The sequence below is a fragment of the Halosimplex salinum genome (assembly GCF_003730195.1).
GTDB classification, from domain to species: Archaea; Halobacteriota; Halobacteria; order Halobacteriales; family Haloarculaceae; genus Halosimplex; species Halosimplex salinum.
Genome location: NZ_QWGG01000002.1, coordinates 1 through 56,416, shown reverse-complemented (window position 1 = coordinate 56,416; position 56,416 = coordinate 1). Strand labels below are relative to the sequence as shown.

Here is a 56,416-nt window from a genome sequence, read left to right as displayed (position 1 = left end):
CGAGTATCGACGCGGTCTCGGTCCAGGATTCCGAGGCCTCGAAGACGGTGACCCGGGCGACCCAGGCCGCGAGGAGGAGAGCGAGCAAGGCGAGATACGACCGGCGGAGCCGGTGGGTGAGCGCCTCCCGCATGGAGAGCCCGAACGTCGGGTCACGCAGGTCGTCGCCGAGGCGGGTCTGCCAGTCGGCTTCGTCCGCCTCCGACGACGGCGAGTACATCTCGGCGTAGAGGTCCGTCTGGAGTATCCTGACGCGATTTCGCCAGACGTCGTACTCGCGGTACCGCGTGGCCTCCATGACGAGGAACGCCGAGACGCCGAACACCCCGATCAGGATCACGTAGTGGGGGTTGTCCGCGCTCGAGAACGCCCACGTCAGGATGGCTCCGACGACCACGACCGCCCAGTTGGTCGTCTGGTCCAGCCGTCCCCGCCAGGACGCCGTTCGCTCGACCTCGCCGCGGTAGAAGTTGCCGGTCAGACTGGCGAACGCTTCGTCCGTGTCGATCGAATACCGGTCGGTCTCCGTCTCGTCCACCGACCCGTCGGAGTTCTCGTCGGCCATCGATGCCCCGTCGTTGGACCGCCACTCGCAAAGCTAGCCGGTCCTTACCGGGGTTCCGGCGACGTACGGTCGGGCGATCAGATCCGCCCGGGCGGACGTGCACCCTTCGAAACACGTCAGCATATCCGACCGACACAACGGTTTTCAATTCGTCGGCGGTACGACGACGTATGGACCCCCGTCTCGTGGGTGGGATCGCAGCGACCGTCGCGATACTCACGCTCCCGGTCGGCCTCCTCGCCGGCCTGTTCGTGAGCTTCGAGGTCGCCGCCGTCGTGTTCATCGTCGGGTGGTTCCTCCTCACGCCGCTGATCCCCATCGTCGGCAACGAGATCTGGCCGGCGCTCCGCGAGCGTTCCCAGAGGGGCGAAGCCGCCGACGAGTCCGACGCCGCGGCGGACCCGCTCGCGGAGCTGAAGGCCCGCTACGCCCGCGGCGAGATCGACGACGCGGAGTTCGAGCGCCGCGTCGAGCGACTGGTCGAACTCGAGGACGTGACGGTCGGCGACGCGGAGCGGGCCGAGCGGGAGCTATCGGTCGAGCGGGAGTGACTACTCGCCCGCCTCCGACGGCGCGAACAGGTTCTCGTGGCGCTCCGCGAGATTCGCGTAGTCGCCGGAGTGGAACGCCTCGAAGACGGCGTCCGGGTCGATGGTGGTCTGGTCGAGCGGGGTGACGGAGGCGGGCATCCCGCGGACGAACGACTCGGCGGGGACCTCGTAGCCCGGTGGGACCACGGTCCCCATCGCGACGATGCTCCCGGAGCCGATGGTCGCGTCGCTGACGGTGGAGTTGAAGCCGACGAGCGCACCGTCCTCGACGGCGGCGTCGTTGAGGACCGCGCCGTGGCCGACCATCACCTTCTCGCCGATCTCCGAGGCGTGGACGGTGGCGTTGTCGCCGACGGCCGACTGGCGGCCGACGCGAACCGGGGCGACGTCGCCGCGGAGGACCACCCCCGGCCAGACGCTCGCGTTCGCCTCGACGGTCACGTCCCCCACGACCGTCGCCTCGCGGCTGACGTGGGCGTCTCCGTGTACCTCCGGCTCCACCCCTTCGAACGCGTACTCGCGACTGTCCATACCGTGTGTGACGTGTTCACAACCCTAAACTCTTGACCCCTCTGCCGCCGCTGCTCGCAGCGCGGACACCGCTCGCATCGAGGTCGTTCGCTTCGCTCGCGGGTCCTCCGTCCCCGCTCGCATCGAGGTCGTTCGCTTCGCTCACGACCCCGCTCACGACCTCGAACTCAGTCGAACTTCTCGAGCAGTTCCACGTAGAACCCGTCGCGCTCGTCGGCGAGTTTCTCGACGATGAGTTCCGGGGTCGAGCGCGCGAGCACGTCTTTGACGGGCGAACGGTCGACTTTCAGTTCGCCGTCGACGAGCCCCTCGGCCTCGATGCCGTCGACCGCGAGATCCGTGCGAGCCGACTCCTGAATCTCGCGGGCGAGATGGGTGACGAAGATGGCGGTCGCCTCGCGCTCGTCGAACGCCTCGAGGATGCCGGCCATGATCTTCGCGCTGGCGCCGGGTTCGGTGATGCTCTCCAGTTCGTCGACGAGGACGAGCACGCGCCCGCCGTCTCCCCTCCGGATCTCGTCGACGAGCGACCCGAACTCCCGGAGAGTGGACTCGAAGGCGCCCGCGTCGAGCGTCCCCTGCGTCTTGGCGTGGTAGTGCAACTCCTCGACGTGCTCGACGCGAGCGTGCTCGGCGGGGACGGGCAGCCCCATGTGCGCGAGCGTGACCGTCAGCGCCACGAGGTCGAGGACGGAGGTCTTCCCGCCGCTGTTGACGCCGGTGAGGAGGGCGACGCCCTCGACGCCGTAGTCGACGGGGTCGACCGCGTCGAAGGGCACGTCGAGGAGGGGCGAGCGGCCGCCCTCGATAGCGACGCCCCGCCCGCCGATCTCGGGCATTGTGCAGTCGTACTCGCGGGCGAAGCGGGCGATCGCGAGTTCGACGTCGAGTTCGAGCGCCGCCTCGGCGAGGCGTTCGGCGTCCTCGCGAGCGTCGGCCAGTTCCGTCGCGACCTCCCGTTTGAGTCGCGTCGCCCGCCGATCGCGGGCGGTCGTGAGCGACTCGCGGAGGCGGGAGACGACGTCCTCGTCGCGCGCGACGGGGAAGGTGGGCTGGTCGGGGAACGCGCGGCGGGCGGTGTCCTCGTAGTCGTCGAGTCCCAGAGCGTCGACGAGGTGGTCGCGGGCGTCGGCGACGGCCGCCGAGTACTCGTCGGCGAGTTCGCGCTGGAGCAGGGAGTCGACGCCGGCGCCCTGCTCGACCAGCGAGAGCAGGTCGGCGCCCTCGATGGTCACGTCGCGCTCCTCGATAGCCTGCCGGAGGCGGTCGTTGGCGACGCTCTCGGCGGTCGAGACGGCCGCGTCGAGGTCGTCGACGGCGTTCTGGAGGCGCTGGAGTTCCTCGTCGTCGGCGACGTCGCCCTGGTCGTCGATACGGGCGAGGGCGGCCTCGAACGTGTCCAGGTCGCGGGGCGGGTCGAGGTCGGCGACGCGGTGGACCTCGACGGCCGCCCGGAGTCGGTTGCGGTTGTGCGCGAAGAAGGAGAGGGTGCGCTCGGGCACCACGGTCGCGGGGTCCTCGAGGGCGTCGGGTTCGACGCGCACGTCGCCCTCGACCTCGACGCCGGTGAAGGCGTCGTCGAGCGCGACGACCGTCGCGTAGCCCCGCGCGAGGTCGGCGAGGCCGCGGGCGTCGTCGACGATCTCGACGCTGACCTCGGGGAGCGCTTCCTGGGCCCGAGCGTACGTCTCCGCGTCGGTCGTGGCGAGACAGCGGTCGCGGACGCGGACGTCGGGCGGGGCGTCGAGCGGTTCGACGCCGGCGAGCGCGCCGCGGATCTCGTCGTCCGGTTCGCGCTCGACCGCGCGGGCGGCGAACTCACGGGCCTCGTCGACGCGCGACCGAGAGGGGCTCGGGTAGAACGTCTCGAGGCGGCGCTTGGCGTAGCGGGTGACGGCGTGGTCGGCGACCAGGTCGAGGGCGTCCCGGTAGATCTCCTGTGCCCGCGACGTGGCGGCGAACCCGCCGGGGTCGCCGTGTTGCTGGCGGATGGCCGCGCGGGCGATGCGGGCGGCGCGGCCGTCGCTGATGCCGGGCGCCCGCGACAGGGTGGCCACGTCCCCCTCGTTGAGCGCGCGCTCCGGGTCGTCGAGTGCGGACAGCGCCTCGGCCGTCTTCTCGCCGACTCCGGGGATCGTCTCGATGTCCATCTACCGGTGTCATTCGCACCGGTGGGGAAAAATCCCGCGCCTGTTCCGACCGCGGTGATACGGGGCCCACGAGCCGGCGACGGGACCCGAACCCGTTCGGCGCGTGCGAGCGGTCGAACAACGGGCTTTTGCCGACTCGCGCCGAATCGCCGGCGATGAGCACTTCGGTCGCCGACAAACTCGACGCCGCGCGCGCCGACCTGGCCGACCGGGACGGCGTCCTCGTCGCCTTCTCCGGCGGTGTGGACTCCAGCGCCGTCGCCGCTATCGCCCACGACGCGCTGGGCGACGACGCCGTCGCCTGCACGGCCAAGAGCGAGACCCTGCCCGCCGCGGAACTCGACGACGCCCGCCGCGTCGCCGACGAGATCGGCATCCGCCACGAGATCGCCGAGTTCTCCGAACTCGACAGCCAGGCGTTCGTCGAGAACGGCGACGACCGCTGTTATCACTGCCGCACGATGCGTCTGGGCGCCATGTTCGACCGCGCGAAGGAACTCGGCATCGACGTGGTCTGCGACGGCACCAACGCCTCCGACCCCGGCGAGGGCCACCGCCCCGGCCTCCGCGCCGTCGAGGAACTCGACGCCTACTCTCCCCTCCTCGAACACGGCATCGTCAAATCTGAAGTCCGCGAGATCGCCGACGGGTACGGCCTCTCTGTCGCGGACAAGCCCTCGATGGCCTGCCTCTCCTCGCGCATCCCGACCGGACTCGAAGTGACGGAAGAACGCCTCTCCCGCATCGAGAAGGCCGAAGTCGTCCTGCGGACGTGGGGCTTCCAGCAGTTCCGCGTCCGCGACCACGACGGCATCGCCCGGATCGAGGTCGGCGCGGACGAACTCGAAGCCGCGCTCGACCCCGACTTCGTGTCCGCCGCCCAGCAGCACATCGGCGACCTGGGCTTCGACCACGTGACCCTCGACCTGGAGGGGTATCGGACCGGGAGCGTCAGCCCCGAGAGCGAAGAACCGGACGGCGAGTCCGCCGACGGCAGCGACGACGGCCCCCTCGTCGAGGACGTGTTCGCCACCGACTACCCCTCCGCAGACGAGATCTGAGCCGCCCGCTTTTCGAGGATCACAGACGCCGCTCGCTCTCCCGAGTGTTCACTCCTCTAGTCGTGTGTATCGGAGCACGAGTCGCCCGTTCTCGTCCGTCTCGGCGTCGATAGCGAACTCGTCGCCGACCTCGATACCGTGGTCGCGAGCGATTCCTGCCGGGATCGAGATGTCCTTCGTCGACGTTCCCTCTCGTCCTCGCACACCGACCGTCTTCTTCGGCATTAAACCTTCTTCCTAATTATCTTGGGAAAACCTCTTTGGTCCACCGCTCGTCCATGTACATATTCAGTCAGATTTATGAGCAGTGCCGGAGACCTGCACACGACGACCAGAGCCCGGAGCGCAAGATACCGTGACAGCGAAGGACAGCGACACACCGTCGACGGAGTCAGACGAATCGTACTCGCGCCGGATCCAGTCGGACGAATCCCACAGTATCGGTATCGTCCGAACGGTTAGCGCGCTGAAGAACACCCCCGCCCTCGAACTCGAACCGCTCTCGGAGTCGCTCGACCCCGGGGCACTGGACCGGCTCCTGCGGCAGAACGACGGGGTGTCCGTCGAGTTCGAGTACGAAGGCCTGCGCGTCGCCGTGGACGGTCGAACGGTCACCGTTCGAGAGACCACGGAGCCCTGACGCCGCGTCCGCTCTCACGCGTCGGAAGCCGGACACCGAACCGCCCGACCGACTCACGAGCCGCAGAGTGCCGTCCAGACCCGTCTCGCCGGTGATCGGCCGCTCTCGAGAGCCGGTGGCGGGACCCTTACAGCTCGACGGCGGTCGCCTCCGAGTGCTCAGCGATCTCCTCGGCGGTCAGCTCACGCCCCGCCTCCTGCGACAGGTAGATACCCTCCATGATCCGCATCGAGTTCAGCGCCAGCTCGCCGGTCGGGATCGGGTCCGCGGCCGTCCCGTCCAGCGTGTCGATCCAGTGGCCGAACTGGCCGCCGGTGTCGGCCGGCTCGTACCCGTCGCCGGCGATGAGCCCCTGCCGCCGTTCGTACTCGTCGAGGTCGAGCGACACCGTGGCCTCGTAGTCGCCGGTCGTCGTGTAGAACTCGAAGGGGTCAAGCTGGAGCCCGCCCTGCGAGCCCGCGACCACGCTCGGCCGGTCGGGGAGGAACATGTGCCAGGCGGCGCGCAACTCGAGGACGGAGCCGTCGGCGAGATGGGCCATGCCCGTTCCCGCGTCCTCCACGTCGTGGCCCGACTCCGCCAGGCGCTCCGTGTACGTCTCGCGGTTCTCGCCGACCAACTCCTCGGCGTAGGCGTCCGCCGTCTTCTCGAACGTCGCGCCGCTCACGCGCTCGACGGGCGCGTTGCCGAGGAGATACAGCAACTGGCCCAGCACGTAGGTGCCGATGTCGATGACGGGGCCCCCGCCCGCCGAGTCCTTCGACACGAAACCGGGGGTGCCGTAGCCGTCGATGTAGGGGCGACCGCGGCGCCGCGAGAAGACGCCGCGTGCGTAGTAGGTGTCGCCCAGATCCCCGTTCTCGGCGAGTCGGCGCGCCGCGCGCGTCTCCTCGGTGAACAGTTCGTAGTTCTGGACGCCGATCTCGACGCCCGCCTCGTCGGCGGCGTCGGCCATCGCCTTCGCGTCCGTGTAGGTGGCGGCCATCGGCTTCTCGGTGAAGACGTGCGCGCCGGCGTCGGCGGCGGCCTCGGCGACCGGTCGGTGGAGGTTGTTGTGGACGCAGATGCTCACCGCGTCGACGGCGGCGTCGTCGAGCATGTCGCGGAAGTCACCGTACACCGCGGCGTCGTGGTCGTCGGCGAGTTCGGTCGCCGCCGCCTCGTCGATGTCGGCGACGGCGGCCACGTCCGCGCCGTCGACCTCGCTGTACGCCTCGGCGTGGGCCTGACCGCGATTGCCCGCGCCGACGACTCCGATACGGACTGTCATGAGACGGCTTCACGCGCCCCGGAAAAGAGCGCTCGCTTCCCGGAGAGGCTCCCCGACTTCCGGCGAGCGGCGGCGTCACTCCGACACGACGACCACGACGCGCGCATCGTCGCTCGTCTCGGGGCAGGTCGCCGCGCGCTCCACGGGGACGGTGCCGTTCGTCGACTCGCTCGTGTCGGGCGAGACCAGGACGGTCATCTCGGTCCCGAACTCGCTGTTCCCGCCGACACTGGCCGGGAAGTACGATCCGTTCGTCCCGTAGAGGACCGGCGAACTCGCCCGGGCCGTCCCGTTGTAGACGCAGGCCCGGGCCGACGGGAAGGCGAGTTGCTCGCGGAAGACGAAGGTGTTCCGTGCGGTCGCGGTGCCGACGACGACCGATTCGACCATCTCGGAGTCGCCGGGCACTTGCGCCGTCTCGTGCAGGTCGGTCTCGTAGGTGACCGGATCGGTCCGCAGGTCGGCTGCGACCAGCGCGCCGCCGACGAGCGCGACGACGACGAGGACGACCGCCACCTCCCGGGGTCTGAGCTTGAACTGGCGTTCGACGACGAGATACACCGCGCCGAACACCGCGCCCAGCGTGACGAGCACGGCGACGACGACGCCGACGTACCCGACGCGGTGTGTCGACAGCGCGTAGCCGGCGAAGCCGACGAACATCGCGGCGAACAGGTAGGTGAGCCCCTGCTGGTACCGGAGCGTCGCCGCAGCGGTCAGCGCCAGCAGGGCCAGCAGCCCGATCACCGCCGACTGGACGGTCACGGACAGGTCCGGCGCCACGGTCCGCGCGAACCACGCCAGCCCGGCCAGCGCCGCGACCCCGAGCAGTGCCGCCACCACCGTCCGCGCGTCGATACGGTCAGCCATCTACCCACCTCCGGCCCCGAAACTCGGCCACGCGGGAGTGCACGCCCCCGTGTTCATGTCAGCGGCACAAAATACCTGCGCATCGGGCCACTGGCTGCCGCAGGTCCGACGACACCGCTCTCAGTCCACGAGCGGGAGCGACTCGCCGGCCTCGGCGCTCCGCCGCGCGGTCTCGACGATGCGATGGGCCTCCCGACAGAACGCCGGGTCGCTCGGGCCTTCGGGATCCGCCCCGGTCTCCAGTCGGTCGACGAGGTACCACACCAGGTTCTCGTAGCGGTCGGGCAGGTCGTCCGGTTCGACGGCGTACCCGTCGGGACGGTCCGCCGTCGTCACGCGGATCGCGGCGTCGCGCTCGCGCGTGCTGATCGCTCCCTCCGTGCCGACCACGTCGTATCCCGTCGCGGGTTGGCCCTCGTGTTCCCACGGGTTCGTCAGGAGCCGCCACGTCGTCTGGAGCGTCGAGAGCCCGTCCTCGTACCGACAGACCGTCGAGCTCTGGGTGTCGACGGCCGCACCCTCGGGCACGTACCGCTCGGCGGTCACTCGATGGGGGAGTTCGCCGTCGCGGAACCACGTCGAGAACGTCGCCCCGTAGCCCAGGTAGTCGAGCATCGACCCGCCGTCCTCGGCGTCGTAGAACCAGCTTCCGTCGGGCGGTGCGCCGGCGTTCCCGCCGTAGTACTGGACCTCGGTGACCTCGCCGACGACCCCCTCGGACACCAGTCGCTCGACGGTGTGCATCACCGGGTCCCACGTCGCGGGCCAGTTGATCACGAACAGTTCGTCGGTGACGGCGTCCAGCATCCGGTCGCAGTCCGCGAGCGTGTGGGCCATCGGTTTCTCGATAGCGAGCGCCGCCACGTCGTGGCCGACCACGCGCTCGACGAACGCGGCGTGCTCCGAGTTGCGCGGACAGCCCACCACGACGTCCGGTTCCGTGGTGTTCAGACAGCGGTCGAGGTCCGAGAACACCGCCTCGTCGGGGAGATTCAGGTCCGCGACGGCCCGCTCCAGCGACCCCGTGGAGGTCTCGGGGCGCTCGTCGCAGACGCCGACGAGTTCGGCGTCGGGGTGGTCCCGGACCCACCCGAGGTTCGTATTCATGTGCATCTGGTCGAAGTTCGCGCCGACGAACCGCCAGGTCATACCCGTGTGTCTCCCCCGTCGGTCAAGGTACTTGGGGCGGACGTGTCAGAAGGGGCTGGCACCGCGCTCCCGGGCCACCGCGTAGCCGACGACAGCGACCGTCCAGAGCAGGACGCCGGCCATCAGGAGGTCGAACGGGACCTCGTACCCGAGATTCCAGGCGAGAATGAACCCCTGGACCGCCGCCAACAGCCCCGCCGTCGCGACTTTCACCACGTCGATGACGCGCGGGTCCTTCGGCGGGTCGAAGCGCGCGGCCGCGTCGACGAACAGCAGCGTCACGACCATGAGCGCCGGCATGCTGCCGACCGCGGCCCACCGCGGAACGAAGTTGTCCGGCGTCCCCGACGCCGAGAAGTGGATCGCCATCTCCGCCGGGAGTCGCCCCCAGAGCGCGACCCCGGCAAGCAGCGTCGCGGCGATTATTCCGTACGAAAGCCAGTCCAGACGGGTGGACGGGAGGGCCATAGCTGGCGTTCTCGGGGCCGGATTAAAAAAGTCGGACGCTCCTTCCGTTCGGCGCGAGAGCGATCAGTCGCCGGCCGCGCTCTGTCCGCCGTCACCGGTACTGCTCCCCGACAGCGGCGTCCGCTCCACGACCGTCCCGTCGTACGTCGGGTACTGCTCGACGATCTCGCCCTCGGCGAGGTCGCCCTCCTCGACCATCTCTTCGAGGAGCCACCACGCCACCTCGACGTGGTTGGACTTCGCGGTGTAGTACTCCTCGGGGACGCCCAGCGCGTCGAGGCGTTCCGGCTCGGCACGGGTCTTCCCGTAGACGAGCGTGCCGTCGTCGGTGATCTCGTCGAACGGGCGGCGCAGGCTGCGGGCCATCCGCTTGAGGCGCCGGCGGTGCTGGGCGGCGTCCTTGAAGACGCTCGTACAGAAGTACACCTTCTCGTGGTCGCCCATCTCGTCGAGGATCTCCTCGCGCGGACTGTCGACGGCGCTCATGTGCTCGTCGCGGAGTTCGAAGCCCTCCTCCTGCATCCGGCGGTAGTTCCCGTCGGACATCTCGAACTCGTTGATGTTACAGAACTCCGCCGCGCCCTCGTCGAGGAACTCGATGAACTCCTGTTCCGGGCGGATGCCCGGGATCTCGAAGGACGGCGTCAGTCCCTCCTCGCGAGCGATGTAGAGGATGTCCTCCCATTCCGTCCCGTGGAGGTCCCCCCACTGCTCGTAGGGCGGATGGAACCGGATCTCGTCGAGGCCGGCCTCCGAGAGGCGGCGCATATTCTCGCGGCCGCCCGTGATGCCGGTGTACAGGTGCGTGTGGAAGTCCTCGCCGTACTCGTCTTTCAGGAGCGAGAGGTAGCGCGTGGTGCGGCCCATCGCCTCCTGGGGTTCGCCGCCGGTGATCGAGGCGCCCAGCGCGTCCATGCGCTCGGCCTCCTCGAGCACGTCGGAGTCGGACTCGACGGGGCGCTCGTTGGCGTACACCTGCTCGACGTTCTTGCGGTTCTCGCCGAGGGGGCAGTAGAAACAGTCGCGCTGGTCGCAGTAGCCGTAGACGAACAGCACCAGCTTGCCGCCTTTGGCGCACTGTTCACAGCCCTCGGATATCATTACACCCTCCTACCCCGTCGAGCGGGAAAAGTCGTGCGCTCCCGCGTCGCGGGTGTCAGCGGGTCACATCCGAACCTGTCGGTAGGGGGGAACTCCGACCGCGAGAGCGAATCTATTAGGGGGTTCACCCGTTCGACTCGGCCAGTGAATCGGCGCACGGAGCGGGGACGCTGGCACGGGGGCGACCCGTGACTGACTCGACTCGCCGCGAGCGCCTGCTGTGGACGGTCGCCATCTTCGCGTTCGTGACGACCGACGCCGTGGGGTTCCAGCTCAGGGGCGCCCTGCTCCCCAGCATCGAGGAGAGCTTCGCGGTGTCGCAGGCGCTGCTGGGGCTGGTCGCCACCGCGGGAACGCTGGGATTCGTCGTCTCGGTGTTCGTCGTCGGCATGGTCGCGGGCCGCATCGACATCCACGGGGCCCTGCTGGCGAGCGCCGGCGTCGTCGCCGTCGCTGCCTTCCTCACCGGGCTCGCGCCGGCCTTCCTCGTCTTCCTCGCCGCGCTGTTCGTCCGCGGGGTCGCCACCGGCCCCTTCCGCGCGCTCGACCGGGCAGTGCTGGGCCACCTCTACCCCGAGGGGCGGGCGCGGATCTTCAACCGCTACGCGCTGGTGTGGGCGGCCGGCGCGGCCGCTGGGCCGATCGTCGTCACCTTCGCGCTCACCGCCGGGGACTGGCGCTACGCCTACGCCGTCGTCGGCGTCGGCTTCCTCGTGTCGGCGGCCCTGCTCGTCCGCCTCGACCTCCCCGATTCCGTCCGCTCCGAGCGGGAACTCACGCTCGACGAACTGAAGGCGGTCGTTCGCAAGCCCGCCGTGGCGGGGATGACGGGCGTTCTCGTGCTCAACGGTGGCATCGAGGGGACGCTGTTCACGTGGCTCCCCTACTTCGCCGCTCGACAGCTCCCCGCGACGGCGGCGAATCTCGTCCTCTCGACGTTCCTCGCAGCGTACGTCCCGGGTCGGCTGGCGTACAGCTACCTCGCCGACCGCACCGGTCGGACGCTCGACCTGGTGCTCGTGACGGCGACGCTCGCGCTGCCGGTCCTGCTCGCGACGATTTTCCTCGCGACCGGCCGCTGGCTGTTCGTCGCCGTCTTCGCGCTCGGCCTCGTCGTCTCCGCCACGTTCCCGACGCTGTCGGCGTTCGGCATGAACGCCGCCTCCGAGTTCAGCGGCCCCGTCAACGCTATCTCGACCGCCGCCGGCTACGTCGGCATCGCGCTCGCTCCCCCGCTGGTCGGCGCCCTCGCCGAGCGCGTCGGCCTGACGCTCGCGCTGGGCGTCCTCCCGCTCCTGCTCGTCGGGATGCTGGTGGTCGGCGGGGTGACTCGCGCGTACCAGACGCGACGCGGCGCGCCGACCTGACCTGTCTCTCGGTCCGGCGAGCCTCAAACCACCGTTTGATCGTTCATCACAGCCTTTTGAACTGTCGCCGAACGACGAGGTATGCCGACAGACAGAACCAGACGGTGGCTGTTGCGGGCGACCGCCGCCTCGACCGCGACCCTCCTTGCGGGTTGTCGCGCCGACGAGGACGGGACGGAACCGGGAACGGATCCATCGGAACCGGGGGCGAGCGTCGGGACGCCGCCGACGGGGACGCCCTGTCCCGACACGCCGACGACGGCGCCCGAAACGGCGCCGCCGGTCGACACCGACCGGGAGCGCATCGACGACTGGCAGTACGAACCGACGCCGACACCGACCCACGGCAGGGGCGGCGGGGGCGGCGGGACGGCCACGCCGATGGCGACCGCCACGCCCGTCGCAGAGAGCGTCGGCCTCGCCGCAGGGGGCGCGAAGGACGTCGGGGCCTTCCGGCGCAACGTCGAGGAGGGGTACCTCCCGCTCCCCGAGAGCCTGAGCTACGAGGGACTGTTCTACGACTACTACTTCGAGACGGGCGATCCGGGCCCGCTCTGCGGGGCGACGTTCGGCCCGGCCTACTCGCCCGCGGTGACCGCCGACCCCCTCTCCGGTGAGACCGAACGGTACCTCACTGTCGGGCTGAACTCAGGGCTCGCCGCCGACGAGTTCGAGCGCAAGCGCCTCAACCTCGTGGTCGTCGTCGACGTCTCCGGGTCGATGTCCGAGGAGTTCGACGAGTACTACTACGACCGGTACGGGAACGAGCAGACGCCAGAGGGGGACACTGACCGGCAGAAGATCGAGGTGGCCCGCGAGGCGCTCGTGGCACTGACCGAGCAACTGCGACCGGGCGACCGCCTCGGGGTCGTCCTCTACAACGACGAGTCGACGGTCGCGAAGCCGCTCAGGCCGGTCGAGGCGACGGACATGGACGCCATCCGCGCCCACATCCGCGAGGACGTCGAGGCCGGCGGCGGCACGCGGCTCTCGGCGGGCGTGGCCGACGCGACCGACCTGCTCCGCGAGTACGACGACGCCGACCGCGCCGTCTACGAGAACCGCATGATCGTGCTGACCGACGCGATGCCGAACCTCGGCGAGACCGACGAGGGCGACCTGCGCGGGCGTCTCGCGGACAGCGCCGCGAGGCAGCGCTACGCGACGTTCGTCGGTGTCGGCGTCGACTTCAACACGGAACTCGTCGACGCCATCACGTCCATCCGGGGCGCCAACTACTACAGCGTCCACTCCGCCGAGGAGTTCACCGACCGCCTCGGCGAGGAGTTCCAGTACATGGTCACGCCGCTGGTGTTCGACCTCGAACTGAGCCTCGACGCCGCCGGCTACGATATCCGCCGAGTGTACGGGACCAGCGCCGCCGAGGAAGCCACCGGGCAGATCATGCAGGTCAACACGCTGTTCGCGTCGCCGAGCGAGGGCGGGCGGTCCCGCGGCGGGGTCGTCCTCGTGCAGGTCGACCGCCAGTCCGCCGACGCGGCGCTCGACCTGCGCGTCTCGTGGACGGACCGCCGCGGCCGCAGTCACGAGAACGCGACGCGGATCCGGTTCCCCGACGCCGAACCGGACTACTACGCCCACACCGGCGTCCGGAAGGCGGTCCTCCTCTCGCGGTACGCGGACCTCCTGAAGAACTGGATGGTCGCGGCGCGCGACGCCGGGGGCGACCACGACCGCGGGACGCCCGCGCCCGACGACGGCATCGCGGTCCCGCCGCCGGAATCGGAACTCGGCGAGTGGGAACAGCAGTCCGAGCCGCTGACGGTGAGCGACACGTACGAGCGGCGTATCCGGGAGTTCCGCGAGTACTTCGATTCCGAGGCCGAGGCCATCGGCGACGAGGCGCTCTCGCAGGAACTCGACACGATGGCGACTATCCTCGCCGAGGGCGCGGACTGAGCGCCGACGACCCCACGCTCCCGCGCGACCGGCGAACATCGACGGCGCACGGCCGGGTCTTGTCCTGACCTGGAGCGACAGTGCTCGAAATGCGGTGGCGCGCGCTGTCGAGCGTGCCCGCGCCTCGCGCGGGCCGCTCGAAATAGCCGTGCGAGGGATGAGCATCGCAGCTTGCGAGAAGCGCAATCGGCTGGGGAGGTGTGTGGCCGTCTGCGGTGTTGTGTGGGGCGGAGCGGTTCCTGGCGTCTGCGCGAACTCTGTTCACGCAGGCTCAGGAGAGCTTGCTCTCCTGGCGGACTGAAAGGGCGAGGCTCGCTCGCGTTCACTTGGTCGCCTGAGCGACCCCTATCCGAAGCGGTCCGTGGCCGCGAGGATATGTCGCTCGGCGGCCGCGAGCGAGCCGAGGGCGTTCAACGGTCGTCGACTGCGGTCGATGCAACTGCCTAGCGTGCGGGCCGAAAGCGTTCACCGTCAACTATCGAACCCGGTCGTCGACGTTCCACCGACGGACACAGCGGATCGACGGAACCCGACCGGTCGCACACCACCACCGGCTGTCGATCGCACCGAAGCCCCGAAGACTGATACAGGCCCGTGGCCTACCGTCGATCGATGTTGCTGGTCCTGTGCGTGGACCTCGACGACGACCTCGGGCGCAAGACAGGGGTGGAGACGCCCGTGGTCGGCCGCGAGGCCGTCGAGGCCGCAGCCGTCGATCTGGCGACCGCGGACCCCGAGGACAGCGACGTGAACGTCCTCTTCGAGGGGCTCCACATCGCCGAGCGGATCACCGACGAGTCCGTCGAGGTGGCGGCGGTCACCGGCGTCGACGGGAGCGACGTGGCCGCCAACCGCGCCGTCGGCGAGGAACTCGACACCGTCATCGCGGGGCTGACGACCGGCGAAGACGTCCGCGCGATCGTCGTCACCGACGGCGCGCAGGACGAGTCCGTCCTGCCGGTCATCCGCTCGCGGGTCCCCATCGACGGCGTCCAGCGGGTCGTCGTCCGCCAGGCTCAGGACCTCGAATCGATGTACTACACGATCAAGCAGGTGCTCGACGACCCCGAGACCCGGGGGACGCTCCTCATCCCGATGGGGATCCTCCTGCTCATCTACCCGCTCTCGATCCTCGCCGAACACCTCGACATGCCCGGTGCGGTGTTCGGCGTCACGTCCGCGCTGATCGGGCTCTACCTGCTCTCGCGGGGGCTCGCGCTCGGCCAGCGGCTGGACGCGTTCGTCGACCGGGTCCGCGAGGGGCTGTACGACGGGCGCGTGTCGCTGGTGACCTACCTCGTCGCGGGCCTCCTCCTGATCATCGGCGGGTTCACCGGCGCCCAGACCGTCACGAGTCTCCAGTCGCAGACGACCGACGCGCTGGGCGTCCTCGAAGTCATCGCGGCGCTCGTCTACGGGTCGCTCCGGTGGTTCGCGGCCGCCGGCGTCACCAGCAGTCTCGGGCGCGTCGTCGACGGCTACATCGACGGCGAGTTCGAGTGGCGCCACCTCAACGCCCCCGTCTACGTCCTCGCCATCGCCTTCATCCTCCACGGCGTCTGTAGCTACGTCCTCGCGTTCGGCGACCTGTCGTACCTCGCGTTCACGCTGACCGGCGCGACTCTCCTCGGCCTCGCCAGCACCTTCGCGTTCGCCCTCGCGGAGTCCCGACTCGGCGGCCGCGTCAACCCGACCTGACGACCGGTTCGGTCACTCCTCCGATTCGGCCGGGTTGTGAGCGATGGCGAACAGGAACCCCGAGAGGAAGAGCAGTTCGTTGCCGAGATACACCCCGAGGATCGGGTCGACGATACCGACGATCGAGGGCGGGAGCGCGACCCCGAGGATCGCGAGCAACAGGGCGGCCACGGCGGCGAGCCCCGCGAAGATCCGGGTGACGGCCCCGCAGACGTACCCGACCGCGAACACGAGGATCGCTTCGAGCAGTCCCATGGTTCGGAGCGACGCCCGGGTGGAGGAAAACCGTTCCGCCGAGCGCGGCCACCGGGGGTCCGCCGACGCCGTGCGACTCGCTCTCGCCCCCCGGAAACTGTTTTGCCGTGCGGCGGTCAGCACTCGCACATGTCGACGCACGTCCGGGCGGTGACGACCGACGGGGGGTGGGACGAGGCGGTCCCGGTCCTCCGACAGCTGTGGACCGACGCCGACGACGAGTTCGTCCGCGGATGGCGCGACGAGGACGACTACCGGCTGTTCGGACTGTACGAGTCTCCCTCCGGTGGGTCGGACGCCGAGGAGGCCCTCGTCGCGGTCGCGGGCGTGTCGATCCAGCGCGTGCTCCACCACGAGCGTCACCTCTGGGTCCACGACTTCGTCGTCGACGAACCGCGCCGCGGCGAGGGGTTCGGGAGCGCGCTCCTGGACTGGCTCGACGACTGGGCACGCGAGCGGGACTGCGAGACCCTCGCGCTGGCCTGCCTCGACGGGAACGACGCCGCTCGCGCCTTCTACGAGCGCGAGGGGCTGTCGGTGTGGGGACAGGTGATGGAGCGCGAGCTCTGATCACCACTCGGAGCCGGCGCCCGCGCAGGCGATGTAGACGCCGATAGCACCGCCGGCGGCGTACCCGATGCCACCGAGCGCCGCTCGATCGACGGGGTCTCCGGTGACGACGACGCCGAACAGCGTGACCGCGAGGAGGCCCGCGACGAACGCCACCGCGGTGGCGTTGAGGGGGTGGGTCTGGAGGGCAGCAGACATGCCACTGTCATGTACGCCCCGGCAGTTACGTGTTTGCTTCTCTCGACCCCGTCGGGATTTTGTGTGTCGGTCCCGCAGGCCCGCTATGGACCAGGTCTTCGCCCCGTGGCGCATCGACTGGGTCGAGCGCGAGGGAGGCAACGACGACGTCGACGGCTGCGTGTTCTGCGCCTTCGCCGAGGGCGACCGCCACCGGGACCGCGAGCGCCGGATCGTCGCCCGCTCGGACCGGGCGTTCGTCCTCCTGAACAACTACCCGTACAACCCCGGGCACGCCATGGTCATCCCGCACGACCACACCGGCGACTACCGCGACCTCGACGACGACGTGCTCCTCGACCACGCTCGCCTGAAACAGCGGACCTTCGACGCGCTTGAGGACGGTCTGGGCCCCGACGCGTACAACGCCGGCCTCAACATCGGCGGCGGCGCGGCCGGCGGCTCCATCGACGACCACCTCCACACCCACGTCGTCCCGCGCTGGGAGGGCGACACCAACTTCATGCCCGTCGTCGCGGACACCCAGGTCATCGTCGAGGCCGTCGACGACTCCTACGACCGCCTCCGCGACGCCTTCGCCGAACAGGACGGCGCCGCGGTCGAGGGGGAGGACCGCGCCGTCGAGTTCACCGACTGACACCGTCGTTCCGCGTCGACACGGCTTTGACCCGGGACCGTCAACCCCCGACGATGACAGACGACCGGCCGCGAGTGCTCCGGCGGGTGGGCCTGCTCCTGCTGGCGGTCAACGTCGCGCTCGCGCTGGTCAAGGGCGCGGCGTGGCTCGCCACCGGGAGCCTCGCGGTCGAGTCCGAGGCGATCAACAGCACCGCCGACTCGGTGTACTCGCTTGTCACCGTCGCCGGCCTCTACCTGACGACGCGCCCGCCGGACTTCGAACACCCCCACGGCCACGAGCGCATCGAACCGTTCGTCGGGCTGTTCGTCGCGCTGGGTATCTTCGCCGCAGGCGGCGCCGTCCTCTATCAGTCGGCCAACTCCCTCCTCTCCGGCGACGTGACGGTCTCCCGTGGGCCGACGGCCGTCGCGGTGCTGGTCGTCGCCGCGGTGACGAAGTACGGGCTCTATCGCTACGTCCTCGCGGCGGGCGAGCGGAACAACTCGCCGGCGCTGACCGCGACCGCCCTGGACAACCGCAACGACATCCTCACCGCCTCGGCGGCCATCGTCGGCGTCCTCGGCGCCGGCGCTGGCTACCCGATCCTCGACCCGCTCGCGGCCGTCGTCGTCGCCATCGGTATCGTCTACACCGGGGTCGAGGTCGTTCGCGACAACCTCGGGTACCTCGTCGGTCGCGCGCCGCCCGAGGAACTCCGCCGCGAGATCGTCCGGCGGGCGCTCTCCCACCCCGACGTCGAGGGCGCACACGACGTGATCGCTCACTACGTCGGCCCGGAGATCGACGTCTCACTCCACATCGAGGTGGAGGGCGACCGGACGCTGCGCGAGGCCCACGACATCGAGTCGGCCGTCGTCGCGTCGATCCGCGACCTCCCGGAGGTCGACGACGTGTTCGTCCACGTCGACCCGCGCGAACTCGACGAGTGGAAGGCCGACGACGAGGTCGACCAGCTCGCGGGCGACGACGCCGCGCGATAGCCCCGCCTACCACCAGTGACTACCCGCTCGCGTCCCAACTGCGGGTATGTCGATGGACGTCGGCTTCGAACTCGGGTTCTCGTCGCTCGACAGCGAGGTCACCGACCGGTCGCTCGCGGTCGAGGGGTCGCTCCCGGACTGGCTCGACGGCGCCCTGGTCCGCAACGGTCCCGCCACTTTCGAGGTCGGCGGCGAGCGAGTCGTCCACTGGTTCGACGGCCTCGCGATGCTCCACCGGTTCGCCTTCGCCGGCGCCGACGACGCGGTCCGGTACACCAACCGCTCGCTCCGCTCGGAAACCTATCGCGAGGCGATGGAGACGGGCGAGATATCCGGCCAGTTCGCCACCGGCGGCGGCTACCTCCAGCGGGTCCGCCGGCTCCTGTTCGGCGAGCCGACCGACAACTGCAACGTCCACGTCGCCCGCGTCGCCGGCTCGCTCGTCGCGATGACCGAAGTCCCGCGCTACGTGGCCTGCGACCCCGAGACGCTCGAAACTCGCGGGGAGTTCGCCTTCGCGGACGCGCTGACCGGACACGTGAACTGCGCCCACGTCGTCCCCGACCCCCACCGCGAGGAGACGGTCGGACTCCTCACCACATTCGGCCGACCCAGCGAGTACACGCTCTATCGGCTCCCCGACGGATCGCGTTCCCGCGAACGGATCGGCTCGGTCCCCGCCGAGAACCCCGCCTATCTCCACAGCTTCGCGCTCACCGAACGGTTCGTCGTCCTCACCGAACACCCGTTCGTCACCCATCCGACCTCCTTTCTCCGCCCCGGCAGGGAGAGCTTCGTCGACCACTACGACTGGAAACCCGGGCGCGGGACGCGCTTTCACGTCGTCGAGCGCGACACCGGCGAGCGAATCACGACTGGCCGGACCGGCGCCTGGTTCGTCTTCCACCACGTCAACGCCTTCGAGACCGACGAGGCGTTCGTCGTCGACCTCGTCGCCTACCCGAACGCCGACGTGGTCGACGGCCTCTACCTGACCGCGGCCGCCGACTGGTTCGAGTCCGGCGGAGACGGGCATCTCCGCCGGTTCCGCATCGACCGCGGGGACGGGTCGGTGACGAGCGAGCGACTGTCCGAAGGGCTGGAACTCCCCCGGATCGCCACCGATGACCGGACCCGCGAGTACCGCTACGTCTACGCTCAGGGCGCGGCCGAACGCGACGGCAACCACGTCGCCAGGGTCGACGTGGAGAGCGGCGAGTCCCGGCGCTGGGAGCAGTCGGGCGTGTTCGTCGAGGAACCGGTGTTCGTCCGCGCGCCCGACGCGGAGCGGCCGAGCGACGAGGGGGTCGTTCTCGTGACCGCGCTGAACACGAACGAGCAGCGGACCGACCTGCTCGTCCTCGACGGCGAGACCCTCGAGGAACGAGCGCGAGCGCCGCTCCCGCACGCCGTCCCGTTCGGGTTCCACGGTCGGTACTTCGAGGACTGAGGGGGACGCGCGAAGTGGCAATTCGAGCGGCAAACAGAAAGTTGATTTTCCGACTCGCGTGTACTTCGCACGGGGCCTGGTTGTGGCATGACTTCCAGTGCCCCGCTTTCACTCCCCGAGCCGACGGCAGACCGATCCGTCCGTCGATAGTTCCCGTCCGCCAGTCACGACTCCTCCGGGGCGACCGGGTCGCCGAGTCGTACGCCCATCGGTGGCGGCCCGTCTGTCTCGCGGCCCTCCGCGAAGCCGACGTACAGGGCGCTGTTGATGATCCCGATGTGGCTGAACGCCTGCGGGTAGTTCCCGAGGTGGTGCCCGGTCTCGACGTCGAGTTCCTCCGCGACGAGGCCGAGCGGCCCCACGTACGACTGGAGTGCCTCGAACCGCTCGCAGGCCTCGTCCGCGCGGCCACCGAGCGCGAGCGCGTCGATCAGCCAGCACGAGCAGAGGACGAAGGCGCCCTCCGACCCCGGGAGGCCGTCGTCGCCGTCGTACCGGCGGACGAGCACCTCGTCCTCGACCAGTCGGTCCTCGACCGCGTCGATCGTCCCCTGCACCCGCTCGTCGCCGAACGGGAGGAAGCCGACGACCGGCAACAGCAGTCCCGTCGCGTCGAGCGTCTCCGAACCGTAGGACTGGACGAACGCACCGATCTCCTCGTCGTATCCTCGCTCGATCACGTCTGCTCTGATCCGTTCGCGGGCGTCTCGCCACGACGATAGCGGAGCCTCGTGGTCGGTCTCCGTCGCGATAGCGATCCCGCGGTCGAGGGCCGCCCAGCACATCACCTTCGAGTAGACGAAGTGTTCCGGCCCGCCGCGGACCTCCCAGATGCCCGCGTCTCGGCGGTCCCACACCTCGACGACGTAGTCGACGATCTCCCGGACCGCGGCCCAGTCGTCGCTGCCGAGCGCTCGGCCGTGACAGCGCATCTCGTCGACGGCGAGCAGCAGTTCTCCGTAGATGTCGAGCTGCGTCTGTCCGGCCGCACCGTTCCCGACGCGGACGGGGCGCGAATCCCGGTAGCCGTCGAGGTGGTCGAGTTCCCGCTCGGTGAGGTCGCTGTCGCCGTGGAGCCCGTACAGCGGTCGGATCTCCGCCGGCTCGTCGGCGTGACAGAGCTCGAGGAACCACTCGAAGTAGTCGGCGGCCTCCGCGACGTGGCCGAGGTTCAGCAGCGCCTGGATGGAGAAGCCGGCGTCGCGCACCCAGTTGTACCGGTAGTCCCAGTTGCGGACGCCGCCGATATCTTCCGGGAGCGACGTGGTCGGCGCGGCGGCCATGGCGCCAGTCTCGCCGTGCGTGAGGAGTTTCAGGACGAGCCCCGACCGGACCACGAGGTCGTGCCACGGCCCGCCGAACGCGCACTCCCCCTCTCCGCTACCTCCGTCGTCACCGCTCTCGCCGCAGTCGTGGACCCAGTCGGTCCAGTAGTCGACGGTCTCCGCGAGCGCCGCGTCCGGGTCGGTCGACGCGTCCTCGGCGCCGGTACACCGCAGCATGAACCACGCCGACTCCCCGTCGTCGAGCGAGAGCGTCCCCGTCGCCCGTTCGCCGTCGATAGACAGGTCGACCGGACTCTCCAGGAGCGTCCGCTCCTCCGCGCCCTCGGCGAAGATTCCCCTGTCCGTCTCGGTCATCGCCGTCTCCGCCCGGGCGTAGTCGAACCGGGGCTCGAACGCGACGGCGAGGTCGACGGCGCCCTCGGTGCAGGCGACCTTCCGGTAGAGGACTTTCTTCGGGTGGTCGACGCGCCCGGCCGGCGGGAGGAAGTCCGTCACCGTCGCCGTCCCGCCGACGGTCGCGAACGTCGTCTCAAGCACGTTCGTCCCGTCGACGTACGCCTGCGTCCCTTCGGAGCCATCGACGGGCCCGATCCGGAACCGCCCACCGGCGTCGTCGTCCAGTATCGCGCCGAGGATGCTCGGCGACTCGACGTGCGGGAACGGGAACCAGTCGACCGACCCGTTCGGCGCGACGAGCGCACACGTCTCCAGATTCCCGACGAGACCGTACTCCTCGATGGGCGTGTACCGATCCTCAGTCACTCGGACCACCTCTGGGGCGGTGGAGCCCGGCGGCCGCGAAGCCGGGGCGAGACGGCGCTGTGCGCATAGGTACCACGTGGGGAGCGACGCTGAAAAACGGCCTGCCGTGGTGCGCACAAGGGACAAAGGCGTCCGACCCCTACCTCGCGTGATCTGTATGCCCGAGTTCGATCTCGTCGTCCTCGGCGGAGGGACCGGTAACGTCGTCGCCTCGGCGGCCGCCGAGGAGGGTGAAGACGTCGCCCTCGTCGAGCGCGGCCGACTCGGCGGGACCTGCCTCAACCGCGGCTGTAACCCCTCGAAGAAGCTCATCCATCGGGCGAACGTCGCCGAGACGGTCCGCGGGGCCGACGCCCTCGGGATCGCTGCCTCGGTCGACGACGTGGATTTCGAGCGGATCGTCGACGACGTGCGAACCACGATCCGGGAGAGGGCCGAGGCGAAGGCCGAGCGCGCACGCGACCACAGCAACGTCACGCTCTACCAGCGCGAGGGCCGATTCGTCGACGAGCGGACCGTCGAGGTCGACGAGGGGGACGACGGCCGCGATGGCGACGGCCCCGGCGGCGAGCGACTGACCGCCGAGACGGTCGTGCTGGCCGGCGGCTCCCGCCCGACGATCCCCGACTCCATCGACGGGACCGAGGAGACGGAGTTCCTCACGAGCGACGAGGCGCTGTGGCTGTCAGAGCGGCCGGACCGCCTCGTGGTCGTCGGCGGCGGCTACATCGCCGTCGAGTTGAGCCACTTCTTCTCGCAGATGGGGACCGAGGTGACCATCGTCGGCCACGGGGAGGTCCTCGTCGACCGCGAGGACCCCGATATCGCCGAGCGACTCACCGAGGCCTACCGGGAGAAACACGAACTCCACCTCGGCCACAGCGCGACCGAGATAGCCGACGAGGGCGGACAGAAGCGAGTCACGGCCGAAGCGGACGGCGGCGAGGAGATCGAGGTCTCGGGCGACCGCCTCCTGCTCGCGACCGGCCGCCGGCCGAACGCGGACACGTGGAACGTCTCCGCGGCCGGGATCGAGACGACGGAGAAAGGGTTCGTCGAGACCGACGAGTACCTGCGAACGTCGGTCGACGGCGTCTACGCCATCGGCGACATCGCCGGCAACTACATGTTCAAACACTCCGGCGACAAGGAGGCCGAGTACGTCGTCGAGAACGCCGTGCGAGGGAACGAGGAGGCCGTCGAGTACCCCGGCATGGCCCACGCTATCTTCGGCTCGCCGCAGGTGGCGAGTCTCGGGAAGACCGAGGACGAACTCGCGGAGGACGAGGACTTCGCCGACGACGAGTACGAGACGGGTACGTTCGCCTACGACGACACCGCGCTCGGGTCGGCGCTCGACGACCAGGGCGGGTTCGCGAAGGTCCTCGTCGGCGAGGACGGCGAGGTGCTCGGCTGTCACGTCGTCGGTCCGGAGGCGTCGACGCTGATCCACGAGGTGAGTACGGCGGTCGCGGCCGGCGCCGACGCGGCGACCATCGCGGAGACCATCCACGTCCACCCCGCCCTCTCGGAGGTCGTCCAGGGCGCCTTCCGCGAGGTGTGCGACGTGGCGCCGTCGGGATTCTGACAGTATCAACCGTTACCCCGCTCGCGCCCCTATCGGACCCGATGACGAGGATCGCACTCACCGGTGCCGGGGGGAACGTCGGTCGAGCGCTGGTCGACGCCTTCGACGACGCCGACGAGGTGCTCCCGTTCTCCCACTCCGAACACGACGACCTCGACAGCGAACTGCTGGACGTGACCGACCCCGACGACGTGACCGAGAAGCTCGACAACGTGGACGTCGTCGTCCACCTCGCGGGGGCCTCCCAGCCGGACGCGGAGTGGGAGACGGTCTCGGAGACGAACATCCAGGGGACGAAACACGTCATGGACGCGGCCGTCGAGAACGGCATCGACCGCGTGGTGTTCGCCTCCTCGAATCACGCCGTCGGGACGTACAACGCCGCCGACGGCGACCCCGAGAGCATGACTATCGGCTACGCGCAGACGGTCGACGCCGACGCGCCGACTCGGCCGGACTCCTTCTACGGCGTGAGCAAGGCCGCCTGCGAGGGGCTGACGAAGTTCTACGCCGACTCCGAGGGCCTCGAAGTCGTCAACGTCCGCATCGGCTGGTATATGAGCGAGGACGACCTCCGAGAAGCCGTCGACGGAGACGGCGATCCGGGTAAGGAGCGGTTCGCCCGCGCGCTCTGGCTCAGTCCGCACGACTGCCGTGACGTCCACGAGAAGGCGGCGACGGTCGACCTCCCCGAGAACCCCGTGACGGTCAACGCGGTGTCCCGGAACGACGCCCGCTTCCACTCCATCACGGAGACGATGCGACTGCTCGGGTACGAACCGCGGGACAACGCCGCGGAAGTGCTCGACGAGTGACCGTCGGCGTCCCTCAGGCCAGTTCGCCCAGCGCGTAGACGGTGTTGTGGCCGGTGATCTCCGCGTCGACCGTGTCGCCGACTTCGGCGCCCGCCGTCTCCGCGCCGGGGATCGCGACCTGTCGGTAGGCGCGGTCGTAGCCGACGAGCGACTCGTCGGTGCCGTCCTCGGTGAGCAGGACCGAGCGCACGTCGCCGACCATCGACTCGTACACCTCGTCCATGACCTCCATCTTCAGGTCGGTCATCGCCGAGGAGCGCTCCTTCTTCACCGTGCCGCCGAGACCCTTCATGTCGGCGGCGTCGGTGTTCGGTCGCTTCGAGAAGCGCGTGACGTTGATCTTCTCCGGGCGGGTCTCCCGGAGCAGGGCCATCGTCTGCTGGAAGTCGCGGTCGGTCTCCGTGGGGAAGCCGACGATGAAGTCCGTCGAGAGGGTCCACTCCTCCAGGTGCTCGTCGAAGGTCTCGACGACCTCGACGTACTCGGAGACCTCGTGCTGGCGGCGCATGTCCGCGAGCACGTCGTCGCTCCCCGACTGGACCGGCGCGTGCAGGAAGTCGTAGATCTCCTCGTTCTCGGCGAAGACCCTGGCGAGTTCCTCGCGAACCCCGTGGACGCCCTTGGGATTCGCCATGCCCACCCGCACGCGGAACTCGCCGTCGATGTCGCAGATCCGTTCGAGGAGTTCGGGCAGGAGGCTCTCGCCCTGGTTGCGGTCCCAGCCGTAGACGCCGGTGTCCTGCCCCGTGATCCGGATCTCCTTCGCGCCGGCGTGGACCAGCGCGCGGGCCTTCTCGACGTTCTCGTCGACCGGGGGCGAGTCGATCCGGCCCGTCGCCTGCTTGGTGATGCAGTAGGAGCAGTCGCTCATACAGCCCCGGGCGATGGGGAGGATGCCGACGACGCCGTCGAGGATCGGTTCGGTGTCGGGCGTCGTCGTCGGGCACTCGCCGTTGCGGACGTACTCCGGGACTTCGTCCCAGTGGAGCACCTCCGCCTCGAGGTCGGCCTGCGCGAACTCCTCGCCCTGCGCGAGCGCCATGCAACCGGTGACGACGAGGTCCGCGGGCGTCTCGGCGTCGAGTTCCTCGGCCCGCCGGAGCATGTTGCGCTCCGTCTTCTCGACCACGGTGCAGGTGTTGAGGATCGCCACGTCGGCCTCCGCGGGGCCCTCCGCGGGGTGGTGGCCGCCGTCGCGGAGCGCCCGCTCGATCTGGCGGCTCTCACCCCGGTTGGCCGTGCAGCCGTAGGTCTCGATGTGATAACGGGCCATCTGTTGTTGTTCACTTGGCGCTCGCGGCCAAAAGCGCGACGGATCGGTTCGCACGCCGGAACGGTTTCGATCGTTCACCCGCAGTGGCGTGTGCTGTCCATTCGTTCGCGGTGGCGCGCGCTGGAGCGCGCTTTCATGCGCGCGATGTAGCCGCGCGAGGGATGACCGAGGGAGCGCAGCGACCGAGGGAATCGGTTGAGGAGGTGTGAGGCGCGGTGCTGTACGGTGCTGCCCTGGCGTCCTGACGAGCGCAGCGAGTCAGGGCTCGGAAGACGAACGGAGTGAGTCTTCCGGCGGACTGAAAGGGCGAGGCGCGCTCGTCGGCGCCCCGGGGACGCAAGCACCGAAGCGGAGCGAGGAGCGCAGCGACCCGCGGCGTCACGAGCGGGCCGAGGGCTTTCGTGAGTTGCTGTTATCTGCGGTCGTTCCAACTGTTAGCGAGCGGGCCGAGGGCTTTCATCGCGTAATGTCCGCAACGGCCGTCGTTCTTCCTGAAGATACCTCTCAGCCCTCGTTACCTCCAGAAACGACTGTAAACGAACCTCCAGCTCAATCGTCCCAGCCGCTCACGTCCTCGCGAGTCGCGCTCTCGTGCTGGTCGAGGAACTCGCGGGCGATCACGTCGCCGCTCGAAGCACCGATCCGCTCCGCACCCGCATCCAGCATCGCCTCCATCTCTTCCCACGAGCCCACACCGCCCGACGCCTTCACGGGCAGGTACTCGGCGAGCAGTTCCACGTCCGGCACCGTCGCGCCGCCGTCGGAGAAGCCGGTCGCGGTCTTCAGGTAGTCGGCGCCGGCCTCCAGCGCGCACTCGGCGGCCCGCCGCTTCTCCTCCTCGGACAGCAGCGGCGTCTCGACGATGACCTTCACCGGGATCGGGACGGCCGCGACGACCTCCTCGATCTCGTCGAGGACGGTGCCGTCCTCGCCCGCGCGGAGGCGACCGACGTTGATCACCATGTCGAGTTCGTCGGCGCCCGCGTCCCAGGCGTCGGTGGCCTCGGCGCACTTCGCGGCGGTGGTGTGCTGGCCGTGCGGGAAGCCCACGACCGTCGAGAGCGGGACCGTCGGGGCGTAGCCGTCGGCCAGTTCGAGATAGCAGGGCGGGATGCAGGCGCGCATCCCGTACTCGATGGCGGCGTCCAGCACCGCGATCACGTCGTCGGGCGTCGTCTCCGGGCCCAGGACCGTATGCTCGATACGGCCCGTCACGTCCGCCGCGTCCGCCGCGTCCGTGCTCATAGCGCACCTGTCTCACGCCCGGGATAAAAGCCCGTTCGGATCGTCGGCGCGCTCGCCCTCGCTGACGGCCTCGCTCCAACTCGCCCGACCGGAACTCTTTCGGCGGTTCGGGAACCCTCGGAGGATATGCAGATCCTTCCGAGCGGTCTCGCGCTCCCGCCGCTGCCGTACGCGATCGTGCTGGTCGTGCTGACGGTGGCGTCGGTCGCCGCGCTCTACCTCCTGGGACCGCCCGTGACGGGGAAACAGGTGCTCGCGTTCGCGCCGTGGATGATCGCCGGCGGGGCCTTCCACGCGTTCCACCAGGTCGGGCTGTTCCCGGCGGCGGCCGGTCCGTTCTTCGCCGCGCCCGCGGTGTACGTGACGACGTTCCTCCTCGCGGCCGCGGTCTGGATCCCCTCGACGATCCGCGCGCAGATGCTCGACGACCCCGACCGGATCGCCCGCAACCTCGCCTTCCTCGGCACGTCGCTCCTGCTCGCGCTGGTGGCCGTCGCGTACGCCTTCGCCGTCGGTCGCGTCCAGTCGTCGGTCGCGCTGGTCTGGCTGCCGATCGGGTTCCTCGGCGCCGCGGTCCTCACCGCGCCCTGTTACTACCTGCTCGCGCTCCGGTGGACGGGCGCCGTCGACCACGCCGGACTCGGCGGCCCGCTGGTCGTCTTCGCCCACGCCCTCGACGGGTTCTCGACCGCCATCGGCGTCGACGTGATCGGCACCGGCGAGCGGACGCCCATCCCCCGGCGCATCATGGACTTCGCCGAGACTCTCCCGACGTACTCCTACCTCGGCAAGGGGTGGCTGTTCGCCGTCGTCAAACTCGTGCTCGCGATGGGCATCGTCCTCCTCCTCGCGGACCTCGTCGAGGAGGAACCCAGTCAGGGGAACCTCCTGCTCGCGTTCGTCGCCGCGGTCGGCATGGGCCCCGCCGCGAACAACCTCTTCCTCTTCCTCCTCGGCCCGGCCATCTGACGACCGGTCCGAACCCCTTCGTTTCGTGTCGAATCCACTCGCTATCCTGTGGTTTCGTCCGCCGTCTCCCCTCCCGAAACGCACCCCTGTTCGGGTATCGAGGGGTTGGGAGTGCCCGGTACCGCCGGGGAGCGGTCCCGAGCACGCGGAATGGCTGCGGTAGTCGCTCTCACGACGGACTGGCCGAACCCCCTTCTTTCACATGGAATCGAGGAGCAGTCTCGCGGTTTCGGGCGGGGAGACCGCTAACGAAACGGTCCCTCGGGACGGGATAGCACGGCCGCTCGGCGCGCCGGTGTCGAAGGGTACCGTTTTGCCGGCCGCGGACACACTGACGGACATGGCGAAACAGCCCCATCTGCTGGTCGAACAGGGCGACGTCCACGATATTGCGCTGATCCCGGGCGACCCGGGCCGCGTCGAGCGCATCGCGAGTCACTGCGAGAACGTCGAGCACGTGGCCGAGAACCGCGAGTACACGCTGGTCAACGCCACCTACGACGGGCGCGATCTCACGATCTGCTCGACCGGAATCGGCTGTCCCTCCGCGACCATCGCCGTCGAGGAACTCGCGAACGTCGGCGTGGAGACGTTCGTGCGCGTCGGGACCACCGGCGCGCTCCAGTCGGACATCGAGATCGGCGACATGGTCGTCGCGACCGGCGCCGCCAAGAACGAGGGCACCACGAAGCGTTACGAGGACGTCGAGTACCCCGCCGTCGCCGACTACGACACGCTCGACACGCTCGTTCGCAGCGCGGAGGAGCAGGGCGAAGACGTCCACGTCGGTCCGATCGCGACGGACGACGCCTTCTACGCCGAGACCGACGAGTACGTCGCGGACTGGGAGCGAGCGGGCCTGCTCGCGGTCGAGATGGAGGCGGCGGCGGTGTTCACGCTCGCACGTCGGAAGGGACTGCGTGCCGGGGCCATCTGCACCGTCGACGGCAACCTCGTCGAGGGCACCCAGAAGGGCGAGACCGACGACGACGAACTCCCGGAGAAGGCGAAGAACAACGTCGAACGCGCCATCGAAATCTCGCTCGAAGCCGCGACGCGACTCTGAGCGGCGACCGAGCGGCGACGCGATTCTGAGGCGGGGCGTGAAGACGACGCGACTCTGCGACGGGACGTGGAGACGACGCGGGGTCCCGCCGGGGACGTGCTTTTGTGCGGCGACCGGGTTAGTGGATGATATGCTCGGGTCGCTCGGTGACTGGCTGTACGCGGCGGTCGCCAGACTCCGTCGACTCGAACGACGGGAGGCGCGCGCCTTCCGCCGGTGGATCGAACAGACGAGCAACCTCGTCCACCTGTCGATCCTCGTGTTCGTCCCGCTACTCATCGCGCTGGTGACGGCGCTCTCGAACAGCGTCCCGCGGTTCTCGTTCCTGCTGTTCCCGCCGCTGGCGTCGGGGACGTACACGCTCTTCGCCGACCCCGAGGGCAAGTACGCGTCGCCGACGCGGTTCGTCGCCGGCCTCACCACCGGCGCGCTCTGCGGGTGGGCGGCGCTCGTGCTCGCGACGGCGCTGGGCGTCGCCGACGGCGGGCCGGGCGTGTTCTCGGTCGGCGCCTTCGAGGCGGCGGTGGCGGTGTTCCTCGCGGGCCTCGTCACCTGGGCACTCGACATCGAGGAGCCGTCGGCGTACGCGACGGCGCTGCTGGGACTGCTCGTGCCGACCGGGAGCCAGTTCGAGTTCACCCTGAGCATCCTGCTGGCGAGTAGCATCGTCGCGCTGGTGTTCACGGTGTGGCGCGAGCGCTTCTACGAACGGCGCGCGCGGATCCTCTACGAGTCGACCCACGGCGACGACCACGTCCTCGTGCCGATGCGCGGGGAGAACCCGGACGCGACGGCGATACTCGGCGCCCGCCTCGCGGCGGCTCACGACGCCGGGAAAGTCGTCCTGCTCGACATGGTCGACGACGAGGCGGTCGCCAGGGCCGAACGCGACCGGATCGACGACCGCCGGCGGGTCGCCGAGCGCGTCACCGCGGACGGCGGGACGACCGACGGGGGCCGATCCGGGGACGCGACGGGCGGCCGATCCGGGGACGCAACGGGCGAGCGCTCGGAGGACGCGACGGCGGAGTCGACGGGCGACCGCGCCGTCGCCGAGGCGGCGACGACCCTCGAGGACCGGGCCGACGAGATCGAACGGCGAGTCGGCGTCCCCTGCCAGGTCGTCGTCGCCGTCGGCGGGCGGTCGCCCGCGGCCACGGTCCTGAAGACCGCCCACGAGACGAACTGCGACCTCGTGGCGGCCGCGTACGAACAGCGCCACGGCGCGCTCTCGCCGTACGTCCGCGACCTCTTCCGCGGCGACGTCGACGTGATCGTCCACCGCTCGGCGGCGGGGCGCACTCGCTGGAAGCGCGTCCTGGTCCCGGTCCGCCGGGCCAGCGACGTGGCCCACAGCATGCTCGACTTCGCCGCGCGCCTCACCGGCCGGAGCGGCCGCGTCAGCGTCTGCTCCTGTGTCTCGGGCGAACGCGAGCGACGGCGCGCCGAGGCGATGCTCGCCGACCTCGTCGAGGCGTTCGACCGCGGCTTCGAGACACGCGTCGCGACCCAGTCTATCGAGCGGTACCTCGCGGAGAACGCCGACCAGTTCGACATGGTGTTCATGGGCGCCAGTACCGACCGGAGCGCGGCCTCGCGACTCGTCTCTCCGCCGACGTTCGAGCGAATCCAGGACGTAGACGCCGACGTGACCATCGTCGACCGGTCGTGACGGCCGGTCGCGTCAGTCCGATCCCCGCGAACCGCCGCCCTCGGCGCCGAGGAGGCGCTCGGCCAGCCCCTCCATGTCGGCGTCGCCCAGGGCCGACTCGACGAGGAGGTGGCCCCCGATGACGGCGGGGCTGATGACGGCGTCGGCACCGGCCCGGCGGAGCTTCTTGACGTTCTCTCGGTCCGTGGCAGCGGCGACGATGCGGGCCTCGGGGTGGAACTGTCGGGCGGTGAGGATGGCCAGCGCGTCCTGTGCGTCGTCGTTCGTCGCCGCGATGATCGCGCGGGCGTGTTCGATCCCGGCCTGTTTCTGTGGCTCCTCGTCGCTCGGATCGCCGACGACCACGTGCAGGTCCTGCGTCCGCAGGGTGGCCGCCACGTCGCTGTCGGGCGTGACCACGACGAATCTGGCCGCGGACGAGAGCTCTTCGAGCAGCGGTTCTGTCAGGTCGCCGTAGCCCAGGACGACGACGTGGTCGTCCAGGAGTTCGAGTTCTGAGTCGTTCATGGTGCCGAGTGCTTGCGAGAGGCGGGCCTCGATTGCGGGGCCGAGCAGCGACCCCAGCGCGACGGTGAAACTGGCGACGCCGAGCACGACGACGGACATCCCGAACAGCTTCGCCTGCTGGCTCTGGGGCGTCACGTCGCCGTACCCGACGGTGCTCGCGGTGACGATGGTGTAGTAGACGGCGTCGGTCAGGGTAGAGAGCCCACCGAAGTCGCCGCGGAGTTGGTAGGAGCCGACGGTTCCGTAGACGAGCGTCCCCGTCAGCGCCGCGAGCGCCGCCAGTTGCGTCGCCGAGAGGTCCGCCTCGCGGTCGAACCGGCGGTAGTTCATCAGGACTGCCGGCAGCGAGACCAGGGACAGCCCGACCAGCGGCAGCGAGTACTGGCTCGACTGCGCGACCCCCTGGAGCGCCGTGACCGGGAGGAGGACGACCGTCGAGAACCACGCCGCGCGGAGGCGTCGACGCATCCCGGCCGCGCTCACGAGCATCAGGAACCCGGTCAGCGCCCCGGTGAAGCCGGCCGCCCGTTGCACTTCGCGAGGGATCTCGACGTAAGTCTCGATGAGCGGGTTGACCGTCGTCGCGCTGATGTTCGCGACGCCGGTCCCGAACGAGAGGAGTGCGACGAGCGTCGGCAGCCAGATGGCTGTCCGCGTGCCGACGAACACCGTCAGCGGTTCGTCGATCGCCCGCCTCGGATCCATACCCACTTCGAGGAGGCCGAACGGGTAAAATCCTGCCGACCCGCACCGTGTCGTGTCACCGAGCGATAAACCAGAGCGTCGGCGGGCGAACGCCGAGGCGGGTTTCCGGGCGATCGAGGGAAATGCCCCCGGGGTTTGACCCCGAAGCTATTCACGAGTGGCTACCGTGCACCCCTGCATGGCTGCGTTACCGCTCGAGATCCTCTTCGGTATCTATCTCGGCATCCTCACGGGCATCATCCCGGGGCTCGTCGCGTGGTCGCTGGGCTTCGTCTTCAAGTACTTCACCGGCGTCACCATCCCGGGGTTCGGTGTCGTCGTCCTCGCGGTCGCGCTCGCGGGGGTCAACGGCGGCCTGCTCGCGCTCGCGGACCCGACGATCACCGAGTCCGCCAACGCCGTGACGGTCACGACCGCGATCATCGTCGTCCTCATGATCTCGCTGTACGCCCACAGCCGCGGCGACCAGATGGGCGCGACGTTCCCCAAGCGGCTCTCGCTGAAGCAGCTCCGCGAGCGGACGCTCGCGGCGGACGTGCGCGGCGCGCTCGCCGGCCGCGACGAGGCGCGCATCCGCGTCGTCGGCGAGGTCGCCGACATGGAGGGGTACCCGCCGCTCTCGGACGAGCTGCGCGCCGAGATCCGCGACGGCGAGTGGACCTTCCCCGCGGACCTGCGCATCTCCGAACTCGAGACACGGCTGGCCGAGCGGCTCAAGACCGAACACGACCTGGGCGACGCGGCGGTGACCGTCGACGAGCGCGGTCGCGCGTCCGTCGTCGCCGCCCCGCCGTTCTCGGGGCTCTCGAAGCGCGTCCCGGACGGCAAGCGCGCCGTGTCGGTGAACGCGCTCGTCCCGACGGGCGTCGCACGCAAAGACGAGGTGACGCTCATCACCGCCGACGCACAGGTCCGTGGGACCGTCCTCAGCGCGAAGACCCGGAAGCCGACCGTTGAGGCCGCGCCGGAACCCGACCCGGCGACCGGGGACGAAGACGACGACGAGGAGGGCGGCGTCCCGCAGCCGGTGCGGGCGCCGACGACGACCGGCGGCGAGGGGCGGGTCACCGTCGCCGTCACCCGGACCGACGCCGAACCGCTCCTGCGGGCGGACCGCGCCCGGGTCGTCGTCGAGTCGCGCGGCGTCCGCCGGGAGTACGAACTCGTCTCCCTCCTGCGGCGGGCGGGTCGGCGCTTCCAGCGCGTCACCGTCGGACCGGGCGGCCCGCTCGACGGCGTGACCGTCGGCACGGCCAACGTGCGTGACGCCTACGGCGTCGCCGTGATGGCGGTCCGCGGCACGAGCGGGTGGGCGGTCGCCCCCCGCGGGACGACGACGCTCTCGGCGGGGGACGAGGTGTTCGTCGTCGGGACGCGCGAGCAACTCGACACCTTCCGGGGGGCCGTGTCGTGATCGGCGTTCCGGTCGGACCGCCGTCCGGGCGCGCCGTCGAGGCACTGGTGGTCGTCGCGCAGTCGCGGTCGCTGACCGAGCGGCTCCTGGTCGTGGCGGCGAGGATCCTCGGCCTCTCGCTGATCGCCGCGGGCGTGGCGGCGGCCGTCGCGCTCCTCTACCGCTGGTACGTCCGCGAACGGGTGCCCGGCGGACTGCCCGCGCTGTTCGGTCTGAGCGCCATCGTCCCGCTGTTCGGCGCCAACAAACTGCTCACGGACGTCATCACCGACACCGGGGGACCTGTCGAGGAGGCGGCGGTCGTCACCAACATCGCCGTGTTCCTCGTCGCGCTGGCCGCCACCCGCCTCGGTACCGACGTGGGCGACCACCTCGGCACCGACCTCACCGTCGCGACGGGCGAGCGCGCCGTCGAGTCCGAGGTCAGCCGCGTCGTCCAGGCGGTCGGCCGCGTCATCACCGTCGAGCTCCCCGACGAGATCGACGACATCGTCGGCTACGACCCCGTCCCCGACGAGACGAAGGAGAAACTCGCGGGCAAGACGTTCGTCTTCCCCCGCAGACTCACCGTCGACGAACTCCGCGGGCGACTGATAACCCGTCTCAAGGCCGACTACGCCGTCGGCCACGTCGACGTGGAACTCGGCGACGACGGGAGCGTCGAGTTCCTCGCCGTGGGTTCGCGGGCCGCCGGCATCGGGCCGACGCTGCCGCCCGAGACCTCCGCCGTCGCCGTCCGCGCCGACCCCGCTTTCGCCGCCAGCGCCGGCGACCTCGTCCAGGTGTGGCGCAAAGACCCCTTCGAGCGCGTGCTCACCGCCGAGGTCCGCGGCACCGTCGACGACGTGGTCACCCTCGCTATCGACGCCGCCGACACGCGGAAACTCGACGCCGAGACGGACTACCGCCTCGTCACGCTCCCCGTCGAGACCCGCCCGGACAGGGAGTTCGCCTCCGTCCTCCGGGCCGCCGAGGAGACGATGGCCGCAGTCACCGTCGGCGCCGGGAGCTCGCTCGCCGGCCAGCCCATCGGCGCCATCGACGTGACCGTCGTCGCCATCCGACCGGAGGACGGGCCGGTTGAACCGCTCCCCGCCCGCGACCGGCTGCTGGCCGCAGGCGACGCCCTCTACGTGGTCGCCGCGCCCGAGGCCATCCGCAAGGTCGAACAGGGCGCGACACCGCGGGTCGGCGCCACCCCGGACGCGCCCTCCCCCGGCAGCGGCGCCGCACTCTCCCCCGACGAGCAGGTCGACGCCTCGACCGCCGTCGCCGGGGAGCCGACCGACGACACCGGGACCGCCGCCGAGGAGACCGAATCGCCCGAGTCCGGGCCGACAGACCGGTCGAACTCCAAGTCCGGATCGGTGCCCGACTCGACCGACAGCGCGGGGGATGCCGCCACCGACCTCGCCGAGGCGGACGCGCCCGGCATCCAGGCGCTCGAACCCGACGAGTCCGAGGACGAGGTGCCGGCCGAGGAGTCGCCGGCCGAGGAGCCGGAGGCGGAGGGCGCCGCCGCGGAACCGACCCGCGAGGACCTCGACGACCTCCCGGGCGCCGACGTGGACGAACTGACCGGCACGGACGCGACCGTCGACGACTGGGAGGATTCCGACGGTCCCGACGAGCGGGGCGGCGAAGCCGCCGAGGGAGCGAACGCTGGGGACGTGGGGGAAGCGGACCCGAACGACGAGAGCGCGGTGGACGAAGCCGAGGCGGACGTGGACGCGACGGACGAAGACGACGAGAGCGCGACGGACGAAGACGACGAGAGCGCGACGGACGAAGACGCGGATGCGGGGAGCGGCTGGACGGTCGCTGTCGACGAACGCAGGGACCGCGAGGAGTAGGCGCGAACGTGTGCGGGTCGACCGGGGCGGACGTTCGCGCTCGGCCGCCTCGAGTGCGGAACGCTCTTTGAGTATCGGTGTCCACCGTCAGATATGCACTGGCGGCTCTTCGCGACGCTGGCCGAGACGGCCGGGGACACCGAGGTCGAGGTGGACGTCGACGCCGGCGCGACCGTCGGCGACGCGTTCGACGCACTTCTCGAGACCTACCCCGCGCTCGAAGACGAGGTACTCGACGAGGACGGCGACCTCTACGAGCACGTCCGCCTGCTCCACGAGGGCCGCGACCCCTTCTCCGAGGAAGACGGCTTCGAGACCGTGCTGGAGGACGGCGATGAACTCGCGCTGTTCCCGCCCGTGAGCGGCGGATAGCGCTTCGAAATCGGCTCTTCGTGGGCGGCACCGAAGTCGAGACGAGGACGGCCCAAACGACGTGAACGCCATCACTTTCCTTTCCACCGTAGCGGCCGATCAGTCAGCCCGACCGCTCTCCTGCCGGAGGTGCAGGAGCGCGAACCCGACGAATACGGACGCGAGCGCGGCCTGAAATCCCCAGTTCGCGACGAGTTCGAGAGCCGGCGTGATCGCTCTCAGCCCGGTCAGCCGTCCGGCGGCGTTCGGACCGCCAAGCAACACGACGAGCAACCAGCCGGCGAACGCGACCTGCGCCAGATCCCACCAGTGCCGCCAGCTACCGACTGCCCGGCGGAGTCGCGTCGGCCTCACAGATAAGTGTTACATTCCCTACTGTTTCAGACTGCCGATAGCGAGTAGGGAGTGGGCGGATCAGGCGTCGAGCATCTCCAGCACCCGCAGCACGAGCTGGAGGATGTGGATGAACACGCCCATCACGGCGATGTAGATACCGATGGCGCTGCGCAGGTCGCCGTACTTGCTCTCGCGGACGGCCCAGATCTCGTAGGTCAGGTCGACGATAAAGCCGAGCAGGAAGAGCGCGCCCGCGGCGAGCATGATCGTCGGATTCACGAAGAAGCCGATGGCGCCGACGACGAACCCGCCGCCGAAGCAGACCCACGAGTACATCTGCCACCGTTCGAATGAGTGGCTCGTCCCGAAGACGGCGACGGTCACGGCGGCCGTGATGAGGCCCGTGACGACCGTGGTGATCCCGAGGGCGGTGAGGCGCATCGACGACGACGCCACGCGAAAGAGGATCGCCGACCCGATGAGGGCGTAGCCGAACTGCGTCAGCGCCACGCCCGCCCCGGCGAGCGGGAGGCTCCCCTTCTCGATGCCCGTGGTCGCCAGCCAGTAGCCGCCCCCGACGGTGACGACGAACACCGCGATGCCGATGAAGAAGTTCGAGAACAGCATCGCACCCAGCGGCGCGACCGGCGTGTAACTCAGCGCCAGTATCGCCACGACGTTCAGCGCGACCAGCCCGGCCCCGATACCCGCGATCCGCGAGACGCTCCGCGACGCCGTCGATTCGACCCCCGGCGCATCGTACTCGATCCCGCTCATGTTCGGTGATCGATTGCCGACTCTCCCACATGTGCTTTCCCATTCATGACAGGAACTAATATGCTCGCTCGCGGTCGCGAGGGGTACCACCGCTATCAGAAACGGAGCAACAGCCGGCCGTCCCTCGATACGGCAGCGAAAAGCGGAATTCAGCGGTCTCAGGCGTTCGCGACCTGCTGGAGCACGTCGGGGGCCTCCTCGAGGGCGTCGTCGAGCGCGTCCACGTCGGGACCGCCGCCCTGCGCGAAGTCCGGCGGGCCGCCGCCGCCGCCGCCGACCTTGCTCGCGAGTTCGCTGACGACTTCGCCGGCGTTCACGGCGGAGCCGTCCGGGACGGCGACGACGAACGTCGCGCCGTCGCGGCCCGACCCGATCACGGCGATCTTGCCCTCCTCCACGAGGGCGTTCGCAGTGGCGCGGAGTTCGTCCATGTCGGCGTCGAGGCGCTGGACGACGGCGGTCTCGTCGCCGACGTCGACCTCCTCGCCCTCGTCGCCGCCGGCCGCGCGGACCTCGGCGAGTTCCTCTTTGAGTTCCTCGATGGTCTTGCCTCGCGCCTTCCACTCGGTGAAGAAGCGCTCAGCGGTCTCGGGCACCTCCTCGGGCGCGACGTCGAGGACCTCCGCGGCCTCGTAGAGCGCGTTCTCGGTGTCCTGCGTGGCCTGGACGGCCGCGTCGCCCGCGGCGAACGTGATGCGGATGACGCCATCCTGGACGCGCTCGGTGCCCAGCACCTTGATCGTCCCGATGTCGCCGGTGCGGGCGACGTGGGTCCCGCCGCAGGCCTGCACGTCCTCGGCGACGTGGATGAGGCGGATGTTCTCGCCGGCGGGAATCCCTCCCTGATAGAGGTCGAAGCCGTGTTCCTCCTCGGCCTCGTGGCGGTCGGGCCACTCCTGTTTGACCTGCACGTTCGAGCGGACGATGTCGTTGGCGCGGTGTTCGATCTCCTCGACCTGCTCGCGGGAGACCGACTCGTAGTGGCTCACGTCGATACGAGACGAGTCGACGCCCTTCTGGGCGCCGGCCTGGCGGACGTGCTCGCCGAGCACCTGCCGGGCGGCGTGGACGACGACGTGTGTCGCGGTGTGGTGCGCCATCAGGCGCCGGCGCCGCGTGGCGTCGATCTGCCCGCGGACGAACTCGCCCTTGCCGGGGTCCTCGTCGGTCGTGTGCAGGATTATGCCGTCGACGATCTGCACGTCCGAGACCTCTGCGGTCACATCGTCGGTCGAGAGCGTACCGTGGTCCGGCGGCTGGCCACCGCCTTCCGGGTAGAACATCGTCTGGTCGAGCACCACGTCGAACCGTTCGTCCTCACGTTCGAACACCTCTAGCACGACGGCCTCGAACTCGGTGCGCTGCTGGTTCTCGTAGTACAGCCGGTCGGTGTCCGGGAGCTCTTCGAGGCGGTCGGCGTAGGGGCGTTCGGTCTCCTCGTCGAAGGCCTGACCGCTGCCGTGACGGTCGGCGACGAGCGCGTAGAAGTCGTCGGGCGTCTCCACCGCGACCCCCTTCTCGGCGGCGATCTCCTCGACCATGTCCGGCTGGATGCCGTGGGAGTCGTACAGCTCGATGAGTTCGCGGACGGGGATCGGGTCGCCCTCCTGGGCGTAGTCGTCGGCCAACTGGCGGACGCGGCGCCCGCCGCGGTCGAGCGTCTCGCGGTACTTCTCGACCTCGGTGCGGACGATGTCGCGGATGGTGTCGCGGTTCTCGTAGCCCAGGCGGTCGGCCTGCATGTCGACCAGTTCGTCCAGCGGGGCGTCGACGCCGACGTTGTCGACGAGGCGCTTGGTGCGCCGGAGGACCATCCGCGCGAGATAGCCCGTGCCGACGTTCGACGGGACGATGTTGTCCCCGAGCATGTACGCGAGCGTCCGGCAGTGGTCGGCGATGGCGTAGATGTCCTCGAGCGGTTCGAGCAGGTCGACGAGTTCGCTCGTCGACACGTCGAGCTGGTCGGCGATGTTGTCGCGGGCCGACTCCATGTCCTCGGCCTCGTCGATGTCCATGTGGCCGGCGAGCGTCGCCGCGCGGTGGACGATCTCGGCCTCGCGCTCGGAGTAGTCCAGCCCGGCGTTGTCCTTCAGGAAGTCGATCATCTCGGGGTAGACCGCCTCGTAGACGGTCGGGGTGCCCTGCGACATCCACGTCCAGCGCTCGATGCCGTAGCCGGTGTCGATGACCCGGCGGTCCATCCGGCTGTACGTGTTGCCGTCCTTCATCTCGAAGTCGCCCTCCGGATCCTGCTCGAACTGCATGAAGACGAGCGTCGCGAGTTCGAGCCCGCGGTAGATGACTTCGAAGGCCGGCCCGGCGTTGCCGCCGCCGACCCACGGGTCCTCGATGAGGGTCACGTCCTCGCGGGGCGCACCGACTTCGGCGAGGAGATCCATGCAGTGCTCGACGCACTGGTCCTTCCAGTACACCTCGCCCTCGTAGGCGTAGTCGGTGCCCTCGTCGGCGTTGAACGCGTGGTGGCCGCCCATCTCGAAGGCCATCGTGTGTCGGCCGGTCTTGCCGACGTTGTCGATGTCCTGCATTCGGATGCACGGCTGTGAGACGACGAGCGGGTTGGCCGGCGGCGGGGACTCGCCGCTGGTGACGTGTGGCTGGAAGTCGTAGATAGAGGCCTGCGTGAGAAGCACGTCGTCGCGCCAGCGGTTCGCCGCGACCGGGTAGGGGTCGATGCGCTCGTGGCCCCGCTCCTCGAAGAAGGAGAGGAACTGCTCGCGTGTCTCCTCCAGCGAGAGGGACTCGTCGAAGCCGGGGTCGTCGATGAAGTCGTACTCCTCGCACGGCGGTTCGCCGCACGTCTCGCGCTCCCCGTCGAGGGTCCAGAAGTGGGCCCCGCACTCGGAACACTGCTTCCGGTGGAAGCCGTGCTCCTCGAAGTAGTCGAGTTGGTACTCCCGTTCGAGGTCGCTCATTGTTGCTGTAACTTGGCCCAGCGGCGCCTAAAACAGTTCCGAAGGCACGGCACACCGTCTCTCGCAGGAAGGATTCGCGACTTCCGATCGGTCCGAGAGACGGCGTGGGGCGCCCGCTCGCCCCAGCGCGGTGGTTCGGTGGTTCGGCGGCTCGACCCGTCAGGCGTCGGCAGTTTGGGCGTCCGTGCTGCCGTCCTCGGCTGCGTCGGCCTCGTCACCGTCGTCGCCGTCCTCCTCTTCGAACTCGACTTCGAGTTCGGCCTCGGCGTCGCCGTCCTCGACTTCTATCTCGAGTTCTTCCGCGTCGTCGGGCACGCTGACGACGTACTCGCCGTCGGCGTTCGTGGTCCCGGCCGCTCCGTCGTCGACGCTCACCGTCGCGTTCTCGACGGCGCTGCCGTTCTCGGTCACCAGGACGGTGACGTTCTCGCCGGCGGAGACGTTGCCGACGAACGAGGCGCTGATCGAGCGCTCGTCGTCTCGGTCGTCGTCATCGTCGACTCGTTCGATGGGGACCTCGGTGCCCGACTCGCTCACGACCGGCTTGAGGATGTACTTCCCGCTGTTGCCGGCCTCGTGGACGGTCACGTCGTAGACGAAGTCCACTTCGCTACCGTTCTCGACCGTGAACTGGCTGTTGAGCTGGAGCTTGTTGCTCGGGAGCTTGACGTTGGCGGACTCACCGTCCGTCAGCGTCCCGTTCACCTCGCTCACTTCCATGTGGACCTTGTCGTACTCGCCCGCCGGCAGGTCGAACTGCTGGAGGAGCGTGGCGTTGGCGCCGCGGAGCTGCGAGAGGTCGACCGAGGACGCGTTCACGTCGCGCGTGACCCAGCGGCCGTCCCCGCTCTCTTCGTCCTTCTCGTCCTTCTCTTCGTCTTCGCGCTCTTCGGCTTCCTCCTCGGTCTTCTCGTCGTCCGCGTCGGTCTCGTTCGCGACGGTGTCGTCCACGTCGGTCTCGGTGGCGTCACCGTCCGAGTCGGTCCCGTTCGCGGCCGTGGCCGTCGCGGTGGCCGTCGACGCGTTCTCGTCGTCTGCCGACTCGTTCGCGGCGTCGACGAGGTGGAACTGGACCGACGAGATCGTGACGTTCAGATGCTCGAAGTCGTCCATGTCGTTGGGCTCGTCGCTCACGTAGAAGTTGACCGTGCCCGCGTCCGTGGAGTCGCTGTCGGTCGTGCCGTCGCCGTCACTGGTGCCGGCACCGTCGCCGTCGTCCGCACCGCCGACCGAGGGCGTCCCCGTGCCGGGGGTCGCCGCACAGCCTGCTGTTACGACCAGCAGCGCCGTCGCGAGCGCGACGAACGCGCGTCTCATCGGTCCCCCGCCGACTGCGTCGGCAGTTCGTTCATCGCACGGTTCGTCGGTTGCCGGTCTCTCTGTGACATCGTATCCTCCCCTTCTGCCCCCAGATCCATATATAAACCACATCTCGATACCGGATCAACACCGATCAAACTGGATTAAGAACACGATCGAACCGGCTTCTATCCCCCGTTTTTCCGCTCCCCTTCGGAGACCAGGGGTGTGAACGGACGAAAAGTATTTATATCAGAATATGGCCGCGGGTCGGAGCGGCGGTCGCGGCAGGGGGTGGCGACCGGTTTCCGGCCGCCGGGGCGCGGGAAGATCCGACACGCGTTTACCGACCGCCCGCAGAGAGGCGGACATGCGCGTGACGTTTCTCGGAACGAGCGGAGCGGTCCCGACCACCCAGCGTAACACGAGCGCGCTGCTGGTCAACCGCGACGGCGACCGCCTCCTCTTCGACTGCGGCGAGGGCACCCAGCGCCAGATGATGCGCTTCGGCACCGGCTTCGCCGTCGACCACCTCTTCGTCACGCACCTCCACGGCGACCACGTCCTCGGCATCCCCGGCCTCGTCCAGACCTTCGACTTCAACGACCGCGAGGCCCCCCTCGCCATCCACGCCCCCAGCGGCACTCGCGGCCAGATCGAGAACCTCGTCCACGCCGCCGGGAACGACCCCTCCTTCCCGGTCCGCATCCACCAGGTCAGCGCCGGCGACGTCGTCCTCGACCGCCCCGAATACGAAGTGCGCGCCGTCCGCACCGACCACCGCACCAACTCGGCCGGCTACGCCCTCGTCGAGGACGACCGCAAGGGGCGATTCGACCGCGAGAAGGCCGAGAACGAACTCGGCCTCTCGCCCGGTCCCAAGTACTCGAAGCTCCACCGTGGCGAGCCCGTCGAACACGACGGCCGCACCATCCAGCCCGAGGAGGTCGTCGGCCCGCCCCGTCCCGGCCGCCGCATGGTCTACACCGGCGACACGCGACCCACCGACGCCGTCGTCGCCGCCGCCGAGGACGCCGACCTGCTCGTCCACGACGCCACCTTCGCCAGCGACTGGGCCGAGCGCGCCAAGGAGACCGCCCACTCCACGGCACGAGAGGCCGCCGCAATCGCCGGCGAGGCCGGCGCCAAACGGCTCGCGCTCACCCACATCTCGACGCGCTACGCCGGCGACCACACGCCCATCGAGCGCGAGGCCCGCGAGCACTTCGACGGCGAGGCGTGGGTCCCCGACGACGGCGACCGCCTCGAAGTCCCCTTCCCCGACGACGACGAGGACGAGGACTGAACGACCGGTCGAACGCGGATGGGTTCATTTCTGCGGTGGCGCGCGCTGTCGCGGCGTTTATGCCGCGACAGCATCGTGCGAGGGACGAGTGAGGGAGCGAAGCGACTGAACGAGTCGGCTGGGGAGGTGTGAGGCCGTCTGCGGCGCTGTGCGGGGTGGTTGCGGTCTTACTGTCCTGGTGGACTGAAAGGGCGAGACGCGCTCGCGGGGCGCAGCCCCGTGGTCGCTGAGCGGGCACTATCCGAACGGAGTGAGGATATCCCGCTCAGCGGCCGCGAGCGGGTCGAGGGCTTTCGTGGGTTGCTGTCGGTGATGCTCGAACCAACTCATAGCGAGCGGGTCGAGGGCTTTCGTGGGTTGCTGTCGGTGATGCTCGAACCAACTCATAGCGAGCGGGTCGAGGGCTGTCAGGTCCGCCGATACTCACGTCGACGTCCGCTCAGAGCGACCGCCAGTCGCCGGAGTAGAACAGGCGGACCGCGTGGAGCACCGTCAGCCCGAGCACCGCGAGGAGCAAGCTGAGTGCGAGCCGGAAGAAGACGACCACCTCGTCACCGAACAGGGCGCCGAGGGGGAACGTGAGCACCGCGAGGACGAGCGGGCTGATCCCGACGCCGACGAGGAGCCCGCCGAACACGCGCATCTCGGCGCCGTTCAGCAGGCGGTCGGCTTCCGCCGGGGACTGTCGGTCCATACTCGGGGCTCGGAGCGCCGGCGTATCAGGATTGTCCTCCAGTACGACTCCCCCGACAAAGTATATCACTGACACGAGAGACACGACTACCACGATGCCCGACGACGCACCGATCTCGAAATCCACGTACGACGACCTCGCGACGGGATACGAGGACATCACCGGTGCGGCGATCCGCGAACACTACGAGTGGCCGGCGGTCCGCGACCTCTTGCCGCCGCTCGACGGCGCGCGAATCCTCGACGCGGCCTGTGGCGACGGGTTCTACACTGAGCGCCTCGCGGACGCCGGTGCGGACCCCGTCGGCGTCGACGCCAGTTCGGCGATGCTGGAGCGCGCACGCGAGCGATTCGCCGGAGACGAGGCTCACGCCGCCGACGTTCCGCTCCACGAGGCCGACCTCACCGACGGACTCCCCGTTTTCGACGACCACTCGTTCGATCTGGTCCTGTGCCAGCTCGCGCTCGAACACGTCGCGGACTGGCCGTCGGTCTTCGACGCCTTCGCCCGCGTCCTGCGGCCCGGCGGTCGCGTCGTGATCTCGACGAGTCATCCCGTCCGGGACTACGTGGACGCCGAGTACGACGGTCGCGAGCAGGTGCTCGCCGACAGTGCGACCTACGGCGAGATCGAGCGCGTCGACCGGGACTGGGGCGACGACGAGGACTCGTTCGTCGTCCCCTTCTACCGGCGGCCGCTCCAGGCGGTCTTCGACCCCGCGACCGACGCCGGACTGCTCGTCGAACGGGTGGTCGAACCCGGCGTCACCGAGGCGTTCGCCGAGCGGGCGCCCGACCACGCCGACGAGTTCCTCGACGGCCCGCCGAACTTCCTCTGTCTGCGTCTCCTGAAGCCGGCGTAGTCTGGCGGAGCGTCCCGACCGCCCCGGCCGCCCCGGCCGACACGACCGACCCGACCGCCCCGGCCGACCGACCCACGCGACACTGTGGAAAAGCTTATTCCGGGCACCCTGAAACGGCCGGTGTGCGACAGACTCGGAGAGCGGTATTAGTGGGCATCGCGGCGGCCGGTAGCGGGTGTCTCGGGCTCCGCTCGGAGCCGACGCCGACCGCCCGACCCGACAGTGACGACGACGGCGTTCCCGACGGCGTGGACGACTATCCGTCCGACGACCGCAGGGCGTTCCAGTCGAGCAGTGCAGCGGCGACGACGACGATCGACGCGGGCGAGTTCAGGGCGATCGGTCTCACGAACTCGCCGCGAGCGTCGGGCGAGTACCTGGACTACGAGGTCGCCGTCGAGGGGGAGGGGACGGTCGACTGCCTCGTCTTCCGGCGCGAGGCGTACGACGCGTACGAGCAGGGCGCCCGAGACGCGTCCGTCGTCGCCGCGCTCAGTCGGACGGACGTCTCCGAAGCGAAGGTCGTCGACCGACTCCCCGAGGGCCAGTTCATCTTTTCGCTGGACTACACGGAGCAAACGACCGAACCCGGCCGAGAGAGCGTCACCGTGATGTACACCGTGGAGATGGCCGACCCCGTCTCGACGGCGACGCCGGACTGAGACGGTCGCCGGGCGGTAGTTGTCCATTGCCACCAATACACGCGAACGGGGAACAGTTTTGCCGCGTCCCGAACCAGCCACGGGCATGCGCCAGCCCCTCCACCTCGTCGACGTGTTCGCGCGGGAGCGCTACGCCGGTAACCAGCTCGCCGTCGTCACCGACGCAGCGGACCTCGCCGACGACGAGATGCAGGCGTTCGCCGCCGAGATCGGCTTCTCCGAGACGACGTACGTCGAGACCGACGCCGAACCGAACGCCGAACCGAACACCGAGACCGGACCGCGGAGCGACGACGCGGACACCTGGCCCGTCCGCATCTTCACGCCCGAGGCGGAGGTTCCCTTCGCCGGCCATCCGACGCTCGGCACGGCCCACGTGATCCGCGAGCACCTCGCCGACGGGACCCCGGAGGCAGTCGTCCTCGACCTCGACGTGGGCGAGGTGCCGGTCGAAGTCCGCGAGCGGGACGGCCGGGAGACGCTGTGGATGACCCAGCAGCCGCCGACGTTCGGCGACGACCTCGCGGGCGACGACCTCGCGGCGGTCCTCGGGCTCGATCCGTCAGATCTCGACGACGACTACCCGACGCAGGTCGTCTCGACCGGCCTCCCGACGGTCGTCGTCCCGCTCGAACACCGTGCAGCGCTCGAAGCGATCGACGTGGACCGGGCGGCCTACGATGACGTGACGGGCGACCGCGAGGCAAAGAATATTCTCGCGTTCTGTCCCGATCCCCGCGACGAGGCGAACGACTTCGCGGTCCGGGTGTTCGCGCCCTACTACGGCGTCCCCGAGGACCCCGCGACCGGCTCCTCGAACGGCTGTCTCGCGGCCTATCTCGTCCGCCACCGCTACCGCGACGAGGCGGCCGTCGACGCCCGCGTCGAACAGGGGTACGAGATGGGCCGGCCGTCGCTGGTCCACCTGCGGGCGTGGGAACGCGACGGGTCGGGAGACACGGAGGGGATCACCGTCGAGGTCGGCGGGGCAGTCGAAGCGGTCGCCCGGGGGAACCTGGTTTAGCAGTCGATAGTAGCACGGTCCCTTCGTTCAGAACTGCCTCTGGAGTTCGTTCGGATGATTCGGTAACTACAGATGCGAGTTGAGTGGTTGCTTCTGTGTAGTGAGTCGTGAATAGAAGTCGGATTGGAGTGACTGCAGAAGACGAAGAGAGTTGAAAGCCCTCGCCCCGCTCGCGGTCGCTGAGCGGGATATCCTCGCTCCGCTCGGATAGTGCCCGCTCAGCGACTCCGCTCCCTCCGGTCGCCGCGAGCGCGCCTCGCCCTTTCATTCCGCCAGGAACGCACCACACAGCACCGTACCTCACACCTCCCCAGCCGATTGCGGTGCTCACTTCGTTGCGCTCCTCATCCCTCGCACGGTGCTGTCGCGAGATAGAACTCGCGACAGCGCGCGCCACCGCAATTGTTCACTCTGCGGGCTATACTGACCATACGTTTCACCCTCTGCTCTGAACGAAGAAACCGCACTACTGTTCGGACTCCACCACCTGACCCCCCTCGACGCCGACCGTCTCGCCGTCGTCCAGCGCGACCCACTCCGCGCTCGTTCGCCAGAGTTCGCGCTGTGCGCCGCGGTCACGGGCGGCCGCCGCCGGTTCGACGCGCTCGCAGTCGTCGAAGTACGCGCCGGTCACGCCCGTCACCGCCGGCGAGCGGGCGAGATACGTCTGGGTCTCCGCGGACTCGGCGGCCGAGTCCGTCAGTCCGAGCAGGCCGCCCACGTAGCCGTACGCCGTCCAGCCGAGGCCGATCAGCGAGGAACTGTCCCGCGAGAGCCCGGTCAGCGGCGAGACGCCGGGGTGACAGCACGTCGCCGTCACCGAGTCGGGGAGCCGCCGCGCGAGTTCGAACGTGAACAGCACGTTCGCGAGCTTCGAGTGGTTGTACGCGTCCAGTCCATCCATCGCGTCCGGCCCGCGGACCCGCTCGAGGTCCAGCGTCGCCTGCCGGTGCAGGTCCGAGGAGACGGTCACGACGCGGGCCGGGTCGGCGTCGGCGCCCGACGCGCCGTCGCGCTCCTCGGCCCGGCGCTCCCCCGTCGCCGCCAGCCTGTCCGCGAGCAGGTTCGTCAGCAGGAACGGCGCGAGGTGGTTGACCGCGAAGGACATCTCGACGCCCTCGTCGTTCCCGGGCACGTCCACGAGGTGCCGGTCGCTCTGCATCGTCCCGGCGTTGTTGACCAGGCAGTCGAGGCGGTCGAAGTCGGCCACCACGGCGTTCGCGAGGCCACGGACGTCCGACACGTCGGTGAAGTCCGCCTCGTAGAAGGCGTGGCCGTCCCCGGGGAGTTCGGCGACCAGCCGCTGGCCCTTCTCGCGGTCTCTGCCGTGGACGACCACCGTCGCGCCTGTCTCTGCGAGGTTGCGCGCCGTCTGTTCGCCGATGCCGTCGGTCGAGCCGGTGACCAGCGCGACGTGTCCGTCGCGGAGCGCGGACCCGTCGTCGGGCGGAGCGTCTGTCATCGGTGACTGTTCGAGCCCCAGCCCGTAAACACTCACCCTGGCGGCCCCTGATCACCGAGTCCAGCGACCGATAGCCGCGGTCACGCGACTGTACGCGGCCTGTATCGAGTCGACCACCGGCGCCGGGAGCCAGTGGGTCCAGCGGACGAACCGGGCGAAGCGCCCGACGGGGTAGCGGGCCTTCGGGTCGTCGGCCGTCGCCGCTCGCACCACCGCACCGGCCACCGTTTCGGGTTCGGCGGCCAGCGGGTTCCCGTCGAGGATCCAGCCGTCGTCGAGGCCGGCGTAGGTCCGCGCGTAGGCGGGCGTCCGCTCGCGACCGGCCAGTCGGCGACGGGCCGCGTCGCCGAAGTCCGTCGCCACCCACGCGGGTTCGACGAGCGCCACGTCGACGCCGGTCCCGCGGAGTTCAACGCGGAGGGCGTCGTGGAGCGACTCGACGGCCGCCTTCCCGGCGGCGTAGGCGCCCAGTCCCGGCGAGAAGCTCAGCCCCAGCACGCTGGAGACGGTGACGATTCGACCCCGATTCCGCCCGCGCATGTGCGGGAGCACGGCCCGGGCGAGCGCGTGCGGCCCGTGGACCAGTACCTCGAACTCCGCGCGAACGGCGTCGACGGGCACGTCCTCGACCGGTCCGGCCTCGGCGTAGCCGGCGTTGTTGACCAGACAGTCCAGTCGCCCCGCCTCGCCGACCACCCGGTCGACGACTGCGCGACACTGTTCCTCGTCGGTGACGTCGAGCTCGGCCGTCTCACAGCGCTCCTGTACGCGTTCGGGGAGCGGCGTCACCACGTCCGTCGCGTAGACGCGCCACCCTCGACGGGCGAACGCCAGCGCGATCGCCGACCCGATCCCCCCGCCGGCACCCGTCACCAGCACGACCGGGCTGACGCCGTCCCCGCCCGCCGTCGCCCCCGTCTCGTCGTTCGATGACACGCCCGACCGACCGCGTCGCGCCGAAAAAAGGATTCCGGCTGTCCGGTCGACCCCTCACCGCCGGGTTCCCCAGTAGCAACTTAAATCTACACCACAGGTGAGGGGCATTACCTAACTAAGTGGGGCGCGCAGGGTCTCGTGTGAGCGAGTTGTCCTCTCTAGCCGTGGTGAAACGCGTCGGACGGTCGCGCCGGAGGGCCGCGAACACACGCGGGACGCCCGGTGGCGCCCCAGTGAGGCGGTCGACGGCGGTCGCACCCTCGCGGGCGGTCCGGGGGTGTGAGCGGTGACGCTGGCGGCCGTCGACCGGTACGAACCGGGCCGCGTCGGCGACCTCGGGGGTCGAGCGGTGGTTCTCGGCGGCAGCGTCGCCGGACTCTGCGCGGCGCGAATCCTCGCCGACGGCTTCGACGAGGTGCTCGTCGTCGAGCGCGACCCCTTCCCAGACACACCGGTCGCGCGGGACGGCGCGCCCCAGACCAGTCACCCCCACGCGCTGCTGGCGGCCGGGCAGGAGACGCTGGAGGATCTGTTCGTCGGCTTCGGCGAAGACCTCGCCAGCGCCGGCGGGCTGGTCCTCGACATCACGAAGCAACTGGTCGAGTACCAGCACGGCGACTTTCTCGCCACCGGCACGGAGCGGACGCCCTCCTACTGCGCGAGCAGGCCGCTGTTCGAACACGTCGTGCGGCGGCGCGTCGACGAACTGGACGGCGTCCGACTCCTCGGCGAGTGCCGGTTCCGCGACTACCGCACGGACGACGCGGGGCGGGCGGTGACCGGCGTCACGGTCCGCGACGGCGGCGGCCCGACGGAGACGTTCGCGGCGGATCTGGTCGTCGACGCGACGGGACGGACGAGTCGGACGCCGGAGTGGCTGGCGGACAACGGCTACGCCGCCCCGCCGGCGGACGAGGTCCCCATCGACCTGCAGTACGCGTCGCTCCGGATCGAGCGGCCGCCGGACGACCGCCGGCTGATCAGCGTGCCTGCCAACGCGCCTGAGACTCGTGGCGCCGTCCTGATACCGATCGAAGACGGTCAGTGGGACGTGCTCCTCGCCGAGATACACGGCGACGGCGCGCCGATGGACCGCGAGGGCGTCCTCGCGTTCGCCGACGACCTCCCCATCGACATCGTCGGCGACGTCCTGCGGACCCAGCCGTGGGTGTCCGACGGCGTCGCCCGCTACCCCTTCCCCGGGAGTCTCCGACGCCGCTACGAGGCGCTCGACCGGTTCCCCGACGGCCTCGTCGTCACCGGCGACGCCATCACGAGCTTCAACCCCGTCTACGGACAGGGCATGTCTATCGCCGCCCTCGACGCGCTGGTGCTCCACCACGCGCTCGCCGACGGCGGCCTCGACCGGATCGGCCCCCGCTTTTTCGACCGCGTGGCCCCGGTGCTCGACACCCCCTGGCGGATGGCGACGGGCACCGACTACCAGTACGCCCAGACGGAGGGGTCGCCGTCGCTCGGGACGAAGCTGTTCGACCGGTACTTCACGCGACTGCTCCGGCAGGCCCACGACGACAGCGTCCTGGCCGAGGCCTACGGGGCGGTCGTCGGACTGGAGGTCCCGCCGACCGAACTGCTCCGACCGGGGATACTCGCACGCGTGTTGCTCCCCGTCGGCGGCGAGTCGGCCGGCCCGAGCCCGCCCCGGCCCGGGCCGGTTCCGTCAGGGGGAGAGCGGTCGGCCGCGACCGATGACGAACCGGCCGTCGAACGCGAGCGCGCACAGCACCCGCCCTAGAGACAGGTCGCGCAGGCGCTCGGCCAGCGGGTGTCGCCCCAGCGAGTACGACCCCCCGAACGGCCGGACGCCGAACGCGCCGGAGAGCCGGAGGGGCTGGCGCTCCGGCGAGCCGTCCCCGGTGTAACTCTCCGTGGCGACGGTCCACCGGATCCGGGGCCGACAGGGTGCGTCGAGCGTGAGGGCGTGACCTCGCTCGTCGCCGACGGCCGTGCGTCGCCGCCCGCCGCGGTCGGTGATCGAGACGTCCGCGACGCGCTTGGGGTAGCCCCAGATCTCCTCGCCCAGCGCGCGAGCGGGCTCGGTCGTCACCGGGAGCGTCGCGACGTAGCCGCCCAGCCCGTTCCGGGGAGCCATCAACTCCGGGACTCTGGCCCCGGACGCGGGGGTGGCCGCGAGGAGGACGCCGAACTCCTCGTAAGGCGCCATCGCGTCGTCGCCGATGCGCCGGTAGTCGACCGAGAGGAGCGTGACCGCGGCGCGTCCCGGCGCGACGCGGACCGGCGAGAGGCCGTCGGGAAGCCGCTCGCCGACTCGCTCGGCGTCGGCCGTGACGACGACTGCGGTGGCTTCGGCCTCGGTCTCCAGTGGCACCGTGACCTCGTGCCCGGTGGAGAGCGCGTGCGTCTCCGAGCGGGGGCGGGTCACTCGTGACCGAAGACCGGGACGGGGTGGTACGGCTCTTCGAGGTACTCGACGTCGGAGTCCGACAGCGACACCTCCAGCGCTTCGACGGCGTCTTCGAGGTGTTCGACGCTGGAGGTGCCGACGATGGGCGCGTCGACGTTGTCGTTCTGGAAGTGCCAGGCGAGCGCGATCTGGGCCATCGTCACGCCTTTCTCGTCGGCGAGTTCTTCCACTCGCCGGTTGATCGCCTCGCTCCCGGGCCCCTCGTGATAGGGGGTCCCGTAGTCGATCTCGTGTTCGCCCCGTTCGGTCTCGGTGAACTCCTCGTGGGGGCGGGTCAGGTACCCGGCGGCGAGCGGCGACCACGGGAGGACGCCGACGTTTTCGTCGGTGCAGACCGGGTACATCTCGCGCTCCTCCTCGCGGTAGGTCAGGTGATAGAGGTTCTGCATCGTCTCGAACCGGGCCAGCCCCTGCTCGTCGCTCACCTGCAGCGCGCGCTGGAACTGGTGGGCCCACATGGAGGAGGCGCCGATGTGCCGGACCTCGCCGCGGCGGACGGCGTCGTCGAGCGCCCGGAGCGTCGTCTCGATGGGCGTGTCGTAATCCCAGCGGTGGATCTGGTAGAGGTCGACGGTGTCCATCCCCAGCCGGTCGAGCGAGTGGTCGAGTTCCTGCTCGATGGTCTTTCGCGAGAGCCCCTCCGCGTTGCGGTGGTCCTTCGCACCGGAGAACCGGACCTTGGTGGCGACGACCTGTTCGTCGCGGTCGTACTCCGAGAGCACGTCGCCGAGGATCTCCTCCGATTCGCCCGCCGAGTACGTGTTCGCGGTGTCGAAGAAGTTCACGCCCAGGTCGATCGCGCGCTCGACGAGTTCGCGACCCTCCGCTTCGTCGAGCATCCAGTCACTGCCGCTGCCGAAGCTCATACAGCCGAGACACACCTTCGAGACCTCCATGCCGGTCGAGCCGAGCGTCGTGTACTCCATGGTCGAGGGAGGGCGCGCCGGACCGTAAAACGACCGTCCGCGGAAATCGGACCAGTCCCTCGGCACGGACGGGTGAGATCCACGGACGGCCGCTACTTTGACAATGCGTGGCACGGAAGGTGGGCGTATGGTAGTCGATGACGAGGCTGCGCTGGTCGAAGCCCTGCGGGACCTCGCCGGTGACTCGATTCGGGTCGTCGCCACGTACGACCGGGACGGCTACGACCCTGCCTACGTCAGGCCGGACGCCGAGCCCCGCGTCGAGGTCCACGCCGAGCGGGTCCACGACGAACTCGTCCTGCAGGGGCTCGGACGGGGGCACCTCGAAGACCTCTTCGGCGCCGGCGACCTGCAGTGCTCGGTCCACCGCTTCGACGACCTGACCGCCTTCCACTTCGCCGCCGCCGAGTTCACCGGGCTGTTCGTCAGCGTCGACTCAGACGCGGACCTCCCGCTGGCGACCTTCTCCGAGACCTGCAAGAGCCACGTGCGGGACGCCGCTGGCGACCCATCGGAGTCGGGTTGAACCGGAGCGGCCCGGTCGCGCCCCCTTACTCGCTCGTCTTGAACTCCACCGTGTAGCCGGCGGGGTCCTCGACGTAGACGCAGGGGTACTCGCCGGTCGCGCCCTCCCGGACCGCCTCGGTTCGAACCGCGACGTCCGCCGCCTCGACGCGCTCCATCACCTCGTCCATCGACGCGTCGACGAACACCGCGAAGTGGTCGACCGTCTCGCCGGTCGGTTCGGGCACGGTCTCCCGCGGTGCGACGTGGATGATACAGGACGGCCCGAGCCGGACGTAGAAGAAGTCGCGCTCGCCGGCGCGATACTCGCCGTAGTACTCCAGCGAGAACCCCATCTCGTCGCGATAGAAGCCCACGAAGGCCTCGATGTCCGATTCGGCAACGCGCAGATTCACGTGGTCGATCGCAGTGGCTTCCATGGCGAGCGGGTTCTCGGGTCGTCCGTATCCGTCTTGTGAACTCGGAGATAGATTCCCCGATTCTCGTCGCCTCGGCGCGCCGGCACGGGATACCCGCAGCGGCCCCGCCCGGTCTCGTCGGCGATACGGTTTCCCGATCGGAACGAGAAGTGTTACCTGATGGCAAAGACAGACCACTCCGACGGCTCGACACGGACGAGGGGGCGCGGTAGGGACGACGCGGTCGACCACGCCGGGCGTCGGCCGGATTCCCTGGACGACATCCGGGAGACGTACGCGGACCAGGCCGACACGGTGGCCCGGATGCGCTGGCTCGACCGACTGCTGCTGGGCCGGTATCGGCGTCGGCTCTTCGGACAGGCGACCGGTCGCGTCCTCGACGTCGCGTGCGGGATCGGGACGAACGCCGACTACGTCCCCGAGACGACCGAGTACGTCGGGATCGACGTCAGCCCGGAGATGCTCCGCGAGGCCGAGGCCCGCTCCCCTCGGCTGGTGCGCGGCGAGACGCTGTTCGAGATGGACGCCCAGGCGCTGGCGTTTCCCGACGACAGCTTCGAGACGGTGATCTCGTCGCTCTCGACGTGCACCTTCCCGGATCCCGTCGCGGCGCTGGACGAGATGAACCGGGTGTGCGAGCCCAACGGGCAGGTCCTGCTCCTCGAGCACGGTCGCAGTAGCGTCGAACTGCTGGGTCGATTCCAGGACTGGCGGGCCGACGCCCACTACGAGAAACACAACTGTCGATGGAACCAGGAACCGCTGGAACTCGTCTCGCGGTCCGAGCTCTCGGTCACTACGTCCGCCACCGGGATGCTCGGCGTGATCACCGGGATCCGGGCCGAGCCCGGGTGAGTGGAGGCGAACCCACGCTGTGTGAGTGGAGGCGAACCCACGCTGTGTGAGCGCGGTCCGGTCGGCCGGTTTCCGCGTCGGGTTTATATTTACAGGTTGCATACGCCCGCGTGTGAGTACGCGAACGAGTGCGCTGGACGCGGTCGTCTTCGGGGTCGACGTCCAGAGCGGCGACGTGCGCGGGGACGTGTCCTACGCGCTGGTCGCGTTCGACGGCGAACACGTCGACCGCGACGTGGTCTCCCGGCGGAAGCTCCACCGGCTGATCCGCGACGAGAAACCCGCCATCGTCGCGACGGACAACATGTACGAACTCGCGGAGAACAAGGACGCCCTCGTCCACTTTCTGGGGGAGCTCCCCGACGAGACGACGCTGGTGCAGGTCACCGGCGCCGAGCGGCCGGAACCGCTCTCCAGGGTCGCCAACCGCCACGACGTACCCTACGGCAAAGACCCCATGAAGGAAGCCGAGGCGGCGGCCCGACTCGCCGCCAACAACGTCGGCCAGGTCGTGTCGGCGTTCACCGACGAGACGGAGGTGAAGGTCTCCCGCGGTCGCTCGACGGGCGGTGGCGGCGGCTGGTCCGAGGATCGTTACACCCGCCGGATCCACGGGTCGGTCAAGCGGCGCACCCGCGAGGTCGAGTCCGACCTCGAAGACGCGGGGCTGGACTTCGAGCGCGAGGAGACGGAGAAGTACGGCGGCTTCTCGAACGCCGTGTTCACCGTCGAGGCCCGTCCGCAGGACATCCCCGTCTCGAACGTCCGGGCCGGCGACGTGCGCGTCGAGGTCGAGCGAGTGAGACGCGACGGCATCGAGTTCAGCCCGCTCGCCAAGCGCCGGGACCACGTCGTCGTCGGCGTCGACCCCGGCACGACGACGGCGGTCGCCATCGTCGGCCTCGACGGCGAGGTGCTGGACGTGCTGAGCACGCGGACCGCCGACAGCGCCGACGTGACCGAGTGGATCGTCGAACGCGGGCGCCCGGTCATCGTCGCCGCCGACGTGACGCCGATGCCCGAGACCGTCGAGAAACTCCGCCGGTCGTTCGACGCCGCCGGGTGGACCCCCTCCCGCGACCTGCCCGTCGACGTGAAACAGCACCGCACGCGCGAGGAGGGCTACGACAACGACCACGAGCGCGATGCCATGGCCGCCGCCTTCGGCGCGTTCGACGCCCACACGGACCAGTTCGACCGCATCGCCGCGAAGGTCCCGCCCGGGCAGGAGGTCGGTCCCGTGATCGCCCGCGTCGTCACCGGCGAGGAGAGCGTCGAGACCGTCCTCGCGGACCTGCGCGACGACGGCGACGAGGAAGTCGAAGCGTCCGAACGGCCCGACAACGAGCAGTCGCCCGAACAGAAGCGCATCAGCCAGCTCGAATCACAGGTCGCGCAACTGCAGTCCCACGTCGAGGGCCTGGAGGAGACGATATCGGAGAAAGACGCCGAGATCGACGACTACGAGCGCAAGCTCACGGCGGCACGCAGCGAGACGCGAAAGGAGGCCCGCAAGGACCGCGAGGTCACCAGACTGGAACGGGAGAACCGTCGGCTGAAAGGGGAGATCGACGAGAAGGACGACCGCATCGACGACCTGGAGGGGAAACTCGACCGGCTGAAAGCCCTCTGGAAGCTCGACCACTCGAACTTCGCGGACGTCGCCGAGAAGAAACAGGGGCTCGTCCCCGTCAAGGTCGTCGAGCAGTTCACCAGCGGCGCTATCGACGACGCCGACGAGCGCTTCGGGTTGGCCGAGGACGACGTGATCATGTTCCGCGACGCCTCCGGCGCCGGCGCCTCGACGGCGGACAAGATCGTCGACGTCGACCCCCAGATCGTCCTCAGGAACGGCGGGCTCTCGGACGTCGCCGACGAGATCCTGTTCAAACACGACGTCCCGGTCGCGCCCGCGAGCACGGTCACCGTCCAAGAGATCGACGAACTGGCCGTCGCCCGCGAGCGGGAGATCGAGGCCGCCATCGAAGACTGGGAGGAACGCGCCGAGGAGCGCGAACGCCAGCAGAACGCCCAGATGGTCGACCGCCTCATCAGCGAACACCGGGCCGGCGACCGCGGCGAGAGCGACTGACCCGGCCGCGACCGCCCGCGCATGCCCGCCTGGAGATGCTCGGTACCGCCCGCGCACTCTCACCCCGGCCGTGGCGGTGTTTAATTAGTAGCAGTGTGGCAACAAGCAAGGGCTGGGAGCCAGGATTCGGCGGCTTCCGGTTCGGCATGGCTGAAGCAGTTCGAGAATGAGGATGTTCGACGCTTCAGTTCCTGAAAAATCCGTTCGATGGCGTTACGATTTCGGTGGCGACGCGTCTGAAATCGGAGCCCAGCTTGTTGCAGTGCGGTTTGGAGGTGCTGAGCGCCCTTGACGAGAAACATGGTGGTTTCGACATCGTGTTTGTGTCTGCCAGGGACGAGGGTCCGCGCGTTAACTAATAGAGACCGTACGCAGGCCGTGCTGTTGGTCAAGTTCGTAGTCATGGATCTCAGTTTTATGTCTGCCACTGTCCTTCTGGTCTGTTCCGATTGCAGTCAATACCACGCTTTCACTGGCTGACGTAAGGGATAACAGAGTGTGCATGTCGTAGGCTAGTCACCATGACAGCCTACATGATCTGGTGTTGCTGTCTATGCATACTACGACCCAATATGATAGGGGCCTCAAACCCTAACCAGCTATTATCAACTTAAATATGTGTTTTGAATATACAAATAGCAAATTTTAACTAACTGAATGTATGTTTGAAAATGCAATGTCCAATGATAGTCAAGGCGTAAATAGAAGACAAGTACTCAAGAGTGGCGCGATAGCCGGCAGCAGTATAGCCGGGTTTACCGGGACGTCTGTTGCCCTTGAGAATATCGAAACGTCGAATCGCTCACAGCAGAGTCTTAAACGCGGTACAAAGCATGTGGTCGATCTCGCGATCACGCATCCAAACTCATCGGATGAGATCGGTCGTAAGCACGCAGATGGACGAGTGACGCCGACGTTTGCCGGTGAGGATGGCCTCTTTGCAGTTCGAAGTACGCCCGGTGACCTGAAGAAACACGACCGGTTCCTTCGGACACCCAGCACACAACACATGTTCGATGACTCGACGCGCTATACGCAGAAGTCGCTGTTCGCGGAATTCGAAGACGTGGGAACAGAATACCGCTCGGCAGAATTCCTTCACGCGAGGTCTGGATATGACCCGATCGAACTCGAAGTCGAAGTGGAAAGTAGTGAGGTCCTTCTGAAACAAGACAGCGAGATTCTCGGAACTGTCGCAGAAGGCGAAAAGTCAAGCATTTCGTTGGAAGAAAAGTCGATCGAGATTGCTGAATTTGGGGAGCCCGTAGAACGCTCCCGCGAAGGGGTTGACCAGACGGTGATGGTAAAAGAACAGGTCGGAACAAAAACCGTGTCGGTGACTCCGAAAGTGACTGCGGTGAACCGGGGCGAACTCCCGGTTTACGGTGGACCGGGCGCAAAGGTCATTCCCAAACCAGTCCCTGCTCATCTGTCTCGTGTCCTAAAGTGGGCAGAGGTATCTGATGAACACCGTCTAAAGGAGGTTGCAGGTGGGGACATGTATTTAATCGTCCCAGGAAACAACGGAGGTGGTTCCTGATGGCATACATTGACTTCTTCCCGACCGAGCGGTTCGTAAATGAATATTCGAATATCGAAAATAAGATAGATAATATTATAGACGACCTTGAGAGCGGTCCATGGGCACCGTTCTCAGGTGATACGATTATGTTCAATTACAGTGATGTGGTTCCGGATTCGGATTCAGTAGACTCAGTCAACATGCCTACTCGTGCGGATCAGGCAGATACCTACTTGAACAACAATCACGGCGGGTCATCCGTCTTTAGTTAGGAGACGAACCACGTGACAGCGGCGGCTTATCGAGGCATCTTTTTGAGAGCAATGAGGAGGCAACGGCTGTGTCCACCAATGCCTCCTCATCCCGGCTTATGCGTCGG

The 56,416-nt window shown here is 69.1% G+C and carries 53 protein-coding genes and 1 pseudogene (1 of these 54 cut by a window edge); 28 read left to right on the top strand and 26 right to left on the bottom strand.

The features are described from left to right. Window positions 1-565, bottom strand: partial view of a DUF2270 domain-containing protein gene (locus D1409_RS05585; RefSeq protein WP_123534954.1) — the 5' portion only. The gene continues 110 nt to the left of window position 1, outside the view; the window shows 565 of its 675 coding nt (coding positions 1-565); it begins with the start codon at window positions 563-565; its stop codon lies beyond the left edge, outside the window. Window positions 566-735: 170 nt separating this feature from the next. Here D1409_RS05585 and D1409_RS05580 point away from each other — a divergent pair, with 170 nt between their 5' ends. Continuing rightward, on the top strand, window positions 736-1,116 hold the full coding sequence (locus D1409_RS05580; RefSeq protein ID WP_123534951.1) for an SHOCT domain-containing protein: 381 nt from the start codon (window positions 736-738) through the stop codon (window positions 1,114-1,116). Here D1409_RS05580 and D1409_RS05575 read toward each other — a convergent pair whose 3' ends face one another. Together D1409_RS05575 and D1409_RS05570 are read right to left on the bottom strand one after the other, a co-directional pair. Further along, window positions 1,117-1,647 (bottom strand): gamma carbonic anhydrase family protein, encoded by a 531-nt coding sequence (locus tag D1409_RS05575; protein ID WP_123534950.1) that lies wholly within the window; start codon window positions 1,645-1,647, stop codon window positions 1,117-1,119. A 167-nt stretch (window positions 1,648-1,814) separates the two neighbouring features. Then, window positions 1,815-3,797 carry a MutS-related protein gene (locus D1409_RS05570; RefSeq protein ID WP_123534948.1) on the bottom strand — a complete coding sequence of 661 codons (1,983 nt, stop codon included), beginning with the start codon at window positions 3,795-3,797 and terminating at the stop codon, window positions 1,815-1,817. Between the two features lie 155 nt (window positions 3,798-3,952). On the opposite strand from D1409_RS05570, the gene larE reads away from it, so the two are divergent. Then, window positions 3,953-4,858 (top strand): ATP-dependent sacrificial sulfur transferase LarE, encoded by a 906-nt coding sequence (gene larE, locus D1409_RS05565; protein WP_123534946.1) that lies wholly within the window; start codon window positions 3,953-3,955, stop codon window positions 4,856-4,858. 48 nt (window positions 4,859-4,906) lie between these two features. Here larE and D1409_RS24340 read toward each other — a convergent pair whose 3' ends face one another. Then, entirely contained in the window at window positions 4,907-5,083 is a 177-nt protein-coding gene (locus D1409_RS24340) for a hypothetical protein (RefSeq protein WP_164471582.1), read from the bottom strand. A 130-nt stretch (window positions 5,084-5,213) separates the two neighbouring features. Between D1409_RS24340 and D1409_RS05560 the strand changes: the two genes are divergently transcribed. Then, window positions 5,214-5,498, top strand: coding sequence for a HalOD1 output domain-containing protein (locus tag D1409_RS05560; protein ID WP_206424988.1), 285 nt, complete (start codon window positions 5,214-5,216; stop codon window positions 5,496-5,498). 127 nt (window positions 5,499-5,625) lie between these two features. On the opposite strand, the gene D1409_RS05555 is transcribed toward D1409_RS05560, so the two are convergent. The 5 genes from D1409_RS05555 to D1409_RS05535 all read right to left on the bottom strand — a co-directional run bounded on the left by D1409_RS05555 (window position 5,626) and on the right by D1409_RS05535 (window position 10,356). After that, the gene (locus tag D1409_RS05555; protein ID WP_123534944.1) at window positions 5,626-6,768 is read right to left on the bottom strand and encodes a Gfo/Idh/MocA family protein; all 1,143 of its coding nucleotides are present in this window, start codon (window positions 6,766-6,768) and stop codon (window positions 5,626-5,628) included. A gap of 75 nt (window positions 6,769-6,843) precedes the next feature. Further along, a complete protein-coding gene (locus D1409_RS05550; protein WP_123534942.1) occupies window positions 6,844-7,638 on the bottom strand; it encodes a hypothetical protein in 795 nt (264 codons plus the stop codon). 120 nt (window positions 7,639-7,758) lie between these two features. Beyond that, on the bottom strand, window positions 7,759-8,787 hold the full coding sequence (locus D1409_RS05545; RefSeq protein ID WP_123534940.1) for a Gfo/Idh/MocA family protein: 1,029 nt from the start codon (window positions 8,785-8,787) through the stop codon (window positions 7,759-7,761). A gap of 45 nt (window positions 8,788-8,832) precedes the next feature. Then, a complete protein-coding gene (locus tag D1409_RS05540) occupies window positions 8,833-9,255 on the bottom strand; it encodes a DUF1648 domain-containing protein (RefSeq protein ID WP_123534938.1) in 423 nt (140 codons plus the stop codon). Between the two features lie 63 nt (window positions 9,256-9,318). Next, the gene (locus tag D1409_RS05535) at window positions 9,319-10,356 is read right to left on the bottom strand and encodes a radical SAM protein (protein WP_123534936.1); all 1,038 of its coding nucleotides are present in this window, start codon (window positions 10,354-10,356) and stop codon (window positions 9,319-9,321) included. Between the two features lie 188 nt (window positions 10,357-10,544). Between D1409_RS05535 and D1409_RS05530 the strand changes: the two genes are divergently transcribed. The 3 genes from D1409_RS05530 to D1409_RS05520 all read left to right on the top strand — a co-directional run bounded on the left by D1409_RS05530 (window position 10,545) and on the right by D1409_RS05520 (window position 15,341). Then, a complete protein-coding gene (locus D1409_RS05530; protein WP_123534934.1) occupies window positions 10,545-11,723 on the top strand; it encodes an MFS transporter in 1,179 nt (392 codons plus the stop codon). 81 nt (window positions 11,724-11,804) lie between these two features. Then, window positions 11,805-13,643, top strand: a complete 1,839-nt coding sequence (locus tag D1409_RS05525) for a vWA domain-containing protein (RefSeq protein WP_123534932.1) — start codon at window positions 11,805-11,807, stop codon at window positions 13,641-13,643. Window positions 13,644-14,255: 612 nt separating this feature from the next. Continuing rightward, the gene (locus tag D1409_RS05520) at window positions 14,256-15,341 is read left to right on the top strand and encodes a DUF373 family protein (protein ID WP_123534930.1); all 1,086 of its coding nucleotides are present in this window, start codon (window positions 14,256-14,258) and stop codon (window positions 15,339-15,341) included. Between the two features lie 12 nt (window positions 15,342-15,353). Here the strand turns inward: D1409_RS05520 and D1409_RS05515 are convergent, their stop codons facing one another. Beyond that, complete coding sequence (locus D1409_RS05515) at window positions 15,354-15,596, bottom strand: hypothetical protein (RefSeq protein WP_123534928.1); 243 nt, start codon at window positions 15,594-15,596, stop codon at window positions 15,354-15,356. Between the two features lie 129 nt (window positions 15,597-15,725). Between D1409_RS05515 and D1409_RS05510 the strand changes: the two genes are divergently transcribed. Beyond that, window positions 15,726-16,166 carry a GNAT family N-acetyltransferase gene (locus tag D1409_RS05510; RefSeq protein WP_123534926.1) on the top strand — a complete coding sequence of 147 codons (441 nt, stop codon included), beginning with the start codon at window positions 15,726-15,728 and terminating at the stop codon, window positions 16,164-16,166. Here the strand turns inward: D1409_RS05510 and D1409_RS05505 are convergent, their stop codons facing one another. After that, window positions 16,167-16,364 carry a hypothetical protein gene (locus D1409_RS05505; protein ID WP_123534924.1) on the bottom strand — a complete coding sequence of 66 codons (198 nt, stop codon included), beginning with the start codon at window positions 16,362-16,364 and terminating at the stop codon, window positions 16,167-16,169. It abuts the gene before it with no gap. 85 nt (window positions 16,365-16,449) lie between these two features. Here D1409_RS05505 and D1409_RS05500 point away from each other — a divergent pair, with 85 nt between their 5' ends. From D1409_RS05500 to D1409_RS05490, 3 genes are read left to right on the top strand one after another with little or no spacing between them, the layout of a single operon-like run. Then, entirely contained in the window at window positions 16,450-17,001 is a 552-nt protein-coding gene (locus D1409_RS05500) for an HIT domain-containing protein (RefSeq protein ID WP_123534922.1), read from the top strand. 53 nt (window positions 17,002-17,054) lie between these two features. Continuing rightward, entirely contained in the window at window positions 17,055-17,984 is a 930-nt protein-coding gene (locus D1409_RS05495; RefSeq protein WP_123534920.1) for a cation diffusion facilitator family transporter, read from the top strand. A gap of 46 nt (window positions 17,985-18,030) precedes the next feature. After that, window positions 18,031-19,434, top strand: a complete 1,404-nt coding sequence (locus D1409_RS05490) for a carotenoid oxygenase family protein (protein ID WP_206424987.1) — start codon at window positions 18,031-18,033, stop codon at window positions 19,432-19,434. A gap of 164 nt (window positions 19,435-19,598) precedes the next feature. Here the strand turns inward: D1409_RS05490 and D1409_RS05485 are convergent, their stop codons facing one another. Continuing rightward, a complete protein-coding gene (locus tag D1409_RS05485) occupies window positions 19,599-21,482 on the bottom strand; it encodes a glycoside hydrolase family 15 protein (protein ID WP_123535927.1) in 1,884 nt (627 codons plus the stop codon). Window positions 21,483-21,639: 157 nt separating this feature from the next. Here D1409_RS05485 and D1409_RS05480 point away from each other — a divergent pair, with 157 nt between their 5' ends. Together D1409_RS05480 and D1409_RS05475 are read left to right on the top strand one after the other, a co-directional pair. Further along, a complete protein-coding gene (locus D1409_RS05480; RefSeq protein ID WP_123534918.1) occupies window positions 21,640-23,070 on the top strand; it encodes a dihydrolipoyl dehydrogenase family protein in 1,431 nt (476 codons plus the stop codon). 41 nt (window positions 23,071-23,111) lie between these two features. After that, window positions 23,112-23,885: an NAD-dependent epimerase/dehydratase family protein gene (locus tag D1409_RS05475; RefSeq protein WP_123534916.1), complete on the top strand. Its 774-nt coding sequence runs from the start codon at window positions 23,112-23,114 to the stop codon at window positions 23,883-23,885. A 13-nt stretch (window positions 23,886-23,898) separates the two neighbouring features. Here D1409_RS05475 and D1409_RS05470 read toward each other — a convergent pair whose 3' ends face one another. Both D1409_RS05470 and deoC read right to left on the bottom strand, forming a co-directional pair. Continuing rightward, complete coding sequence (locus D1409_RS05470; protein WP_123534915.1) at window positions 23,899-25,158, bottom strand: tRNA (N(6)-L-threonylcarbamoyladenosine(37)-C(2))-methylthiotransferase; 1,260 nt, start codon at window positions 25,156-25,158, stop codon at window positions 23,899-23,901. Window positions 25,159-25,707: 549 nt separating this feature from the next. Further along, window positions 25,708-26,403: a deoxyribose-phosphate aldolase gene (deoC, locus tag D1409_RS05465; RefSeq protein ID WP_123534913.1), complete on the bottom strand. Its 696-nt coding sequence runs from the start codon at window positions 26,401-26,403 to the stop codon at window positions 25,708-25,710. A 126-nt stretch (window positions 26,404-26,529) separates the two neighbouring features. Here deoC and D1409_RS05460 point away from each other — a divergent pair, with 126 nt between their 5' ends. From D1409_RS05460 to D1409_RS05450, 3 genes are all read left to right on the top strand, one after another. Beyond that, window positions 26,530-27,372 carry a DUF63 family protein gene (locus D1409_RS05460; protein WP_123534911.1) on the top strand — a complete coding sequence of 281 codons (843 nt, stop codon included), beginning with the start codon at window positions 26,530-26,532 and terminating at the stop codon, window positions 27,370-27,372. A gap of 340 nt (window positions 27,373-27,712) precedes the next feature. Continuing rightward, a complete protein-coding gene (locus tag D1409_RS05455; RefSeq protein ID WP_123534909.1) occupies window positions 27,713-28,438 on the top strand; it encodes a nucleoside phosphorylase in 726 nt (241 codons plus the stop codon). A gap of 130 nt (window positions 28,439-28,568) precedes the next feature. Then, entirely contained in the window at window positions 28,569-30,110 is a 1,542-nt protein-coding gene (locus D1409_RS05450; RefSeq protein ID WP_123534907.1) for an HPP family protein, read from the top strand. Between the two features lie 12 nt (window positions 30,111-30,122). On the opposite strand, the gene D1409_RS05445 is transcribed toward D1409_RS05450, so the two are convergent. Beyond that, the gene (locus D1409_RS05445; RefSeq protein ID WP_123534905.1) at window positions 30,123-31,322 is read right to left on the bottom strand and encodes an NAD-binding protein; all 1,200 of its coding nucleotides are present in this window, start codon (window positions 31,320-31,322) and stop codon (window positions 30,123-30,125) included. Between the two features lie 178 nt (window positions 31,323-31,500). Between D1409_RS05445 and D1409_RS05440 the strand changes: the two genes are divergently transcribed. The 3 genes from D1409_RS05440 to D1409_RS05430 all read left to right on the top strand — a co-directional run bounded on the left by D1409_RS05440 (window position 31,501) and on the right by D1409_RS05430 (window position 34,961). Then, complete coding sequence (locus tag D1409_RS05440; RefSeq protein ID WP_123534903.1) at window positions 31,501-32,736, top strand: potassium channel family protein; 1,236 nt, start codon at window positions 31,501-31,503, stop codon at window positions 32,734-32,736. Next, window positions 32,733-34,589, top strand: coding sequence for a potassium transporter TrkA (locus D1409_RS05435; RefSeq protein ID WP_123534901.1), 1,857 nt, complete (start codon window positions 32,733-32,735; stop codon window positions 34,587-34,589). The genes D1409_RS05440 and D1409_RS05435 overlap by 4 nt, the downstream gene beginning before the upstream one ends. A gap of 93 nt (window positions 34,590-34,682) precedes the next feature. Next, window positions 34,683-34,961 (top strand): ubiquitin-like small modifier protein 1, encoded by a 279-nt coding sequence (locus tag D1409_RS05430; protein WP_123534899.1) that lies wholly within the window; start codon window positions 34,683-34,685, stop codon window positions 34,959-34,961. 99 nt (window positions 34,962-35,060) lie between these two features. Here the strand turns inward: D1409_RS05430 and D1409_RS05425 are convergent, their stop codons facing one another. From D1409_RS05425 to D1409_RS05410, 4 genes are all read right to left on the bottom strand, one after another. Beyond that, window positions 35,061-35,315, bottom strand: a complete 255-nt coding sequence (locus tag D1409_RS05425) for a hypothetical protein (RefSeq protein ID WP_123534897.1) — start codon at window positions 35,313-35,315, stop codon at window positions 35,061-35,063. Window positions 35,316-35,375: 60 nt separating this feature from the next. Then, on the bottom strand, window positions 35,376-36,074 hold the full coding sequence (locus D1409_RS05420) for a hypothetical protein (protein ID WP_123534895.1): 699 nt from the start codon (window positions 36,072-36,074) through the stop codon (window positions 35,376-35,378). Between the two features lie 158 nt (window positions 36,075-36,232). Next, window positions 36,233-39,007, bottom strand: coding sequence for an alanine--tRNA ligase (gene alaS / locus D1409_RS05415; protein ID WP_123534893.1), 2,775 nt, complete (start codon window positions 39,005-39,007; stop codon window positions 36,233-36,235). Window positions 39,008-39,166: 159 nt separating this feature from the next. After that, window positions 39,167-40,324, bottom strand: coding sequence for a DUF4382 domain-containing protein (locus D1409_RS05410; protein ID WP_123534891.1), 1,158 nt, complete (start codon window positions 40,322-40,324; stop codon window positions 39,167-39,169). A 352-nt stretch (window positions 40,325-40,676) separates the two neighbouring features. Here D1409_RS05410 and rnz point away from each other — a divergent pair, with 352 nt between their 5' ends. Next, the gene (gene rnz / locus D1409_RS05405; protein WP_123534889.1) at window positions 40,677-41,612 is read left to right on the top strand and encodes a ribonuclease Z; all 936 of its coding nucleotides are present in this window, start codon (window positions 40,677-40,679) and stop codon (window positions 41,610-41,612) included. A gap of 439 nt (window positions 41,613-42,051) precedes the next feature. Here the strand turns inward: rnz and D1409_RS05400 are convergent, their stop codons facing one another. Continuing rightward, a complete protein-coding gene (locus D1409_RS05400) occupies window positions 42,052-42,306 on the bottom strand; it encodes a hypothetical protein (protein ID WP_123534887.1) in 255 nt (84 codons plus the stop codon). 94 nt (window positions 42,307-42,400) lie between these two features. Here D1409_RS05400 and D1409_RS05395 point away from each other — a divergent pair, with 94 nt between their 5' ends. The 3 genes from D1409_RS05395 to D1409_RS05385 all read left to right on the top strand — a co-directional run bounded on the left by D1409_RS05395 (window position 42,401) and on the right by D1409_RS05385 (window position 44,854). Continuing rightward, on the top strand, window positions 42,401-43,168 hold the full coding sequence (locus tag D1409_RS05395) for a class I SAM-dependent methyltransferase (protein ID WP_123534884.1): 768 nt from the start codon (window positions 42,401-42,403) through the stop codon (window positions 43,166-43,168). Window positions 43,169-43,290: 122 nt separating this feature from the next. Continuing rightward, window positions 43,291-43,830, top strand: a complete 540-nt coding sequence (locus D1409_RS05390) for a hypothetical protein (RefSeq protein WP_164471581.1) — start codon at window positions 43,291-43,293, stop codon at window positions 43,828-43,830. An 85-nt stretch (window positions 43,831-43,915) separates the two neighbouring features. Continuing rightward, entirely contained in the window at window positions 43,916-44,854 is a 939-nt protein-coding gene (locus D1409_RS05385) for a PhzF family phenazine biosynthesis protein (protein WP_123534881.1), read from the top strand. 466 nt (window positions 44,855-45,320) lie between these two features. Here the strand turns inward: D1409_RS05385 and D1409_RS05380 are convergent, their stop codons facing one another. Then, window positions 45,321-46,316, bottom strand: coding sequence for an SDR family NAD(P)-dependent oxidoreductase (locus D1409_RS05380; RefSeq protein ID WP_123534879.1), 996 nt, complete (start codon window positions 46,314-46,316; stop codon window positions 45,321-45,323). Window positions 46,317-46,367: 51 nt separating this feature from the next. After that, on the bottom strand, window positions 46,368-47,252 hold the full coding sequence (locus D1409_RS05375; RefSeq protein WP_123534877.1) for an SDR family oxidoreductase: 885 nt from the start codon (window positions 47,250-47,252) through the stop codon (window positions 46,368-46,370). 286 nt (window positions 47,253-47,538) lie between these two features. Between D1409_RS05375 and D1409_RS05370 the strand changes: the two genes are divergently transcribed. Further along, window positions 47,539-49,008 carry an FAD-dependent oxidoreductase gene (locus tag D1409_RS05370; RefSeq protein ID WP_123534875.1) on the top strand — a complete coding sequence of 490 codons (1,470 nt, stop codon included), beginning with the start codon at window positions 47,539-47,541 and terminating at the stop codon, window positions 49,006-49,008. Here the strand turns inward: D1409_RS05370 and D1409_RS05365 are convergent. Continuing rightward, the gene (locus tag D1409_RS05365; protein WP_235853512.1) at window positions 48,934-49,602 is read right to left on the bottom strand and encodes an acetoacetate decarboxylase family protein; all 669 of its coding nucleotides are present in this window, start codon (window positions 49,600-49,602) and stop codon (window positions 48,934-48,936) included. The genes D1409_RS05370 and D1409_RS05365 overlap by 75 nt on opposite strands. A gap of 50 nt (window positions 49,603-49,652) precedes the next feature. Beyond that, complete coding sequence (locus D1409_RS05360) at window positions 49,653-50,624, bottom strand: aldo/keto reductase (protein WP_123534871.1); 972 nt, start codon at window positions 50,622-50,624, stop codon at window positions 49,653-49,655. A 127-nt stretch (window positions 50,625-50,751) separates the two neighbouring features. Here D1409_RS05360 and D1409_RS05355 point away from each other — a divergent pair, with 127 nt between their 5' ends. Next, window positions 50,752-51,150, top strand: a complete 399-nt coding sequence (locus D1409_RS05355) for a hypothetical protein (RefSeq protein WP_235853511.1) — start codon at window positions 50,752-50,754, stop codon at window positions 51,148-51,150. Window positions 51,151-51,175: 25 nt separating this feature from the next. Here D1409_RS05355 and D1409_RS05350 read toward each other — a convergent pair whose 3' ends face one another. Then, a complete protein-coding gene (locus D1409_RS05350) occupies window positions 51,176-51,568 on the bottom strand; it encodes a VOC family protein (RefSeq protein ID WP_123534869.1) in 393 nt (130 codons plus the stop codon). Window positions 51,569-51,727: 159 nt separating this feature from the next. Here D1409_RS05350 and D1409_RS05345 point away from each other — a divergent pair, with 159 nt between their 5' ends. Together D1409_RS05345 and D1409_RS05340 are read left to right on the top strand one after the other, a co-directional pair. Next, on the top strand, window positions 51,728-52,423 hold the full coding sequence (locus D1409_RS05345) for a class I SAM-dependent methyltransferase (RefSeq protein WP_123534867.1): 696 nt from the start codon (window positions 51,728-51,730) through the stop codon (window positions 52,421-52,423). Between the two features lie 112 nt (window positions 52,424-52,535). Then, a complete protein-coding gene (locus D1409_RS05340; protein WP_123534865.1) occupies window positions 52,536-54,515 on the top strand; it encodes a DUF460 domain-containing protein in 1,980 nt (659 codons plus the stop codon). A gap of 80 nt (window positions 54,516-54,595) precedes the next feature. On the opposite strand, the pseudogene D1409_RS05335 reads toward D1409_RS05340, so the two are convergent. Continuing rightward, a pseudogene (locus D1409_RS05335) lies at window positions 54,596-54,844 on the bottom strand (IS6 family transposase); the annotation flags it as partial. A 347-nt stretch (window positions 54,845-55,191) separates the two neighbouring features. Here D1409_RS05335 and D1409_RS24335 point away from each other — a divergent pair. Next, window positions 55,192-56,055 (top strand): hypothetical protein, encoded by an 864-nt coding sequence (locus D1409_RS24335; protein ID WP_164471580.1) that lies wholly within the window; start codon window positions 55,192-55,194, stop codon window positions 56,053-56,055. Then, window positions 56,055-56,309 (top strand): hypothetical protein, encoded by a 255-nt coding sequence (locus D1409_RS24330; protein WP_164471579.1) that lies wholly within the window; start codon window positions 56,055-56,057, stop codon window positions 56,307-56,309. Before D1409_RS24335 ends, D1409_RS24330 begins: the two co-directional genes overlap by 1 nt. Window positions 56,310-56,416: the final 107 nt, after the last annotated feature.

Bases quoted from the DNA above. Each gene is read 5' to 3' on its own strand.
- D1409_RS05580 (WP_123534951.1), top strand. From the start codon at position 736: ATGGACCCCCGTCTCGTGGGTGGGATCGCAGCGACCGTCGCGATACTC.
- D1409_RS05575 (WP_123534950.1), bottom strand. From the start codon at position 1,647: ATGGACAGTCGCGAGTACGCGTTCGAAGGGGTGGAGCCGGAGGTACAC.
- D1409_RS05570 (WP_123534948.1), bottom strand. From the start codon at position 3,797: ATGGACATCGAGACGATCCCCGGAGTCGGCGAGAAGACGGCCGAGGCG.
- larE (WP_123534946.1), top strand. From the start codon at position 3,953: ATGAGCACTTCGGTCGCCGACAAACTCGACGCCGCGCGCGCCGACCTG.
- D1409_RS24340 (WP_164471582.1), bottom strand. From the start codon at position 5,083: ATGCCGAAGAAGACGGTCGGTGTGCGAGGACGAGAGGGAACGTCGACG.
- D1409_RS05555 (WP_123534944.1), bottom strand. From the start codon at position 6,768: ATGACAGTCCGTATCGGAGTCGTCGGCGCGGGCAATCGCGGTCAGGCC.
- D1409_RS05550 (WP_123534942.1), bottom strand. From the start codon at position 7,638: ATGGCTGACCGTATCGACGCGCGGACGGTGGTGGCGGCACTGCTCGGG.
- D1409_RS05545 (WP_123534940.1), bottom strand. From the start codon at position 8,787: ATGACCTGGCGGTTCGTCGGCGCGAACTTCGACCAGATGCACATGAAT.
- D1409_RS05540 (WP_123534938.1), bottom strand. From the start codon at position 9,255: ATGGCCCTCCCGTCCACCCGTCTGGACTGGCTTTCGTACGGAATAATC.
- D1409_RS05535 (WP_123534936.1), bottom strand. From the start codon at position 10,356: ATGATATCCGAGGGCTGTGAACAGTGCGCCAAAGGCGGCAAGCTGGTG.
- D1409_RS05525 (WP_123534932.1), top strand. From the start codon at position 11,805: ATGCCGACAGACAGAACCAGACGGTGGCTGTTGCGGGCGACCGCCGCC.
- D1409_RS05520 (WP_123534930.1), top strand. From the start codon at position 14,256: ATGTTGCTGGTCCTGTGCGTGGACCTCGACGACGACCTCGGGCGCAAG.
- D1409_RS05515 (WP_123534928.1), bottom strand. From the start codon at position 15,596: ATGGGACTGCTCGAAGCGATCCTCGTGTTCGCGGTCGGGTACGTCTGC.
- D1409_RS05510 (WP_123534926.1), top strand. From the start codon at position 15,726: ATGTCGACGCACGTCCGGGCGGTGACGACCGACGGGGGGTGGGACGAG.
- D1409_RS05505 (WP_123534924.1), bottom strand. From the start codon at position 16,364: ATGTCTGCTGCCCTCCAGACCCACCCCCTCAACGCCACCGCGGTGGCG.
- D1409_RS05500 (WP_123534922.1), top strand. From the start codon at position 16,450: ATGGACCAGGTCTTCGCCCCGTGGCGCATCGACTGGGTCGAGCGCGAG.
- D1409_RS05495 (WP_123534920.1), top strand. From the start codon at position 17,055: ATGACAGACGACCGGCCGCGAGTGCTCCGGCGGGTGGGCCTGCTCCTG.
- D1409_RS05490 (WP_206424987.1), top strand. From the start codon at position 18,031: ATGTCGATGGACGTCGGCTTCGAACTCGGGTTCTCGTCGCTCGACAGC.
- D1409_RS05480 (WP_123534918.1), top strand. From the start codon at position 21,640: ATGCCCGAGTTCGATCTCGTCGTCCTCGGCGGAGGGACCGGTAACGTC.
- D1409_RS05475 (WP_123534916.1), top strand. From the start codon at position 23,112: ATGACGAGGATCGCACTCACCGGTGCCGGGGGGAACGTCGGTCGAGCG.
- D1409_RS05470 (WP_123534915.1), bottom strand. From the start codon at position 25,158: ATGGCCCGTTATCACATCGAGACCTACGGCTGCACGGCCAACCGGGGT.
- deoC (WP_123534913.1), bottom strand. From the start codon at position 26,403: ATGAGCACGGACGCGGCGGACGCGGCGGACGTGACGGGCCGTATCGAG.
- D1409_RS05460 (WP_123534911.1), top strand. From the start codon at position 26,530: ATGCAGATCCTTCCGAGCGGTCTCGCGCTCCCGCCGCTGCCGTACGCG.
- D1409_RS05455 (WP_123534909.1), top strand. From the start codon at position 27,713: ATGGCGAAACAGCCCCATCTGCTGGTCGAACAGGGCGACGTCCACGAT.
- D1409_RS05450 (WP_123534907.1), top strand. From the start codon at position 28,569: ATGCTCGGGTCGCTCGGTGACTGGCTGTACGCGGCGGTCGCCAGACTC.
- D1409_RS05445 (WP_123534905.1), bottom strand. From the start codon at position 31,322: ATGGATCCGAGGCGGGCGATCGACGAACCGCTGACGGTGTTCGTCGGC.
- D1409_RS05440 (WP_123534903.1), top strand. From the start codon at position 31,501: ATGGCTGCGTTACCGCTCGAGATCCTCTTCGGTATCTATCTCGGCATC.
- D1409_RS05430 (WP_123534899.1), top strand. From the start codon at position 34,683: ATGCACTGGCGGCTCTTCGCGACGCTGGCCGAGACGGCCGGGGACACC.
- D1409_RS05420 (WP_123534895.1), bottom strand. From the start codon at position 36,074: ATGAGCGGGATCGAGTACGATGCGCCGGGGGTCGAATCGACGGCGTCG.
- alaS (WP_123534893.1), bottom strand. From the start codon at position 39,007: ATGAGCGACCTCGAACGGGAGTACCAACTCGACTACTTCGAGGAGCAC.
- D1409_RS05410 (WP_123534891.1), bottom strand. From the start codon at position 40,324: ATGAGACGCGCGTTCGTCGCGCTCGCGACGGCGCTGCTGGTCGTAACA.
- rnz (WP_123534889.1), top strand. From the start codon at position 40,677: ATGCGCGTGACGTTTCTCGGAACGAGCGGAGCGGTCCCGACCACCCAG.
- D1409_RS05400 (WP_123534887.1), bottom strand. From the start codon at position 42,306: ATGGACCGACAGTCCCCGGCGGAAGCCGACCGCCTGCTGAACGGCGCC.
- D1409_RS05395 (WP_123534884.1), top strand. From the start codon at position 42,401: ATGCCCGACGACGCACCGATCTCGAAATCCACGTACGACGACCTCGCG.
- D1409_RS05385 (WP_123534881.1), top strand. From the start codon at position 43,916: ATGCGCCAGCCCCTCCACCTCGTCGACGTGTTCGCGCGGGAGCGCTAC.
- D1409_RS05380 (WP_123534879.1), bottom strand. From the start codon at position 46,316: ATGACAGACGCTCCGCCCGACGACGGGTCCGCGCTCCGCGACGGACAC.
- D1409_RS05360 (WP_123534871.1), bottom strand. From the start codon at position 50,624: ATGGAGTACACGACGCTCGGCTCGACCGGCATGGAGGTCTCGAAGGTG.
- D1409_RS05355 (WP_235853511.1), top strand. From the start codon at position 50,752: ATGGTAGTCGATGACGAGGCTGCGCTGGTCGAAGCCCTGCGGGACCTC.
- D1409_RS05350 (WP_123534869.1), bottom strand. From the start codon at position 51,568: ATGGAAGCCACTGCGATCGACCACGTGAATCTGCGCGTTGCCGAATCG.
- D1409_RS05345 (WP_123534867.1), top strand. From the start codon at position 51,728: ATGGCAAAGACAGACCACTCCGACGGCTCGACACGGACGAGGGGGCGC.
- D1409_RS24335 (WP_164471580.1), top strand. From the start codon at position 55,192: ATGTCCAATGATAGTCAAGGCGTAAATAGAAGACAAGTACTCAAGAGT.
- D1409_RS24330 (WP_164471579.1), top strand. From the start codon at position 56,055: ATGGCATACATTGACTTCTTCCCGACCGAGCGGTTCGTAAATGAATAT.